Source organism: Chryseobacterium sp. Y16C (assembly GCF_022488405.1).
Classification (GTDB): Bacteria; Bacteroidota; Bacteroidia; order Flavobacteriales; family Weeksellaceae; genus Chryseobacterium; species Chryseobacterium geocarposphaerae.
The window spans coordinates 3170849-3228519 of the sequence record NZ_CP092711.1 but is presented as its reverse complement, the minus strand read 5'-3'; the positions used below and the strand labels follow the sequence as shown (position 1 = coordinate 3228519).

Genomic DNA, 57671 nt, shown 5'->3' with positions numbered 1-57671 from the left:
TGCATCCTTTCCAGCATTACCTAGTAATGTATTGACAGTGACAAGATGCACTCTTTTTAAAATTTTACTGTATGGATATGAGTCAGATTTGTATATACTTCTTTCTAAAAACTGTCTTCCAATGACAGAATAATTAAAAATATCATCAGGATTTATACCTAAATCTAAAAGGTCTTTTTCATATTGATTTATTAGGCTAACTAATGGAACAGCTATAATAAAATATGAATTGGGATTGTTGTCATACTCCCTTTTGAGCTGTCTTAATATAGCAGTAGTTTTTCCTTGCCCAACTGCACAATTTATTACAGTTGTATCTTTTGAGTTAAAATTAAATTTTTCATTCAAAGATTCTCCAATAAAGCCATTATCATCTAGTTCCAAAGTCTCAAGAGTATAATTTTGTAAGGATCTTTCTAAGTGAGTGTTTACATTCTCTGCCTTGAGTCCTATAATGTCTATGAAATCTTCTGGTTGTATTTTGAAATAGTCTATTGGAAAATCATTAAAATGGTCATTAACATTCATAAATATTAAAATTAACAGTGTTATAAATAATTAATAAATATAACACTGTTATTTAGATTTCACTATAAATTAAGCTTATCTTTTAACCTATTCATCTGTTCTCCAACTTTTTCCTTTACAACCTTAGCATAATGTTGTTGAGTAATTCCTATCTCTGAATGCCCTAGCAACTCAGAAACTATTTCCATAGGAACATCATTATAGAGAAGGATAGTGGAAGCAAAGGTTTTTCTTGCTATATGATGTGTTAAAGTCTTGTTGATGCCTACAATCTCAGCAATCTCCTTTAAATAAGAATTGAACTTCTGATTAGTAATAACAGGAAGAATCTGTGTTTCTGTTCTGTACTTGTCTAAAATACTTTCAGCCTTAGATAACAAGGGAATATCATAATCTCTTTTAGTTTTCTGCCTGTGAATATGAATCCACTTATTGCTATCATAGCCTGTTTGAATATCATTTACTTTAAGATTTGACATCTCTGTATAAGCTAATCCTGTGTAGCAACAGAAAATAAACATATCTGTTACTTGTTGTAATCTTTCAGAAGCAAACTGATGTTTCTCTAGTGTTTCCAGTTCTTCTTTGGATAGAAATATAATTTGTTTTTTAGGTTTTCTGTTCTTGTATAGTAGGAAAGGATCTTTAGCTAAGTAATCCAGTCCTACAGCTAATTTGATCATTTGTTTAAATCTCTGTATTGTCTTATGAATTGTGTTCTGCTTAAAGTGTTTCTCAGCTTTTAAATAGTATTCAAATTCAGTTATAAATGCCATAGTCATATCTTTTAGCAAGTAGTCTGATTTGTTGTACTGATACTTTATGAAAGACTTTACATGAGCATGTGTTTGGTAAAATTTAGCTACAGATACTCTAGTGGTAGAAATGCCTACCAGTTTTTCCTGTTTAGAGATATGTAAATGAAACATTTCATTAATGGACTTATCCTGCTTAATATTTTCTCCTTTGTACTGTCTGTAGATATCATCTACATCAAAATCCTTTTCCTGAACTTGTAGGAATAAAAAAGCCTGATTAATATCTTGTTTAATCAGGCTTAGTTGAGTGTTGATTTGATTATTTATTTTGTTAGGAGGAAATGCCTTTTGCTTTGAAGCATTCCAAGAATTTGGATTTATAAAAACACCTGTTGAGAATGGCTTTCTTTGGCTGTCTAAAGTGATTCTACATTCAATTGCACAGACACCTTTTGTGTTAGTTCTGTTTCTTCTGATTAAAAATAGTATTGAAAGTTTCATAGTATTAATGAGGGTTTGAGTTGGTAACCTGAGAATTTTTTGGTAACCTAATTGGTAACCTGAGAATTGATTGTTAAAGTGAAATATTAAGAAAATTAAATAAGAAAATTCACAAAAAATAATGATGAATTTTTAATATGGTAACCTGAAAGAAATTATGGTAACCTAAAATTCTGCCTTAAAATTGAAAAATATTGAGATTTGAAAAACTTAGGATTTAAATAATAATTGCTGTAAACTCCCATGAATAGGAGATAAATGGTGTAAAACAAAAAAAATCTCCCTTGAAAAAGAGAGATTTCTGTGGGTCCTGAGGGGCTTGTACGTGTTTTAACAAACACCCTATTAATCGGACTTATGCTGTTCTCGATTTTAATAGGTCACTGAATAGGTCACTAAGAAAAAAGAATATTAGCGTCTTTTACTACTGCAAATATAAGTCAATTTTTGTTCGGTTGTAAACTTTCAAATTACTTTTCTTGTTATTGCCGATAAAATTAAATTCTTTCAATATACCTAAGACCAATTATGACCAAATATAATTAAAATTTAACTTTATTTATAGTGAATGAATAGGAGAACCTAATTTTAACTTATAGACGGTCGACTATATCTTCAATTTCTTCCTATACAAACTGAAATATATAACGATTGATCATTTCTGCCTGACCCTGATTTTGAAGATGCTTGTAAGTTTCTATTATCTTCTGAAGATATTCTTTATCCTTACATACAACATATTTCTGAGCCTGATGAAACATTGCTAAATCTTTATTTAAATAGAAAGCGATGTTTTTTACATTCTTTTCTTGGGAATCAGTACAAATAAAAGTTTCATTATTACCAAGTGGCAAAATGAAATTTCCGAAATCATCAAGATTATTAATGTCACTTTCTATTAAGGGAACATCTCCTAATATTGAAATTATATTTGTATTAGAATTTACATAACTGTTATTTTGAACACGAAGTAATTTTTCCTCGCTTATAGCAAGATTTTCGTAAAAAGGAAGAAATGGGAAAATCAATCTTTTTGTATTTTTGAAAAATTTCGAATTAATTAGATATTCCATCGCTTCTATATGATCTATTCCATCGTCTTTTTTAATAGTAATTTTAACTGGTAGTTTTTCGTAGGGATATTCCTTGTCTTTGGCATCAAACAGATTATCATTTGCTGGCAAGCGCCATTTCATTGATGATGCCATAAATAGTATAGACGTTAATGCCTCTTCAGTAATTGTTCCTGAACTTGTTATTTCTTGTAAATCTTTTGAAAACATTTCATCAAGTTCAGCATAAAGTTTTTCCAAGCCGTCGTCAGGAACTCCGTCAAGGTATAGGGTGTTTCTGTTCATCTCAAAGAAAACAGACTTTGGACTTCTCCTTGCCTTGGCGAAAGCATTCTTTTCTTTGTCATATATATAAAGCATATTATCCTCGTCTGCAAATCTTTTGATAAGAAATTGAGGAATGTAGTGGTGTCTTTTTGATAATGTCATAGGCTGGCAGTATTACTTAATTGTCTTTATTCTTTTTTGCTTCAAGTTCCTTTAGATACAGACCATACAAACCTATTTCATTAAGTGCTAATCGGAATGCAGTACCATATATGGGTGGTGGAGTAAAAAGCTCGAAAGTATCGCAATTAGGATCACCATCAGGAAAATTATATTTAGCTTTAAGATTGGGTGGTCTTTTAGCAATCTTATTCGTTTTAATACTTTCTAAAATTTCGTATGTAGCTAATATTAAAACTGTAGACTCACCGAATGATGTTAGTTTATCAATATAAAAGAATTGTTTATCTTTTAAGATTACTGGTGGGCTAAAAAGATTTATTATTCTAGAAAGTGAAAGTGAAAATTTCTGTTTCATCCTCAAAGTCTCTTCCGCTTTTACAAAGAACGGTCTTACAAAGAAAAAGTAATCATTTTCTTTTAATTTCTGAGACATATAAAATTTATCATAATAGTAATAAAGTGCTTGAGCTATATGAATTCTTCCTTGCTCAAAACATTGATCAGCAAATGATTTTATATAATTCAAAACATTTTCATATTGAGAATTTTCAAAAAAATTAGTCATTAAAAAATCTTCAGGATTCTTCTTAAATTCATTATAAGCTCCATTCTGAAGTTTTTTCAGAATATTTATAAGAGTGATTGGAGGATTAGGAGAGTTTAGCGAAAAGTACCCTATAATAATCTTTTCAAATGCTGAAGCCGGGTATATTCCATAAAATTTAAATAACTCATCAAAAAAACAATAAGGGTAAAATGGCCTATTGCTTAATATGCTAGGGTTTACATCAGACATGTCCTTTTCAAACAAATATTCATCGATAGCTGAACTTAGAAATTCATCTATCGCTCCAAAGGTCAGATTAAAAGATTTAATACTTGATAGTCCACATACAGAAATGGCTATAAATTTTCGGCCTCCACTTATAACATTTCCATCGACTAAAACATCCATAGGTTTTTCTATTATTTCTATAGAACTTATAGAAAATTTTTTATTAGGTGATCTTGCAGTTTCTTGTATAACATTATAATCAATATCATCGTCATTAAGTAATTCAAGAGCGTCTGCCCAATATTTTACCATTTCCGCGCAATTTTGGTGGTTGTTTGTATTTATTGGAAATGCATCCAAGCCTTTTGCTACCGCTAATATAGTTGTTGCTTTAAATCTGTCACAAAAGTTTAGAGCAAACTGACGAATTCCTGCGAAAGTTGCTATGTTAGTCAAATAATGATAGTATTCATGTATGAATATAGACTGCTGTTCGCCAATACTTAGATCGCTAAGGAAAGTTGTTAAATTTTCGATGTCGAATCCATCAAGACAAATATAAAATCGGTCCGGGTAATATTTTACTTTGGTTAGGTCGATATCTTCCACAGGTAAAAGTTTTATACTAAAAGATACGTTTTTATTTTAAAAGTATCAAAATTTTAAAAATAAAATGTAATGTATAAACAAGAATAATTTTAATTAAAAAATAGAATCTTCACCAAAAAGACATGATACAAAAAGCATTAATACTTAACTTCTAAACTTTTAATATCAAGAAACGACAATTAAATTCTCAAAAAATATTCGTAGTAATTGAAAAAAATGTACCTTTGTTTAAAGCTTTTACAGAAGCTTGCCACTTGTCTTAGCGAAACTGTTTCAGTGCTGTAGTAATAATTTATATACCAATAACGAGTTTTTAATTTGAAAACTTGAGAGGCAGGTGTCATTTTTTCGATTTTAAACTAGTTATTATGGTCTTAAAAATTAAGGGCCATACTGCTGAATATATCAAGCGTATGGCGAAATCAATCAAAAAAGCAGAAAGCATAACGCACGCTGAAGCTTTAGAGAAAGCCTCTATAAACTGTGGTTTTCATTCCTGGAAAAACTTTCAAAACCAATTAAAAAATGTTGCCTCAATTCAAAGACAGGAAACTGTTAAGGCTCTTAACAAAGATCCTTATAGAAATTTAATTGTTGCAGCGATTAATGAACTTTTAAAACAGAAAAAAATCAATTTTGATGTTGATAAGGAACAGCCGGGAAAAGCTGGAGATATGGATGGACATTTTTTGACAAAATTATTTGGACAGAATTGTGCGATTCTTTGGAGAGAGATTAGCTACCAAGAACTGATGATCACTGTGTGGTGGAAATATGATCATTCAAAAAATCCTCAAGCTCATCTAACAGGAAATGAGAGGGAAAATTTTAATGATACTCCGCTAGCTGACAAACGGCATTACAAAAAGTTTGTAGGAGCCGTAGTGTACGGATGGCTGGAAAGATTGACAGGCCACTATCTGATGGGACAAGACGATGAGCATATTGGTAAATATTATGTACGAAAAGGGGAGAAAATAGAACTTGAAGAATTACCTTTTATCAAACCCGAAGGATATCAATCTGATGGGAAATTTTATAGCTAGAATAAGGTCGGAAAGTTATTTTCCGACCTTATTTTTACGCAGGCAAAAAATTATATAATTTATTTATATTGAAGCAACTCATCTTTTAGCATATAAGCTTTGGTGGAGCTTTTCGCAATTAGAAAATCTAGGATAAATAGAAAATCTTTCAAGGCACTTCTGTTTCGTTTTATCTTTGCACCGTATTTGTAAAAAGCTTTTTCAATGAAATTATTTAGCAGATTATAATCTGCTTCTACAGATTTTTCCGTTTTAAGCATCAGTGCAATCCACGATATAGATTCAGGCATATAATTATAAAAAGCTATACCGTTTAAGAATCTTATTGAAGAATTAATTCTGTTAAATCCCCAATTTGTAATCAAGTCTTTATAAAACAAATGTCTGCCTTCGATAAAGCTACATTTCTCTACACTATCCTTCCAGTCAATATCTAATAATAAAAAAGGAAAAAAGGTACCATTCATATTCTTCAAAGACCAATCTTTCAAAACCTCCCAAAGTGCCCAAAACTTTCCTAAGTCAATTCCTCTTGCCAAAATAAACTCCTTGACTAGTTTAAAAATAAATTCTTGAGATTTATCCGTTTTTATTTTTTGCTCAACGCTTACTGTTAAATCTAAAATAGAAGTAAAAAGAGGTTTCGAAAACTCAAGTGGCTGACTTAACAGATATCTTGGATAAAAAAATATAAATACACTTCTACTGTCAAGGTAATCAGAATAACTATCTACTTTTTGATCGTTTAAGTATTCCAGATGCATCTTTAAAATTTCCTGTATAAATTGATGTTGTTCAGGAACATCAGTTTTCCAGGGGATAATACATACAGCTTCGTCTAGAAGCCAGTGTGTTGCCATATCTAATGAAGTATTATTTGTTTCTGGAGCAGTGATTGTTCCTGAAAGCACTGACATCACTAGTTTTTCAAACCAATCGTGATCTGTTTCATTTAACTGTTCTAATGTTATTTCTTCCCGGTTATACTGGGCTTTTTTTCTTTTATATTCTTGATTGAGATGTTTCTTTTTCCTAGCAAATTCAAGTAATCCAAACCAACAATTTTCTACGAATTCTGGCTGATAAACTGGTAAGTCATGAGATATACCTGCTGATAGTGAAAGACGATCCCTTTTGTCCATTTCCTTTAACAGTAAGCGCATAATCAGTTCCTTTACTTTCAATTGAAATGAAACATCAAGATTATACTTAAACATATACGATAAACCTCTTAAACCAGGATCACTATCCACCGTATCTAGATTCATTGGATAAGCGTCTTTATCTAAAAGTTTATTTTCACCAAGATTTATAACGGTTTCGCAACACCATGATAGCTCATCCGGTAAAAGATTATCTGCGAAATCACGCAACGCAACTGCTGCCATAGTTATAGGTGTAACCATGAAATGTGGTTTACCTTCTAATTTTAGTATGTACTCATAACCGATTTTCCAAGTTTCATAATTGTGATTGGACATCGTTACATTGTTATAAGCATTTCTAGCCCACACAGCATTTACAGGAGGATATTCCTCTTGCCCAAAGCTACTAACCATCTGCATAGTTTCTGTATCATAACCAGGGGTTAATTGTATAAGCTTATTTTCTCCTTGCTCTTCCACTATTTTAATGGCATATTTGCGAGCATCCATGTCAAATAAAAACTTCTTAAAACCAATGTTATCTTGATGCAGATTTTCCCACATACTATCTATCTGTTTAAAAAGAAGATCATTAAGCTTTCGCTCATAAAAAATATAGTGTGCTACAAAACCAACCAAACCAACATAATATTTTTTACGATGGAATCTGTTGTTTTCCGTTATACGTTCTCTCTTTTCAAAATCATCATCCGGATAAAATGAACTATCTATCATTTCCGATGTTGATCTGGATGAGTCCCATTCAAAAAAAATAGGAATTCCGAGTAAAGAGACAGAATACTCATCTAGCACAGACGGATATGCTTGAATAACACTTGAAACAATTCCTAGTACGGCAACGTTATTGGATTCCAAGATCAGCCTTTTCAGATAATTTTGTACAGTTTTTAAATCTTTTTCTCCTAAATCTAACAAAGATTTTTCTAATCCCATTAATAAAGAGGTTAAAACTCGATTATCAACATTAAATCCTCTATACATTGACCAGTAGTAAGTGGTACCGTAGTACGTTTTCTCTGTACCGTTCTCAAATTTAATCTTAATTTCTTCTAATCCATCATCATCTGCAGACAATATCTTCCAGTTGTAGTCAAAGGCTGTGTTCAAGAATGGAACGATAAAATCAAGTGCCTGTACTGGATGATATAAAAACATCCAGTAAAAAAAAGTATGATAACCGCTTGGGAATTCATAGTCATAGTCCAAATCTTTATCTAATCCAAAATCGTTATGTTTTGGTTTTTTGTCGTACCAACCGCTGAAATGACCCTTTGAGCGAGGTATAACTTTCTTAGCCCACTTTTCGGTTGCCATTTTCAGAACTTCGTCTGGAAAGAAACGGCATATCTGATCAGAGGTCAAACCATTAATAATATAATTTCTAACCTTAGATAAAATAGCTTGGTTCGTCCATCTCGTATCAGCTTCTTGTGGATTTACGCATGACTGAATTAAATTACCAACTAATACGGTGTCTGCTTCAGTCAACTTAAAAAGAATATCTAGGTAAATTTTGAGATAAGAATAATCAGCCTTTCTAAAATATCCCGTTGATTTTACTGCTTGAGATCTATATATAAAATCTTCCAGCAGAAACGCAGCGCTTTTTGCACCAGATGGAAGCATATCTTGATTAAACTCTTTTAGCTGTGCAGACCACGAAACTATCAATGTAAGATATTTTGTTTCAAATCCAGGAATTTCTATTAATTCAGAAAAATTATCCTTAATATGATTTATAATGTAATCCCATCCATTTCCTGCTGGAAGTAAGTGATCAAAGTCTCTTTTAGTTGGATCCATCTTTTTACATCCTGTCTGAAGTAAAAAAATAATTCTTTCAAGCAAGCTGCCTGAATTATGCAGAAATTGATCTTTTAAACTATCTAAGATAATATTTGCGTGAGGAGATCTAAGAGAAACAATTAGTAAATCATCTTTCCAAGTTTGTGATAAATCACGGTCATTAAGAAGTTCATGTACAAAAGTAATTGACTCTTCAGGCTCGCTTATATAGAGTTCTTCCATCCACAACCGAAATGCTCTTTTCTGTGAGGGTGTAACACCCAATGTAAGAAGGAACTCTTTGGCGCTAGTGGATATAGATTTTTGCTTTCGTATATATCTAATTAAAGCCCAGTCTTCCAGCATATCATGAGATGGGCAAAATGAAGGTTCATCCGCCGTATTATCAAATTGGAGAATATTATCGCGAACAAGTTCATTGGTTATTTCTTCATCTGCGGTATAAGTTGTAAAAAGAGTCATTTCAATCGCTCTTTTTACACAAATATCGGAAAAAACATTCCCACGCTTTGTGGAATTATTTTCCACAATATGCTTCCACATTAAAATTTTAAACTGCTTTTCATCTAAAGCTTCTTCCCCTGAAAGTACTGGTAAGATTCTTAAAGCTTTATCTAAATAATAAGGAGTACGTAATAAATGGTTAATTTTAGGATTATCAAGTAAAGAATTGAGTTCGGGAAACCTTTCGCGAATCATTGCAATTTCCTGATCATTAAATTCATCCACTTGTAAATAGCTTATATTATCAGGCAGCTCAGTATAAAAATTAATTCTAAAATTCTGGATAAGGTAATCCCGCATTGTTAAAACTACCCCAGCATGTTTACTTTTTTTAAGTACCTGGAGTAATTCTTTAAATGCCCCAAATTTTCCGGACTCCAATAATTTTTCAAAACTCTCTATCCAAAATAAAAAATATTTGTTAGACAATGGACTATCAAGAATTTGCTCCATACTTGCATTGCATCCTGAATTCTTTAAAGCTTCGCTTAATGTTTCACAATAAAGATTTTCAGCTGTAAATGTTAAGATAGTGTGATCACCTGATAGCTTTAAATTCGATACCGCTGATTTGGTCAAAGCCGACTTTCCTACTCCTGGTTTTCCATGAACCACAATTAAATTATTATTCTTTAAAGATTGCAAAAGCTTTGTATTGTCACGTGGCACGTTAAAATCACCTACTGTTTCATTCGTTTTTTCGATGGTCTTTTTCTCATTCTTTTCCATTTCTGAATAGCTGCTGACAACTTCCTTATTAGTCTCTGGCACTGTTAAAGGGATGGGTAGAAAGTTATCTACCTTATTCAATAATTTATTATAAGCCAATACTTTTGTTGCTATAAAAATGTCTTTATCTTCATAATTATGGATAATTCCTGTAAGATAAACATTATCATAAAGTATGGAATAAGCTCCACTGCCGGATAGTCCACTAACATTTTCCAATGCTCTTGCATCAAAGGTATCTAAAGGTTCTTCTGACCTAAGAGAGAAGTGCTTTGGGTCTGCTTTCTCATCCTCATTAAATGTTAAGGGAAAATAACGATCCTTATCTTGATTATTAAAACTCGCAAATCCTCTTATTTGATAGTTTTCAATTGATTGATTAGTATCGATAACTTGGCAAAAAAATTGTTTGCCGGTAAGTGAGATAATATCTTCTTTTGGCAAAATCAATAATGCCATATCTTCTTCATCGCTTTCAGACACCAAGACAATATCTGTATCAACTAAAGTATAAGAATGGAATGTTGATGTTTCTTCATTAAAAATCTCATCCAAAACGATTCCCGTTTTAATTATTTCTTTATCAAAATTCTTTCCTGTTAAACAATGTTTGGCCGTAAGAACATAAACATATTCTACATCTGGATCCGGAAAATATATTACTGCTGTACTTACCTCCTTATTGCTGGATATTTTAACAGCTGCAAGTTGTTGTATATTTTTTTTCATACATTATCTTTTAATGGTAAATAGGCAAGTGTTTTACTTTCAGGGCCTAATTCCGCATAACTACACTCAAATTTATGATTATCACATGCATTTACATCCACATCAAAAATATTTCTTAAATCTTTTGTGTCGCAAGCAAAATGAATGTTTAAAATTTCTGAACTTCTTTTGTCCTTTGTCAATAATCTTACAATTGCTTCCTTATCCGGATGTCTGTTATGTATGCCGTTTCCCGTTACAACATAACATTTGGTATTTACTATTTCTAAAAGTTCAGAACTTGTATTTGCTTTGCTTCCATGATGAGACAATTGCATAAATTCAACTTCAATTGGTTTTTTTTTACAATATCCCAAAGCAGAAAGACTGTCAATTACATCAGAAGGATGACTATCTGCGAGCAATAAGGCTTTCAAGTCTCCGAATTCAGCTAGTAAAGAAATGGAGCTGCCATTGATAGGGTCTGTATCCTCAATAAATTTGGCAGTTTTTAGTTCTTCTATCGTTTTTTTGTGATCCGATTTGTCTTCTGGTCTGCCTATTTTACCACTAGTTTCTTCCACCCTCCATAACTCTTTTGCTGCAGCTTCCTTTTCAGGGGTTGGTGAAAGGAAGGTCATTTTAAATCCAGAGCATTCAACAGGAATTGTTTTAGTATTAATTGGAACTGTCGAAAGGAGATTTTTTTCAGAAAGATAATCTCTAAATTTAATACCATCACCTACTGAAATCTTGCCGTTAGAAGCCTGTATTACTTCAGGTGAATGGTTAAACAAAAAATTCTTTACAACTTCATGCTTATCCAAGATTTTAATATCTCTCACAAAGCCCAGTACTGCTCCAATGTGATCACGGTCAACATGGCTGATAATCCAGTTGTCTATCTTCTCATTATTTGATATTAGATCTTTTATTAAAGGTCCGAAAGCATTTTTATATTCCTTCCCATACCCGCCATCGACCAATATGTTATGCCAATAGGAATCAGAGCCTAAAAATCTTATATAAATAGCATCTCTACCTCCTACGTCGAAAAAATGAAAACTGATTTGATGTGTTTGTTGGATCATCAGGTAATTTTTTTAATGTATATAATCTTCTTTCTAAAGGTAAAAAAATACCTTTACAAAAATGCTAGTATAAATTTTAGTTCACAAAATTTAGGATTACCACCTTTTTTGAAATAATTAGCTGCCACCAAGTTTGATTTATCTTTTTCTAGAAACCATAGTATTTAGCCTTAACCCATTTCCTTCTTCATTTCGCAGAGGAGCTGCAGAATTGTTAAGACTTAATTTTTTATCGGTCGTTACAAATATTCTTAAATTTTCTTGAGATCTTTCTTGTATGACACTGACTTTTTGCTTCGAACTCAATGTTATCTCGTTCTTTATATTATATTTTGTAATTAAATGTTGTTTAATCTCAGGAAGATTTTCTAATTTTTTATCTAATTCAGCAATTTTCTCTTCCGTATTTTTAGTTTGAATTTCTATTTCTGCAACATTAACCCCCTTTTCACCTAAGAGCTCGATTGTTTTCTGAACTTCCGCTTTAGCCAGGTCAATCGTTTTCTGGTAAGATGGAAGTTGATTCTTCCAGTAATCGGTATTTTCGTCTGGATTTTGAGTATAGCTTAAAATTCGATTATAAGATTGTTCAGCCTTGGTTACCATCTCCTTCACTTTTAGAAAATCTTCCTGTTTTCTAAGGACGAAGGCAATATCCGCCAGATGCTTATTTTTCTCACTCTCGATCTTCTTTTTCAGCAATTCAATTTCAATATTAGCCCGTGTTTCAGGATTTGTGATAATAGAAGTTTTAAGTTCCTGCGTACTGATATCAGAGATGTCCAGTACATCCGCTCCTTTTTTCATTGCTTCCAGGTATCTGGCTTGCTTTGATTGTAATTTCTGCAGCATAAAAACGTCAATGCTGTCATTGGTAAGCATAAAATTTACCCTGACATTTTCGTGCCTATTTCCCTGCCGCCAGGCACGGCCTTCCACTTGCCTTAAGGTCGTAAAGTTGTAGGGTAGGGAAAGGAGGTACAGATCTGTTGTGTTTTCCTGGAGATTCATTCCCTCCTGAATGGCCTCACTGCCGATAATGATTTTAATTTTTCCCGAATTAAAATCATTCTGAATCGATATCCTTTGAGGCTTGGATGTTGCGCCAGTAATAATACCAATTTCGTCGGGCTTGTAACCGATATTCGTCACCAGGTATTCTTTCATCCGTGGAAATTCCGAAACAGCTAACTCCGAATAAATGATCTGCCCGGCGTCCGGAATGTCTATTTTATTCTGCCGGATGAGGTTCATCGTTTCGTTGAGCTTCGGTGAGTTTTCAATAAATTCTTCTACGGATGGAAATTCTCCTTCATAGTAAGGCGATAAATACGGCGAAATAGCAATCAGCCTTGCATTCAGAATGTGAGTGAGAATTGCTCCTTTTTCTGTTTCGCTGAAATTCTCGGTCAATAGATCATATTGCTCGCGAGTCAGCTCATTTTGCTCAATCTTGTATTCTTTGTTGATCTTGTTAGGACGGATCAATTCTGGATTATCCTCTTCACCCTTGATGTCAATAAATTCAGACAGAAGCTGCTGAAACAAAGAATTGTTCTTGAACCGGCGGACATTGGCTTTAAACTTTACATCACCTTTCGCATCAATCTCCATATCGGTATCCGCCTCCATAAAAGTTTCAAAGAAGGTATTGACATTGAAATAGCCGGATTCTTCAAGCCGTTTATTGGCGATCAGCGATAATATGGAATAGTATTCCAGCGGTTTATTGGTAAAAGGTGTTGCTGAAAGCAGGGTAACATTTCTTCCGTCGTATTTCTCCTGAATATATTGTGCTGCCATCCAGGTATTGATCCCCAGCTTGGATGTCTGTTGATTCTGGCTTCTGAAATCCGAAGAAAATCTTCGATCCTCAATTCTAACCTTACCGACAATGTGGTTGGCATTGTGGACTTCATCAAAAGTCAGATGGTCAAAGCCGAAATCTTCCCAGTCATAGATCTTCCCGCGCTTCATTTTACCCTCGATCTCTTTGCCCTTCTCTAATTCCTTCTGAAAATCCCGTTCACTAATTGAATTTACGCTACGAAGTTCGCTTTCGGAGATATATGAGAACTTTGATGCCAGATCCTGGGTGATGCTTTCCGAGAAACCAATGTTGTTGAAGCCTTCATAGGTAACGATGGTAATTTCTCCGTCCTTGTTGTCAAATTTTGAAAGATCATAATCCTTACCCAGATTGCCAAGCACATTGACCTTCGCATCGGGTATTGTTTCAAAAATGGTTTCCACCCATTGCTTCAGTATGCTGTCGTTGGGAACTACGATCAACGGCCTCCTGGAATTTCCCCGCTCCATCGCTTCGTGCATCGATAGGATACCCGAAAGTGTTTTTCCGAATCCTACCTCGTGTGCCAGCAAGCCAACACCTTTCGTTGTCAGTCTACCAATGCCTGCTTTCTGAACCTCGGTTAATTTTAATTCTGAACCTTTGAAGTTCTTATAGATTTTAGAAAACAAGGGGAATCTGGAATAGTCCGGAACGTAGATATTGTTGTAATTTCTATTAAAATCCTTAACAAACCGTTCCCTAAGCTCATCCGATAATTCTTCCAGGATAAATTTTTGAAAGAGATCGTTGGCTGCAGCCTTTCTTCTGTCCCGGACTAAAGCATTTCGTTCCTTATCACTTCCCGTTACGGTCTCATTATCGACAAACTGACGCACCTCCCAGGCTGAAGAACCCTGAAAGGCATCACTCGCTAAAGTCCCGACAAAATCTTTAAATTTTTCAGCCAGATTATAATCCACTACAACGACTTCATTTGATTTAGTATTGTAGTTGTACCGTTCTTTTTCTACCTGTCCCAATGCAAATTGATGGACGAACTCGTGATTGGGGCTTATAAAAATCTCATCAAAGGTTTTTGGCTTAGGAAGCACATTAAGAAGGAGATTCAGCTGCTTGTTATATTGGTCTTCAGTTCCTCCGACAGCCAATTTATCCTTGAAATCTATCTCCAGCTGCTCAAGCTTAGAATAAATATTTCCTTCTCCATAATAAAAATCGTGAACCCACTTACCATCAAAGTAATTAGCGAATTGATAATGTTTCCCATAATTGTTCAATGTGCCATCATAATTGGTATCCCGGAAGGCATCAATTTGTTCCTGAGTAATATCGGAGCTGTTTTGAATTGAAGTATTAACAACATCGTCAGCCTTGGAGAATAGATATTTTAAGATTCCTTTTTTAAGTTCAGGTTTCGTCTGAACCCTGTATTCCGTGTTTTTATCTTTATGGGAACTAATAAACCGATCTGCTTTTTTCAGAATTTCATTAATTCTGTCCTTTGAAAATTTGCCTGGTTGTTCTTCTATCTCGGACTGCAGCTTTTTGTACTTATCAATTTCTTTCAGAACAGCTGGCGATTTAAATTTTACGGTATTAAGCTTAGAAAGAACAGTTTCAATCTTTTCCCGGACTTCGTTATAGCTGACATCATTTTTTTCCGGATCAGCTATACCTTCAGAAATCGATTCGGTTTTATCTTTGTTTTGCAAAGGAATAGAATGCTGATTTACCGTTTGTTTTGGAGGCTCTGACAACAGATCTTCAAAAAGATTCCCGATCCTTTCGGTTTGCTTGTTTGTTTCAAGCCTTTGTAGCCTGGCTAATGCATCGTCCAAAGTTCCGTGGACATAAAGTTCCATCCGGCCGAAACGATTCGATTTCTCACGAATCTCGCCCAAAATGTTTTCCGGATTTTTTTCAAAGTAATCGGAGATATTATGCTTGATTATTTGCGAGGACTTTTTAAGGATAACGATATCTGTTCCGATCTGTGTTCCCGCAAAAGCTCCGGTTGGTAAGCGGAAGGCTTTAAGCAGTTCAGCATCTTCAAGATCTTTCTTGCGATTGAGCCAGCCGGATGGGAGGACCATTGCCAGGACTCCGTCGTCTTTCAGAACATCAAGGCTGCGCTTGACAAAATAATCTTCATATTTGGAAAGTTTCGGTTCCTCACCCAACCCTTTATAGAGACCACGATGTTCCCCATAAGGCGGATTACCGATAACCAGATCGTATTGCTGAGAGAGCTCTTTTTTGTTTCCCTTCTCGTCAATAAATTCAGATTCAAAAGAACGGAGATTGATAGTAGCTTCAGGATGAAGTATTTTAGCAATCCTCGCAGTGGTCTCATTGATCTCAAAAGCTGAAATAGTTTTATTAGAGGAAAGTTCCTTGACCGCATACAAGAAATTGCCCGTCCCCACGCTCGGTTCCAAAACGCTTATTTCCTTCCTGTTTTTGAGCTGTTCCTTGATGAGGTTCCGGACGGCGTCTACGATTTTCTGATCCGTGTAATACTCGTCAAGAATACCACGACCTTCTTTTGCGACACCGCCGCTTTTGAACTGATTGCAGATGTCTTTCAATTCATCGGTAATGGCAATGCCATCTTTAAAAAGAACCTCTTTGCTTTCGGAAATAAAACAAGCTGCTGAAGCGACTTCTGCAACTTGCTGGTTGGTCAGCTTCTGACCTTTATATTTAGAGATAAGACCGTCTAATTCTGCTGCATTTGCAACATTAGTGGTTATCTTGTGGACTTGTTTGTCGGATCTTCCTGTGTTGGGTGCAATTCGCCCGAATACGATTCTGCCCACGGAAGGTTTTTCTTCAGCATCGTGCGGTTGTGTTTTGTCAGCGGATCCTCTTCCTCGTTCACCGGCTGCGAGATTGCTCCGCTCTGCGCCTGAAGATCCATTTCCAGCATTTGAGCTGCCCACATTTTGTCCTGTTGCGTTATTTCCTGTTTGCTCGGATTGGCTGTCCTGCAGAGGTTTTCCAGAATCTCGTCCAGCAGATCCGGATTCCAGGTGCTGAGTGTCGGATATTCCGTTTGGTTTAGTAGTAGTGGCTGCATTTTCTGATTCTTTTGATGTAACTAAATTACTGTTTTTATGAACATCATCTAATTTGTTCTGAAGATATTGAGACAGGTCCTTATTTCCATTAGCGGATATGTCATACATTTTCCGGATGTCTTTGATATTATTTTCCTTAAATTCCATTAGGATTTTAAGTGTTGCCGCATCGCCTGTCCGGTTTGCCTCAAGACACAAAAAGATCTTACCATCAAAGTTTTGAAACCGATTAAGAAATCTCTTACTGTTAATAGCAGCATTAAGTATGACAAGGGTTCTGCTATTGGACTGCGCGTTAAGCTCTAAGAGTTTTTGGAACGACTTAGCATCCTCATTTTTTGCGAAAAGGATCAGTTCATTTTTACTTCCTTCAATGACAGTAATGTCATCATTTATTTCTAAATCGTCACTCATTTTTAGTGCGTGTTACAAAACGATTAAACTCAAATAATTCCCGGGCAGACTCATCCCAGCTTTTTCTAGGGATCAATTGGAGGGTGACAAAAATGTCATTCTTTTTATTGTAAGAGTCGATACGTTCCAGCCTTCCGTGATAATCCTGTTCAGCGTGTCGGTACAATGAGTAGGGCAGGATGGTGTCGGTGGGGTAGATATAGAAACGGGTATAGTTCCAGGGCGAATTGATCTCGAAGCGTTTGTACTGCTTTCCAAACAAAATGGTATCAGATAATTTTCTTCTGTTGCGGTAATTCGGTATCCATTCTTTTGAAAATACGGCACCTTCTTTCTTCTGCCACACCAGCAATGGCTTTTGTTTTAAGGCAATCTCTGATAATATGGTGGTTTTTCTTTCGGAGCCTATCGGATAACATAGAGAATCATTGATATAATAAATCTGCTTACTCATTTCCGGAAAGCTTCGGTCGGGAACGATCTCTATCAGATCATCCTCAGAATAGCTTATTTTGGAAATATGAAAACTCTGCATCTCGTCCAGTCCTTTGGAAGCGTTGAAATAGACATTGGAAATAATATCAATTCCGCCTTTCTCGGATTTAATTTCTTGGTGGCAGGAACTCAGGATTAACATCAGTGCAATGGATAATCGTGTCAATTTTATTTTCATCGTGTTGATTTAAAAAAAAAGCGGCAGATCACAAAACCTACCGCTTTCGAATTAGGGTCAGGTATTTCTCTTATCGCTTGATGCTCTGCTCTTTCACGTTATTCTTTTCGTGTTTATGATCCTGTTCCAGCCCTTCCAAAGGCTTGTTGGTATTAAGCCGGTTCATATCGTTGTCATAGAGCTTAAGGTTTCGGTTCTGGGGATCGAGAACAGCTTTGCCTTCTATGACCGAATCATCCTGTTTGAATTTTACCTTGACAATATTTCCTTTCTCCAGAGATTTTATCGCGTTGTCTTTCCATTCCGGCTTGTCAAATACCAGCTCCGCTTTGTCCACGATCTTCGCTGTATCAACACCGTACTTTTCGTGGAAGTTCTGAAAATAATAGTTGTCTTTTTCAGTTTTAGGGCGACCGAAATCAAACTGAACAAAGGCGGTTGCTTCTTCCTGGGTCTTAGGGTTGAGAAACTCGGTCTTCACACTTCGTCCCTCTAAAAGATTAATGGCTTCCTTAGCGGTAAAATTATTATCCCTGCTGACCGGAAAATTGTGGGAACGATCTTCGCTGTTCTCCATTGTGAGTTTGGCGTGGTAGGCATTGAGAAAAATACCCCCTCTTTCTGTCTTGTTGAATTTCAGCGTGAAATCTACCTGGTTGCCGGGTGATGCTTTATCGGAACCGGTTTTAATCTCAAACTGCTGTTTTTTAGCAGCAATTCCTTTTTCTAAATCTTTGTGAAGCTGTTCGCCTTCTCCAAAACCGAGGTATTTCAGCTGGTCCTTCAGGTATTGTACCTGGTCGAAATCTTTTTGTGTTTCCATAATGTTTGGATTTTGATTGTTATATTGTATTTCATTCATTGTTATTGGCCTGTATGCTGACATCTCTTCTTCATCCAGGAACATTTTGATAATTTCACCGCCAGGCAAGATGGAGTAGGCTTCTGCATACTGCTGTTTTTGAAGTAATCCATAAGCCAACTCGTATTTATCATTCTTAGATAGATAATGGCCATCAATGAAATCCGGCAGTTGTCTTAATTGATGTTCAGTGAGTGAGTAGTCTCCGTTTGTAGTTCCGAATTCCATCTCTTCCTGATAGCTCTCTCTTTGGTGTTGGGTGATGTTTAGATCTTTCAGCAAAAATTTTTTCTGTTTTGTACTATTATCGTGATGAAGCAGATCAGTAATTTCCTGTTCGGAAAGCTTCGGAGATATATGGTTGCGTACGGCCTTTTCTTTCAGGTCATTTTCTGCGAAAACTTTAAATTCGTTCAGGCTCGCTGAATTTTCAGAAAGGTCTTTCATACCTGTCCACTCATTTTTGCCGAATGGTAAGTGGTATTCCTGGGTTTGCAGATCATAGCTATAGTAACTCCCGCCGGTTGGACTTTGTAGGGAACCGCTTCCATCATCGTAATCGAACCAATTCCAGCCCGCTGGTAGGGAAGATGCCGGCTTCCTGTTTTCTTCATAGTCCGGCTCCTCGGTATGGGGTATTTCTTTTGCATCCGATTTTGCGGCTTCCGCTTCATACTTGCGGTAATGATAAGCCTGCTTTTCATCGTTCTGCGCATAGCTCATACCGGCACTTAATTCCGTCCTGTTGCTCAGTTCTTTCGCCCAGGTATCGGTAATTAATTTTTGCCGATCTGCCTCGTTTAGAATTCGTATGTCTCTGTAAGCGTAAATCTGCATAAATTTTTTCTCCTGCGCGGTAAATTTCCGTTCTCCGTCACGGAAGAAATGCTCGGAAGAAGTATGCTCCATCTCTTTTATAAAATCTTTATAAGCCCTTGACAGCGGCGTAATATATTGATCATACCAGCTAAGATTATTTCCTGCTTTAATAGCCACTGAATTCTGAAGATGATCATCCTCTTCTTGTAATCGGGGACTTTGCAAGTTGATGGGACGTAAATCGAAAGGCTGGCCATCTAACTGGTAGTCGAAGGTATAGCCAACCGCTTCACATTCCTCCTGGAACGCTTTACAATCTTTATAATCAAGTCCTGTGCTGGCTTCTTTTTGCTGCCATTTATCCAGGACTGCCTGCAATTCTTTGGAGAGTTGATGGTAATTTTCAAATAGATCCATTGTTACATTTTTGAAATAGGGTGTTTTATTATTTTTGAAAGCATCAAGACTTTCAAAGAATTTATCTTCTGAATCTTCGTTTCTCATCCAGCTGTTGTTCCTCATTTTCCCGCATCCGGTTGGCATCTTCATACATATCCCTGTCATTGACATTGAGTTGAACATCAGAATTACTATTGTTAATTCTTTTATCTTCGACAGCTATCCTCGTCACGGCATTAAGTTCCCTGGAAACAATATTCATATCATTTGCGATTTCCTTGGCGATTTCCGGGTACTGGTCGATTTTATCGTGGAGGTAATTTTTCAGCTTCTGCAGTTCGGCTTTATAGCGGCTGAGTTCCTGAAGGTCCTTTTGATCGGCAATAATAGCGGTGAGCTCAGTGGCATTTTTAATAAAATCGAATTCCACTGTTTTGCTGTTTTCCTTATCGAAGATGAATGCTTTTTTTTCGATATTCCATTCGTTGGGAGTCTTTGACAGGTCTTTGATGTCCGTGTACTGGACTTTTTCTTTGCTTTGTTCCAGAATTTCCGCAAGTCTTTTGTCCCGTTCCAGAAAGATGACCTTCAGCTGCGTATTGTTATTGGTAAGCTGAAAAGTAGCGCGGTTCCTGTCATTATCAGCGACAATCGTATAGCCTTGGAGAAACTTTTGGATGTCGTCAGCGCTTAACTTTTTTGAAAAAGTCAGGTCTTCATTGATTATTCCGTAGGTTTTGAGGTCTTCGGTGGGTAAATTGTGATGTTCCATAAGATGATGTTTTTTGTTAATTTTGATAGGATGTTGCAAGCCACTAATTCGCTTCAGTAAGGTCATTGAGAAAACGGATAGGATTAATATGTTTCCCGTTTTCCCTGACTGAGAAATGCAGGTGCGCACCGGTGGAGTTTCCGGAATTGCCGCTTTTGGCAATGATGAATCCGGCTTTTACCAGCTCCCCAACTTTGTAATAGATTTCCGAGAGATGCAGGTAAGCTGTTTCAAAACGGTTGAAATGTTTTACTTTGATATAATTTCCGCCGCCTTTGAGATCCCATCCTGCAGCGGTAACCACACCATCCATCACGGCATACACATTCTCATAGCGGGCTTTCAGGTCAATACCGTTATGCATTTTTGATTGTCCAAATATTGGATGTATTCTCATTCCGTAAGGAGATGTCACGGAGACAGATCTACTTAATGGCATTGCGATCTTTGAAAACTTTGGTTCTCCGGTTTCATTTTCATAGTCATTGCTTCTTATAGAAAAAGATCGTTTTTGTTCATTATTAATCAACTGACTTTGCAGCTGTAAAATCAACGAGTCCTGGATTTTTTGTATTCTCCATTTTTTGTCGTTGTTGTCTGAATTATCTTTGATGATTGTTTTCAAAGAGTCCAGTTCTCTTTTCAGGTCTGCTTTGGAGATGGTGGTAAAAATAGCCTTCCAGAATCTGTTGTCGCTTTTCTGCTTCAAATCCTTAGTCTCTTCCATCTTTTCTACAACGGCCAGATTCTCTGTTTTTTTTGGCGATCCAAGCGTCAGTGTGTTGAATTGCCCATACAAAGAGCATTTAAAAGAAAAAAGCAACCCGATCAAAAAGGATGTTATAAATGTTTTCATGAAGCTGATTTTATAAATTCATTTACGATGAGTTCCACTTCCTTATTGATCTTCCGGAAATTGCTCATCAGTACTTCCTCTTTGCGGTTAATTCCCCTCTTATCCAAAAATGAATAGTAGACCGGCATCGGAGCGTAGTTTTGCTCTTCTTCGTTGATGGCATTCATATCCAGATTGATCTTTCCATGAATTGCTGATGTCTTGTATTCGTCGGTATCGTTTTCTTCGCCTTGAGCAATCATCCCAACCATTTCACCGGTTTTTAATGCGGCTATTTTTCCGGCGGGTATCATGTGGTCCATTTTCTCATTAATACTGGTCGTTGTTCCCTGTTGTGATATCGATTGGGAATAGGATTTTTGCTTAATCTTACCAAATAGTTTTTCCAGCCAGTCCAGTGTATTCTTGTCCCTGGCCGAACCGGAAAGGATATTTCCGACAATGGCAGATATGGTGTCTGCTACTTCTTTTTTGTAAAACTGCCGGAGCTGAGGAATTTCCTGCAGCCCTAGCAACACGGCAACGCTGTTGCTTCTTGCTGTTGCGACCACGTTGTCTATTTTGTGGATATAAATGGTCGGGAACTCATCAGCAATAATGCCTCCCGGCAGATTGTGCTTGGAATTGACCAAACGCAGCGTTCTGTTCAGTACCGAAGAGTACAGCGCAGAGTTAATATCCTGTGTTCCTGGGTCTGAAGCTAAAATCAATATAGAAGGATTTTCCCTGTCGGTAATTTTCAGCTCCACTTCATCACCGGAAAAAACCCAGAAACTTTCTTTCGTAGCTAGTCTGGAAAGAAAGATCTTCAAAGTCCCGATCTGTCCTTCCAACTGGTCAAAAGCTTTATTGTCATATGCCGTTTTGAAGGGAGAAAGGAGTGAACCAATTTCTTCGTTGGTAAACAGCGTGTCAAAAATTTCCTGGTAGCTACGGTTCATGAAGGAAAGAATATGCGGCAGGTCCGAGTATTTCCCATTTTCCAGGGTGGCAAAAAAATAAATGCAGGATGACAGGAAGTTGATCGCAGATTGGGTAAAGAATGCATCCGATCCTCCGCCGGAGCTGCTTCCGCCTTTTTGTAGTGAGGATACCATCGATTCCGCCATTTCCTGTGCTTCTGCCAGTGTTTGGATATACTTTTTATGAAAAGGATTGACCCTTTTTGATCTCTCGACCTCGTTCAGGCTGATGACGTGAAACTGATGGTTATATCCCGATTCTTTACTTTTTTTGATCAAATAGTGATAGTAGGCGATCTGGGCCAGATCCGGAAACTTGAAGTCGTAAATGCACAAGCAGAAACCTTTGGCGATCATCTGCCTGATGGCAGGATTGATCACGCCGAATGACTTTCCACTGCCTGGCGTTCCGATGATCATAGTTCCGCGAAAAGGATTAAGATTGATCCAGCCTTTATTGATTTTTGCATTGTAACGGAACAAATAAGGAATATTAATGCTGGTATCGGTATCGACCAGTTCTTTGTTCTGGTCAAAAGATTCCTCTTCCACATTCCACCGGTCTTTCCCCATTTTCTGCTGCATCAACTTAGAGATGCTGTCTGCGCCCATTTGAAGAATTACAGCACCCAGAAAAGAGAGAACTGCATAAATGACCTGGTACAGGTTCATCCCGGGGAAGACTTTTGGAAGCTTGGTGTCTCCTGCTTCCTTCTGCCATAATAGGGAACAGAACATCATTACCAGTCCCAGAACCATTGGAACAATGATCTCCTTAGCTACGTTGAGATCTTTTTTTTTCTTTGCTCTGGTCCCGATGGCAACCAATCCTATCAAAACCAGAGTCGCCAGCTTGGCATTCAATGGTGGATAAATGAAGCTCATCTTCGAGAAGTTCTTCAGAAGATTAGACACGACCGGAACATCCGCATTCAGGTAAAACAGCGAAGCACAATCCAATGCAACGACCGCATAAACTGCCTTTTGCAGGAATCCGTAGATCTTTATCTGATGTTGTTGCTCTTGCATTATTTGTTATTTAGAGTTTAAAAAAATGGAAGCGGAACTTCCGCTAGAAGGTGTCTGCTTTAAGGATATCCGAATAGTTCACTTTCATTTCGATGGTCCTTCCTGAAAGCTGTTCCTCAATCAACCGTATCATCATTACTTTCGAGTTCGGATAAGTGAATTTTTTAAATACATAAATATTCCTTAGGTTTTTTCTGAAGTGCTTTTGAGGATTTAGCTGAAATACCGGTGTCATTTCAATGCTCTGATTGTTGGTCGCCTTATGGATCTTCTTATCTTCAATGGAAAACTTAAGCGCTTCCAGGTCGTAGCTTAGATTGGAAGTATTTTTAAAGGTCATATCCAGAAAGATGTAATCACCCATCACATATACATTGTTAAGCTGCATACTGAGATTCAGGTTGTTTTCTGTTCTGACTGGTTTTTTATCGGTCTTATTCTGAATGATGTCCAAGGCAAATTTCCTTAGCTCACGGTTTGAGAAGCTCATTTTGTCAAACTCGATGGGCTGCATCGCTTCGGGCTGAATGTGGATGTTAGTAATGGTATTAAGGTTGTCGGGGCTTCTGTAGACCGCTTTATACTGTGCGATGAAAGACTGACCGACAACGGTGATGATACCCACTGTGTCTCCGCTGAAAAAAGAGATGGATTGTTTCTTCTTGTCCTTATCTGAAATACCAGTATCGGTAATTTTAATTCTTGCGATATTGCTGGCTGGAAGATCGCCGGTCAGCCTATCGGTGGAAAGGTCAACATATTGAATCGGTTCAGGCGAGATCATATGCAGGTTGATTCCTTCCGTGATCTCAAGTTCCGGCAGATCAGAAATGATCTGCTCAGGGGTGGCAGTTTGTGCAGTGAACAATGTTGCGGTGAACAGCAGTAGGCTGTATAATAATGTTTTCATCATTTTATTTATTTTGCTGGTTTTGTGATTCTTTAAGCTGTTTTTCATCGATCAGGAATACATAGGAGTTGTATTTCAGTTTGGCTTTATTGGTTTTGATCAGGTTAGCGATGGATTTCGAGGTGGAAGTAAACAACTTGGAACCGATGCTGGTAAAGAATCCCTGTCCGCCCACATCCATCTGCGTTCCCTGAACCGAATTGCTGCCCATTTCCCGGATCATATCGCGGAAAACGCTTTGCGGTACATACAGGCCTTTCATTCCATCCACATCATAGATGGAGAGGTTGACCGGAAAAATCTCTCCCCGGGTGAACACCGATATGATCTTAAGATCAACCCTTTGCATGGAGAATCCGGAAATCTGCCCATAGAGAATAGAACCTTTGCTGATTTTACGGTTGCCCACAAAAATATCTTCCAATAGTCTGAATCTTATCCGGCTGCCAAGAAAGCCTTTGTTGTTTTCGTCAATGACTGCCTTGATAAAGCTGTTTTCCTGTTCTTTATAGAATGCATTGAACACATTGTTGATTCCTGATTTGCTGACATTAAAGGTAGAGTTAAGAAATTCTTCCATCTTTTCCTTATTGGCTTTGAGCCGTTGTTCTGCCGCCAGTTTGCTTTGGTATTCCGGGTCTCTGGCCTTTTCCAACGAATCCATTACAAGCATCTGCTCTCTTAGGTATTTGACGGGATCTGGCTGGACCGATTGTGTTTTTTCTTTTGGTGTATCAGCGTATTTAATTTCCTGATTTCCATACGATCTGTCATTGAGCATCCGGATTATTTCCGCCGACTTTTTATAGTCCTTATCCTCATTGCCTTTCTTTGAATCATAGTAGGATGAAGGATTTCCTTTGCCCTGGTATTGATTCTGTCTTGAGGATACTGCTTTCAGCGAATCGATTTTTCTTTTTTGAGCCAGTGATAATTGGTCATCATAACTTAGCAGGCTGTCCTGTTCCCTATCCAGTCCTTCCAGCATTGTCCGGTTGTCATCTCTTTTGAAAAATGCATCATAGGCATCATTCTTATTCATAATCGAATCCTTGCTTTCGCCTAATGAAAGGGAAAGCTCCTTAGGCTTGTCCTTGGGTTTTTCCTCTTTGGTAAACTCCGCACCGACATAGCCGAAAAGAAGCAGGAAGGGCAGCGCTAAGAGCGGCAGCACATATTTTTTCTGTTTGAAATCTATTTTCTTCATTGCGTTTTAATTTTTATAACATTATCCGGTACTACCGGCTATTTTTCAACTGCTGGAATCGATTAAACAAAAACTCTATTCTCAGGCTGTCTTCTTTTTGCAGTGCATTCCGGTCTTTTTTTTCTTTCAGCAACTTCAGCTCATCAACGATCTTTTCCATTTCCTTATTCTGGACAGAAACTGAATTCTGACTTATCCCAGTATTGGAATAGAGAACAGGCGGTTTAATGGTAAAGGTCTTTTGGGAAGGAAAGAAGATTCCCTGTATCAGCGATCCTATAAATGAGACCGAAAGAAAGATCATCGAATAGGTAAAGAACCTTTTCGGATTTTTAGCCACGAGGTCCAGCCACTTTTTGCCGGTTTGTTTTATAAAAGCATTCATCTTAATACGAATTTTTGGTTTGATTGGAAAGTTCCTCGTTATCGATGATGCGCCAGTTCTTAAGCAACACCCCGTGTGGATTGTTAGGGCTTCGGATGATGTCCTCAAAAAATCCTTCGGTGATGAGCTTTCGTGTTATGACCGAAGATTTTCTGGTGATCATCTGCTTACCGAAGAATTGAAATTTGTTTTGCTCCACATTGAGGCTGATCGAATCAGCGTGAATGCTGACCATTGAGCTGGAAGCCACGATCTGGTTGTAAAATCCTTTTTCCCGGAGATTGGTGTATTCCTTCTTTCCGCTGTCGTCAATGAGATACAATGACTTCTGAATATTCTCCTTGATATAAGCATCGTCCGGAGCCAGTGTGAAAAACAGGCGGTGGAACAATTCGATCTGGGCTTTGTATTCTACGGGCCGGTTCAAAAGCACATCCGTCTGTTTAGCCAATACGGGAACCCCATTATCGAGAACATAAATGGATCTGCGGGAATCCTGGATCATCCGGTAGGAAAAGAAAAACCCAGCAATAACGATAAAGACCGCAAAGACAATGGCTGATAAGGATACGATCTTATTGATCTTGATTCGCTGTTCTATATTTTTTATAAGCATTTTAATTCTTTTTGTTATTCATTGCGCTACTCACTCGACCTGAAGCAGTACCTGCTGCGGCTGATTTAGCGGCCGATGCCGCTGCCGCAGCACCTCCTGTTTTCACCGTAAGCACTGCTGTTTTAGCACTACTTGCCACTTTTCCGGCAGCTTGTTTCATTTTCGTCATAGCACCTTCTCCGCCTGCGGTCACAATCGTATCCGCAATGGTCGGGGTCATCAATACCCCGATACCGGTCACGATATAAGCGACACAGGTAAAAAGCTGGTTGTAGATCATTCCGGAATTACTGACATAGACCATCAAGGCATCGAGATTGGTCACTGTGCCGTTGGTCAGTAAAGTGTCATAGCGTTCGATTTCCATGGTGTACCCTGAAGCAATAAGCTGCTGTCCGATATTGATGATCGTGTAGGCGACAAACGTGTAAAGGTTTATATTGATAAATTTGGAAACCCAGCTGTACAGTGAATTTTCAAATCCCGGCACCAACGCCATTCCGACTGCAATAGGACCTAAAATGATAAGAATGTACGCCCAGATCTTCTGGATAAAGAATATAAGGTAAACACAAATCCTGAGAACAGAAAGACATACAAACTCGATAACCTCGGCGACCAGTTTCTGCATTTGGAACTGCATCCTGATCTGCCATTCCTTGATGGGTTGCAGCAGCTTATCAATCCCGTCGCTGATATCAAACCACGAATCATCAGCATCTTTGGAGGTATTATTAATCACTTCCTGCTTCGCATCTTCTTCGGCATTGAGCTTAATGACCGCGTCCAGCAATTGCTGCTGCTTTTTAAACCGCTGCACCCTCAGGTCATTGACCTCAGATTCGATATCACTGAAAATCGCAATGCCGGGTTCTGCGATAGCCTCGAACGGTGCCTGGATCAGATTAACAAATCCGGTCCAATAGACTAAAGTGAATCCAATGAGGATCGGTTTAAGCATCGGGGTAATTTCCCATTCCCGGTCTCCGGCGGCCATCTGCCAGCCCATATAGCCGAGATACATCAGTGCGCCCAGTCCTCCGATCGCTCTTCCGACCAATGCGGAACCTTGAGCGCTGTCCTGAATACTGGTGTCCAGCTTGGTAAACACCTCCATAAACCACTTTTCGAAAGCGCCGTCACCCTTCAGAAACTGAAGCAGGTTGCTGTAGTCGCCATCGGTTTGCGCAAAGCCCATTATGGGAAGTACTATTGCCAAAAGGCAAAGCGTTAGTTTTTTATTCATCTCTAATATTTGTGTTTATAGTGCTGCATCACGTTTTGAACAATTCCTTTGTCTGAGGCCGGTGTCCATTGTGTTGGCAATGCGGTGGGTAAATGGCTGTTCAGGATGTTTTTGTAATCCAGAAGCAACGTTGTTCGGTTATTGTACCTTCTCAGTTCCTGCACAAATTTTCGCCAACGGATCAGCGTTTCGTGATACATGATAAAGCGTTTTCCCCTCGGCATATCCATTGACCGGGATAACGTGTATTTCTCTTTTATAAGATCAAGTTCTTCCTGAAGCCGTTTTAAGGTTCCCGTACTATTAAGCGTTTCGTAGGTCTGCTGGTCTTTTAGCCGCCAGTCGATAAAGTTCTGCGGGGTGTCCGGAAATTCCGTGATCGGCTTGAGCATCCGCTTGTAATACAATAACCAAAGCGGATCCGCATCGACTGTAGCAGAAGTCCAATGTGCAAAGTCCTGCACGCTTCTTTTATAGATCGTGTCGGATGCAGCCTTGATCTTCTTAGCTTCCTCTTCCTGGAATTTGAGCTGTGCGAACCGCAGATTTTGTTCTCCGGTAGGTTTCAACGGACGGATATCGTCCCCGTCCTTATAATCCCTATTGATCTTGGGAGCCCACATTCCCCATACCGTAGCGTAGGCAAAATTAGTCTGGATACCCAGGAAATATTTGGGGTATGGCCGCCAGTCGCCCCAGCTTTCAAAGGTCATTCTCTTATGCTGGGCAACGATCGAAGGATCATTCAGTCTTTTGACACTTAGCTGCGCTGATGCCGCAATGGCGACACATACAAAAACCAAGAATATCCCTTTTTTAAATAGTATTTCCATAATTCTTAATTGAAGATGTATTTGTATTTGATGATGATATGTCCGACAATGGCCTTGTCGATATTGAGGTAGTTCCTGAGAACAGGAACCTGGTACAGGTACGGTATTTTCCTCGCGTTTTCAAGTCTCATAATAATGTAGAGGATGTTCCCGTGAATATTCCTTACCCGTGTAAAGACCTTCTCAATGAGCATTTCCCGGTCGCTGGCATCCATCAAAAAGTCTTTGTCTTCGTTAAGTATATCCTGTGAGACCTCCTGCTGGAGCTTTATGACCTGTTTTCCGATTTCTACATAATATTTTGAGACCAATGCGGCATACTCGGGATGCTGCGTAGACAGGTTTAGCATCTTATTGGAATTGCTGACGATCTTTCCCAGATACTGATAAAGGTAGATCAGCTTTTTGCTTTGGGTCAGTGCTGAATTGACATTTTTCAGTTGCTGATAGATATACTCCTGAATGGCGATCACCTGCATTGTTTTATTGTTGATCTCGTCGTAGAGTTCTTTCTGCTTTTTGTAAGAATCCAGGAATGCCTGCTCACTGGCCAGTCGTACGCCGTGATTAACGGTAATTTGCGACAGCAGTTTATCGTTGATCACGATCTGTTGGCTTGTAACACGAGTTACGCCAAAGAGAAACGTTGCAAAGATTATTATTTTCTTCATCGCTAAAAGGATTTGATGTGGTTCATAATGTTTTCTACAACCTGTCGGTCCCTGTTGACATAGTACTGGAAGGCTCGTTTGTTCCGCAGCACCTTGGCTTTGATATCCCTTATTTTCAGAAGCATGTGGGTTGAATTCCTACTGAGTACTTTGACCTCGCCTAAGGCATAATCCAGTAATACCTTTCGTTCCGATTGTTCCATCTGGTTGATGGCGCCGTAAGACAAAATAATTCCTGTGAGTAAGCGTAAGGTCATTTGAAGATCATCCACAAATTGCAACTGTGAAGGCAGTACTGCGATAATAGAGTAAGGAGCTGTACTGATCTCGTTGATAATGGCCGTTTGATTATCCGTAATTTTGGTAATTTCCCTGCTCAGGTTCACACCTGCCGGAATAGCCTGTATAGCAAAAGATACAATACGCAGCCTGTCCTGGATCTTGGTCACTTTGTCTTTGAAGTTCTTCCACTGGGATTGGTTGGCTGTTTCTACCGAGGCACTCAGTGTTTGCTTTTGCCGCATTTCTTTCTGCCGATCGTGTTCTTTCATGGTGGCATTGATCTCAAGGTTCATCATTGGGAAAGAAACATTCTCCTTTTGCCAGGCTGGTGTTGAGCCACCGCCGGAAGAGGTGATAACGGTATATCCGATTAGCATGAAAAGGGTATAAAAAATCTTTTTCATCACAGAAATATTAAAAATTCCGTCTGTAGCGGTTCATAATATCATCCACAATGGCCTTATCGGTATTGATATATCCTGCAAAAGGATTGATGGAATTCCAGAATCCAAGCCTGTTGGCTTTCTCCAGTCTCAGCTTGATAGCCAGAAGCCACAGCTTTAAGCTTTTCACATTTCCTGAAATGTTATGAAGGATCTTATAACGGTCGCCTGCAGTAGCCAGATTTAATTCTCCCGATGCCAAAATATCCGATACATCCGTTACGATCTTCAGGCTTTGTTCATAGGTTTTCTGCGAAGCCCTGGTACCGAAAATCGCATACTGGGGATGCTGCGAAGCCAGCTGCACCACCTCTGACGAATAGGTATAGCATTTGTTCAGTTCGGAGTAGATCTCCTGTACCTGGATTCCGTTCTGTAAGGTTCCTGATACTTCCTTCAATCCTTTCAGTATTTTATTCTGAATATCATTGGCAGCGACCATCTGGGTTCCCACCCAGGTCTGAGCATCCTTTAATTTCGACGTTTCATCAATAACCTCATTCTGTTTGGCTTTCAGATTTTCCGAATAGAGGATCATCGCAGCAGTTACCGTAGGGTCGATGTAGGTGTTCTGAGCAGATACCCATCCGTAGAATCCTAAAAATAACAGGCTAAACTTTTTCATATTGATATTCTTTTTTATTGATTAATTCAAGGAAAGTGATGTTTCGCTCTTCCAGTTCCTGGCCGATGATCTTGAAGATATTTTTCCCGGGATGGTTATTTTTCATATGATGGTAGTAGGAAACTACTTTCTTATCCAGAGGATGCCGGTAGAGATTGACCAAAGACACCAGGTTTTCAAGACTGTCACCGAAAACTTTTAAATCCGATACAATCTTTATCAAAGCCTCGTCATAATTGCCATACTTTTGTACATAATACTCCACGGCTGATTTCTCAGGCTTTTCAGTAGTATAGGTCAGGTATTGTTCAAGGGAGACTTCATTGCCGTAGACCTCACCCTTGGAACCTCTCTTCAGATAAAACTCCTTAAACCGGCTTCGTCCGGATTTATTGTTGAGATTATTGATCGTAAAGATCTTGTTTTGCTCCACTTTATTCAGCGATAACAGCGATGCTATCCGCTCAAAGTTGTCCTTGAACTTGGTCTGGTCTAACAGGATGAATGTATCGGAATTGTTGATGATCGAATCTTTTACCACAGCATTTCCAATGATGTCATCCAGTTCCTGTGTGACAACCACCGCTTCTCCCCAGAATTTTCGGACGGTTTTATAGAGGTACAAAATGTAACCTCCCATCAGCTTACTGGCAATCGCTTTCCAAGCTTCTTCAATGATGAGAGCCTTTCTTCGGTCCTTTCTCAGACGCATTTTCTGAATGAATGTGTCCATAATGATGAGGGTTACAATCGGAAACAGTTTCGGATTATCTTTCACATTATCGATCTCGAAGACAATGAAGGATTCATCAAAGAGCGTATTATCAGCAGATTCATTTAAGGTCGTTCCGTATCTTCCCCCTTTGTAAAAATCCCTCAGCACAAACAGAAACGTCCGAAGGTTGAACTCCCTTTCCGTAATGCTGTGCTTTTTGTTGTTGAGATAAAGCGGCAAGAACTTGTCGCAGTAATCATAAAATCCATTGAACGAAAGCTCTTTGGCTTCCAGCTTTTCATCGAGCTCCTTGATCTTTTTGATAATGGCGTTTCGGAAACTTTGATCCTGGTCTGCTAAAGACTCCGGACGTTCTATGATATCTTTTGACTTGATAAGGATAAGCTGCGTTTCATTGTAGATCTTTCTCCGCTGCTCATCGCTGAGAGTTTCATAGGCTTCATAAACCTTGTAAAACCTTTCGCTGTCGTAATCAGGGTTATTCAGGTTTTTATCAGGATGGTAAGATTTCAACAGTTTTCGTCCTGTCTCTTTAATTTGATCGGCAGATGCATCAAAAGGTATCCCCAGAATATCATAATAGCTGGTTTCAGAACCACCTCCGGTCGCTGACCCCTCGGTTACGATATCTTCTTCGTGAATATTATATTTTGCAAGGTAAAGAATCAGTTCTTCCGATGTTTTATTGTCAAACCAATCGGTTCCCGAATTGAAATACTGATGGTAATAGGACATCAGCACATTATCAAGAATTGATTTCTGCGCAGACGACACCGTTGCATCCGGCCCTTGCCAGATCAGGAAGATCAGGTTGGTCAGAAACTCTATTTTCTCAATATTGAATTCTTTTTTATCCATCAGAAAAGGATTCATCGTAATCGGTTTTTCTTCGGTGTACTGGATATACCGTCCGCCTTTATATTGGCAGGTTCCCGAATAAGAATCACCTGTATCAACGATCACCACATCATAATTGTAGGTCAGATACTGTTCGATAATATTGTTCATCAGGAATGATTTTCCCGAACCGGATGGTCCCAGAACAAATTTGTTCCGGTTGTTGATCCGTCCGGTTTTCATCGGCAGGTCAGCGGGGTCAACTTTTAATGGTACGCCCTGCCGGTCTGTGAATCTCAGGTAGAAGTTGGATTCTTCATTCACGGGATAGCTTTCTTTAAAAAAAAAACACAAGGCCGCTTCGCTTGTCGTCATAAAAAGATCATAGTCCCTGAGTTCTGTTGAATTGCCCGGAATGGCTGCCCGGAATAGTTCCAACTGATTGTAGGCATTCTTGGAAACGATGATCCCTTTGGTAAATAGCTTATTCTCAATTTGGGACTGTATCCCTTCCATTGCTTCCAGCGTGTTGGTTGAAAACAGCAGCGAAAAATGAGCATTCACTACCAGCTGGCCATCAATAGCGATATTATGAAGCAGGGTTTGGATCTCTTCTGCGATAATGGCATTGGATGGTGAATTATTGGCCGCGCCTTCGTGCTTTTTCTTCTTTTTATCGAGTTCCCGCTGTTGTTGTGCTTGCAGTGGAATGGTAATGACCTGGTTGTAAACAATGGTTTCGTAATCCTCCAGCTCATTGATAAAGGTAAAATTATCAACCGCTGTTTCGGAAGCGGCTCCGTTTCCGCCGAGGATGGAGTAGGGTTCTATTTCAGAGGGCAGGTCAATATTTTCGACATCGACAAAGGCAATATTCTTGACATACCGATTGCCTATTTTCAGATATTCACTGGTACTTTTGATATTGTCAAATACCGGGACGTCTGAAAGCTGCATTGACAAAACCCCTGAGATGTAGTATTCAAAATCTTTTTCCAACAGAAATTCAGGTTCGCAGCCACTCTGCTTCAGCAGCATAAACACCTTCTGGCATTTGTCCCTGAGCTCTTTATAACTCTTTTCTGTTATACTGCCACCGGTCGCTGACCGACCGTTTTTTTTAATTTTATCATGAATGAGATCCGTAAACAGTATGACTGTTTCAATAGTTTTAAAAAGCCTTCCGTCAAAATGCTCTGAATATTTCTGCTGCAGGAATTGAGGGGATGGCTCAGCGGCGTATTTCTTTTTGGTGAATATATCCAGCTTCTGAACGATCCTTCCTTCTCCTATGATCGACACGACCTGATTAAGAACCGTATGGAAGTTCAGGTAATTATCCGGGTCAGCAGAATACTGCTCAACGATGTTTTTGATCCTGATCCCGATGATGGGATTGCCGTATTGTCCGAACAGCACGTCAAAATCCCAATTGAAATACTTTCCGTAATCGTAGCCGATAAACGGAATATCAAAGGTTTGTTTTTTTGCTGCTGCCATTTTTAAAAATTTTATTGTTGTTCATTCTTTTTGGAAAAATGAAGATCTGATCAAAGTTTTTGGTCTTGTCGTATAGTCCGTATTTATCCTGCCTTCTGAAGATCAGGTAAACACCTCCGGCCGTAGCGGCCAGTCCCAGCAGTGAACCCAGCAATCCGAATTTGGACAGGACCAGAGCCGCTAAGACGCCTGCGCCGATAACGCCTACTGCATAGATGATATACTTTCCTTTTAGTCCGAAGAATACAAGAGGCTTTTTCAGCCCCTTGTAGAGGTAAAATCCCATTTTATGCGAAAAAAGAGGTTACAAATTCAGGAACAACGATGAGGAAGATCATCGCCCCGCCATAACCCAGGATTTCCTTATTGACATCCTGATCACCGTTGGTCCATTTGTTATAGACCCGAAGACCGCCGATAAAACCGACCAATCCGCCAACGGCTTTTAAGATCAGCTTGATTGGGTCCCAATAGTCTTTAATGTCATTGGCTGCATTGGAGATGGCCGTAGCACCTCCCTGTGCCAGCATGGGCGTGACCGCCATTAGAAGCAGTGCCGCAGTTAATAATTTTTTCGTTGTTAGGTAACGTTTGCATTTGTGTTTCATAATAGGTAAGATTTATATTTGAACTGTGTTTTTTTTGTTCAGAAAAAGGCATAGGAGGTGTGCTGTCCGGCTCAATGGAGCGGATCGGATAAAGAGTATTGAAGGTTGTTTAAGTTGCTAGATCATTGAATGGTAGACCTTGAAGCCATCACGGTCTGAAAGGACCTGGACCTGGGTCTCAGCAAGGCTGAGGAAGTGGTTGAATTGCTGTTTGAGTTTTAAAGCAGGATCTTCTTTCTTGTGTTCGGATTTCGTATTTTCATCATTGGATTTCGCAGTTGAAAACTCTTGTATGTCAGCATTCTGAGTATTCATTTCTTTGGCTGCATCTTCCTGATTTTCTTCTTTGATTTTTGTATTTTCTTTAAAATCATCAATGTCCTGCTCAGATTCAAATTTCTTACGCCAGTGTTCGAGATCATGCGGTTCATCCGGTTCTTCGTCATTTGAAGAAAAGATCTCCTTAGTATTAAATGAATTGGGTGTATTGAGTTGCTCTACATCATCGATGCTGACTGACTTGATTTCATTAGCATCAATCTCTGAGAATGTTGTAAGGGCATATTCTTCAGCCTCTTCTTCTTTTAATTCAGGATCTTTTTTGAGAAAAAGGTCGTAAACAATATTTCCTGCGTAATACAGTAGATAAAGGACGAGGATGGTAAGAAATATTTTGATCATTGTAAGTGTTTTTAGAATCGTTATATGTTAATTTCAAGTATATGGTTGATGTGATCGATCAGTTCATTGAAAGGATGTTTGACCGCATATTTCTGTTCATAGGTCAGTTTTCTCGTATCAATGGTCTGAAGACAATTCCTTTTGAATACCGAATTTTTCAGCAGGATGCCGTATTTACTGATCTCGGCATCCATTCCCTCCTGGTTTTGGTATTTGTAGCCTTTATCATATTTGGACCGGATAAAAACTCGCTCCGCCTGACTTTCCAGCAATCCTAAAAAATTGATAAAAACCAGCGTCGATTTTGCGGAGACATTGGAATACTCAAATGGGATCACGATAAAATCACTGTAGATCAGCAGGTCACTATACCGTGCATCCAGCGTTCCGGCAAGGTCAAAAACGTTAACCTCCTCACTTTCTTTCATTTCGATCAGATGCTCAAAATCGGAGAAAGGCTGTTCATTGTCCTCATCAATAATCCTGACCTCATACAGTTTAGGCAGTTCTGATTCTTCATCTTCGATCCATTTGTGGTAGAAAGATTTCTGAAAATCAAAATCGAACACGTTGACCTTTCTTTCGGATACTCCCGAAATATAATTGGCAAAAGCAATCGCAAGTGTGGTTTTGCCAGTTCCACCTTTTTGTGTCCCGAATGTGATAATCATTTTTATTGTTTTTAGTTGATGGCTTGTAGCCAGGTTATGACTAGCTAAAAAACGCTCGGTCTTATCTCTTTTTCTTTCGCTTTTTCAATTCGTTCTCGGCCGGGTCTTTTGATGTACCGGAAGACCTCATCCATTTAAACAGCATTTCGTTTACGGCTTGCTTCAACTCTTGTCCAGTACTGTTTTCCGGATTCTTTTCATTTTTCGGCTCCGGATTTAGAAACTGCTGATATTGCTTCTCGCCGATCAATGATTGCAGCTCACCAACGAAGTGAAGCCTGGAATGGATTGCATAATATTTTCCTTCGTCGGATCTTAAAAGACTGACTTGATATCCACCCTGACTTTTAAGATATTCTTTCACATCACTTCTGATGGCATTGAATGTTTCCCTGTTCTTCAGCTTTTTATTCTTAAACAGCATAAAATCACTTAGCTCATTTTCCGGATACCTTTCTTTTAAATATTTTAATAGTACCGTCTTAGTTTCCGCATTGGGAATGCCATAATCTTTCAGCTGTTCAAAAAGCCTTTTATCCATTCTGGTCGATGTGAATTCAAACAATTCCCCCATCTTCATGATCTCACTGCCTTTATAAATTGTTGCGGTCCTGTGATCGATCAAAGTGTATCCGAAAGGCATTTGATTATCCTTATGATGAAATACGATGTCGACGCCGAAAGAGTCTCTCAGTTTTTTCTGAAGCTCGCTTTCAAACTCAATTTCCGGTTTCCAATAATCTTTGTGCTTTCCCTCAGGGAGCATCGCCTCCTGTTTTCTGTAATCATCTATTCTAAACACTTTGTTGGAATAGAGCTGCCTGTATTTTGAAAAAATGGCCCTGATCTGCCTGATCCGTTTCTCGCTTTCCTTATTGCTGAAAACAATCTGATCTGCTGAGATTCTTCGCTGTACAATGCCGTTCTTTGAAATGGTAATGGATTTTCCATCATTTGTGTTTTCGATCAATTGGTAACCATTTCTGTTGAGCAAAGTTTTCAGCTGCTGAAAAGAGCCAATTTTGTAGTTTAAAAGTTGATTTATTTTTCCCTCCTCATTTATGCCGTAGCGTTTTTCCATCACCTGGGCCAAAGCTTTTTGCGCCTTTAGCTTTTCGTAGCTGTCATCAATCTTTTTCCCGGTTTGTTTATCCACCCTTGTGGAAACAATATGGATGTGATTATTTTCGGTATCCTTGTGGAAAACTGCAATGTAGGGCTGTTGTCCGTATCCCATTTGTGCCATAAAATCTGCGCTGATCCCTGTAAGGTCTTCCTTGCTGTGCTCCTGGAATTTGGTAGAGATCACGGCATGGAATTGTGGCTTTTGTACCTTATTGCTTTTGGATATCGCTTTCAGATAATCCCTTACTTGCTGCTTATTGCTGTTTTCATTAATAAATGACGGAAAATTCTTCATCAGCATCAGTTCTCCCTTTCCCTTGTCAATCTTTTTGTCGTTGTAGTCTACTCCCGGGAAATTGGTTCCCGCTGGTTTCATAATCTTGACGATCATTTTGAAAGCAATGTGTAGATGTTTTCAAAAATTGTATTCTGCCTGGCTTTCAGTGCTGCTATTTCTGAAAGTTGTGTAGAAAACAATTCCAATTGACTTTCCGAGATGAACTTCTGTCCGTTGACTACTTTTGCCAACTGATTGACATTGGTTTCGATCTTTGTAAAGATGTTGTCCTGTTTTTCAATGAATTCAATAACGTTTCTTCTCTCATCATCCATAATCCTGTTCTCTACAGAATCGATAATCAGCCTGGTCAAAGAGATATTTCTTTCCCTGCACGTTTTCTTCCAGTTCTTTTTTCTTTCCTGTTGGATCCGGAAAAAGATTACTTCAGAATTCGTGTTCCCTTCTTTTTTCACGGTGAACTCCAACTTGGAATACCATTCACACTTTTCAGGACGAAGGTTCCAGAGGCTGGTGGTGTGGGAATGACCTCGGTGGCAAAACCAAATGAACCATCGGCTTTTGCGACTACTTTTTTCGTATAAGAAGAATCGCCGTCTGCATTAGGCATTTGGGAAGGCGTTACGCTTAGCTTACCATTGATATTGAGCCATCTTTCAGAAAAGTCACCTGAAATTAAAGCAAATTTATAGTCGGTGTAATTGTTCGTAATACTGTCCCAAAAAGCATTCGGATTGGTATTGACGGGTGTCGAATGAATGGCCAGCTTATTACTGACACTTCGGTCTCCGACTACCGGGCTTCCGGCTCCAACGCCAATGAAAACGTTATTGGAACCTGTCCGGTTCCCGGTTCCTGAAAGGTAACCGATCGATATATTATCATTGCCGGAAGTGATGTATGACATGGCACCTGGACCAATACCAATATTCCTGTTACCGGCTATGGTCCCGTTAGCCATTCCATTCAATGCCGATACACCTGCCGCGTAATTCAGTTTTCCGGTCACTTTTCCCTGTGACATGGCATAGGCAAATGCCGAATTTCCTTTTCCGGAAGTGATGTTGGAATCTGTCGCCACGATCGTATTGTATTCACCTGTGATCGGACTTCTGGATCTTCCCAGGATGTAATTTTCTTTCTGATCAAAATCAAGTGTAAGATAATTCTTCAGTATCAATTCGACCGGAGAAGTATTGCCTCTTAGCGCAACCATTTCCAAAGGGTCATCCTTAGTCAGTGCAACCCATTGCTGTCCATCAAAATAATATAATCCCGATTTGGTTAGATGAGCAGCTTGTCCCGATGGAGAGGTTGCAGGCGTAGTTACAAATACAAAAGCACCTTTTTGTGCGGTGGAGTAAGTTTTTGCAGCCAACTCATCGCCGGTAATACGTGGCGGAATAATCCCGTCAAAATGATTCACATCATTTGGTTTTCCGACCACTTCAAACGTAGCTTTGGGCGACTGGGTATTGATACCGACCTGAGAGAACAGGTTCACTGCTGCCAAGGCAAAAAGTAAGGTTAGAAAATTGTTTTTCATTGTTGTTTTTTTGTTAAGGTTTATTGCGTTTTTAGAATCATTCATCATTTTCGAAATGCTGTTGAATAGCATCTTGTATTGGCTTATTTTAAATGAGGTTTCGTCCAGGTTGAATATCCTTTGGCTTCGCCCACTGTATTGGCAGTGATGGCATTTAAAGTTGATGCCGGGATATGAATTGAATTGTTTTGCAGAAAAACGGACATCAGCGCTGTTGAGTTTTCCGGATGAAGCCAGGCGACGTCAGTCGGGAAGTATCCAAGTTCATTGCAGATGTCAGAAATATCCATTACAGCATCATCCGAAACTGGGTTGGAACCGTTTGTTCGTGATACCAGAAATTTAATATTGATGATGCCGTCAATTTTTCTAAATGATACCGCTCCCTCTAAGCCGCCGAATTTTTTTGTTCCCATGCTGTAGAATTTCGTAGAGGTATCGTAAGTATCTTTATCATCCCAAATATTAACAGGTGCACTCCATTGCGTAGAAGCAGTTAGCGGGCTGTTGGTATTACGGTCGAAAACCAGAATGGTTTGATACTCGATCTTCCGCTCCTGTTGGGCAGGCTGCCATCGATTGCCGTCAAAATAATAGAGCCCGGGCTCGGAAATATTAATGACCTGCCCGGACAGTATGTACGGCGGAACAGTCACAAAAAGGAGAGCACCCTTTTTCGATGAGGAATAGATCTTTTTTGAAAGCTGATCACCGGTGATGCTTGGCGGAATGATCCCATCATAATGATTCGGATCATCAGGTTTGCCTACGACCTGAAAAGTAGCTTCCGGGTTTGGCGTATTGATACCGACCTGTCCCGAGACTGATACCGTCAATAAGCTAAAGAAAAAGTAAAGAATTGTTTTCATCTGATTAAGATTTCTGCTGCAAAGTTGTAGCATTAAAACCTTGAAAACAATAGGGTTAGAGGTGCGTGGGCTAAATAATAACAATCTGGATTACTTTTGAATCCGTGGAGATTAAAAAAGAATAAAATGGAATCTAACTGAAGGTTTATAAAGAAAAAAGACGAGTTCCGAAGTCTTTTCCCTTTTGCAAAAAGGCAAGAGCGTCTTGGGATATGGAACTTGAAAAGTTGTATATACAAAGACACATCTTGCTTACTTAGACCGCTATTTTTTCAGAGCTCTGAAATGAGAATGTATGTAATTGATTATTAGTAAGTTGATTTAATTGCTTTTGAAAAGAAAAAAAGCAGAAAAGTAAATAACATCGAGGCTGCTCAATTTTTGAACCGCATAGGCAGCATCCGGCTCAAATTCTGAACCGGTTTTGAGATTAGTGGTTTATTTTTTGAGCCAGTGCAGCGTTTGGTGGTAACAATTTTGAGCCGGTTTCCCAAAAAGTGGTTCATTTTTTAAGCAAGGTCATCAGCTCCTGTAGTCTATTGAATACACTTTAGAAGTAGGGTGGTTTAATACTTGAACCGCATTGGCATTATCTGGTGCATATTCTGAGCCGGGGCTGAGATTAGTGGCTTATTTTTTGAGCCAGTGCAGCGTTTGGTGGTAATAATTTTGAGCCGGTTTCCCCAAAAGTGGTGCAATTTTTAGGCAAGGTCATCAGCTACTGAAGTCTACTGAATGCACTTCAGAAATAGGGTGGTTTAACTCCTGAGCCGCATCAATAATATCCGGGTGAAATTCTGGACTGGGTAGGAGATGGTCGGCTTATTATTTGCTCAAGGTAAGAATATTGCTATTAAAATTTATTTAAGAACATGTTATGGTAATTTATTAAAAAACATGCATTTAATTTAGACTAAATTAGTGTATTAAAATAAAAATAGTTTTTATATTATTAAATAGTTCCCTGCCCTTTATGTGTCATTATTTTTAAAAATAAGTCTACTCTTTATGATAAAAAATTGAATAGAAGTGTGATTGCTTATATTTTTTCTTTTTCGGTGTTTCATTTGAGAACTAAAAATATGTCAATAATTTATATACGGTTTTAAATGATTATATCTTTAAAATGATTAACTTTATAAACATAACCTAATGACCAATCAATTTATTAATGTTTTCTCAAGACGAAATTTTAGGATCTCATCCTATAGCACCAAGCTTTTTTGAAAAATGGTTTCATAGCGACAACATAAAGCGTACTAAAAATCGTTGTCATAGAGCACTTTCAAGTAAACTCGCATCGAATGATTCCGAACTTATCTCCTGGCTTGCTAATAAAATAATTGAACATCACTACAGTCCATCTAAATTGAGACGACTAAGGAGAATGTATAAAAACATTGGTTTTCCAGCTTATGCTAATCAGCATAGACAGATTCCGAGTGCAGACCGAACCATGAAAGGAAACGCTACCGAAATAATTTTGATTGAATACATTTTAGGTTGTAATTCAGATCGAACTCTTATAAAATGTTTTAAATTTCATTATAATCCAAACGTCAACCAATCAATGAAAGGTGATGATGCACTGATAATTGATGTAATTAATAGTGAACTTGGAAAAGAGGAAATAAAGGTTTTCCTTGGAGAAGCCAAATTTAGGAGTAAACCGGATAAGGCGGTGGTTTCCGAACTGAGTAATGCAATAAGCAAAGACAAGTTACCACTATCTTACACTTTTTTATTGGACCGCCTTTATGATAATGATCATACAGTTAATTTAGCAGAGTTTTTGGAGAAATTCATTTTAGACGAAATAAAGTCAAAAGGTAATATGAAATATGCCGGGCTACTACTTAGCAATGACAAAACATCTGATTTTATAGAAAAAAATTATACAAATGATAATCCTGATGCAGTTATAATTTCAGTAGGTATTGATGATCCAAAGTCATTAATTTATAATGCTTTTTATGAAGCCAATGCAATAATCAATAATCCAACTGCTATATGAATAATGAACTAATCGCTAGTAAATTAAAAAGATTGGATGCTGATGCTACTATACAAAATTATTTTGCACAGGCCAATGCAAGGTATATTTTGCTTAATACAGAGGAAAATAAGGAAAATTACCCACCATATACAATTAATGATGACCAACTCAATTTATTAGCCCTACAATATTTGCATTTAGGGTGTAACTATGCTGAAAATGAAGCTTTGTCTAACGCTAGTGTTCCTCTAGAAAAGGGTGCTTCATTACTGGAAGTTATTCATGGTGCAAAGACAAATAGAAAAACTGTTAGTGATTACTATGGTCTGGTAGCATCATTAGCATATTATGTAGCATTTGAATATTCCAAAGCATTTATACTGATTAAGAAATTTGAAGCGAATACAATTATAGCTTCAATGTTAGGGCTTTTTTTACAACGTAACTTTATACAACTTAATGATCTGTTGTATTCTATGCTAATGGATAGCAAATACCGTGATGATAAGGTTGCCGAGAATAGTGAAGAGGAAGGTAATCAAAAAATTTATGAGATTACTATCGCAAAATCTTTAAATGGCTTTATTCAATTCTATACTTCTGGAAATCAACAAGCTTTAGAAAATTCCAGATTTTTACTTAGGAATCTAAAGAAAATTGCAGAACTAGAGGAAGACGCTGGCATATGGTGGATAATAAGATTATTACTCTTAATTTCAAACGGCTTTAATGAAGCTGCAATATGGAATGTGCTTGCTAAATACTTTAATATCGAAAATATTCAAGTTAAAAATTATTTGCGATCGCTTGTTTATTTGCAACCGAGAGGACATTATGAACTATTTATTACCCAGCGTGCGGCGTTAGATCAAGTTATAAATAGTGAGTGTGGGTGTGTTGTTAGTATACCAACTAGCAGTGGAAAAACTAGGATTGCAGAAATAGCAATTTTACATTCTATACAATCTAATCCGGATGGAAAAATTTTATACGTTGCTCCATTTAGATCTTTAGCATTTGAAATAGAGAATAGTTTAGAAAAAGTTTTTCAAAGCTCTGGCATAGTGGTATCACACCTTTATGGAGGAAGCTTATTTAGCAAACTTGATGAGTTAAGTATCATGGAAGCTCAGGTAATCATTGCTACTCCTGAAAAAGCGAAAGCTTTGTTCAGGGCAAATAACGATATCATAAATAATGTCACATTGACTATTTTAGATGAAGGCCATCTTCTGGGAGAAGATAAAAGATTAGTAATGAATGAGATTTTCTATGAAGAACTTCGATTTCACATGAAGCAAAATAAAGGTAGATTTCTTTTACTATCTGCCGTTTTACCAAACGCTGAAGATCTTGCACAATGGCTGACTGATAACAATGAAGCCATATTTAAAAATGGTTGGAGGCCTTCAGATGAGCGCTTAGGAATACTAGAATGGCGAAACAATAATGTAAGTTTAAACTGGGAAAGTCAGGATCATGAGAGAAGTTCGTTTAATCCGTATTTTATTACTTCAGAAGAAGTTTCAAGATATAAATATCGTGGTGAAGAACGAATAAGATATTTTCCGAGTGATAAAAATGAAGCAGTGGCAACAACTGCGTACAAATTAAGAACATTTGGTCCGCTACTTATTTTCGTTGGTTTGAAAGATTCTGTTTTTGTGATGGCTGAGGCCTACTTAAAGGCTATGGATGATGGTGGGAATGATTATCAATGGAAAAATAAATCGCTATGGAGAATATTTCAGTTAGCATGTGCTGAAACATATGGTCCTGATAATAAGTGGCTGCAGTATGCAAAAATGGGTATCTTATGTCATAATGCAGCATTACATAGTGATGTTCGCCTTCCATTAGAGCGGATTATGAGAGAGGAGAAACCATTGGTAATTATTTCAACTTCGACCTTAGGTCAAGGTGTAAATTTAGGAGTCTCTACAGTCATTTTTTCAACTCTTTATCAAGCTGGATCTCCAGTCAGGGCTAGAGATTTTTGGAATATTGCGGGAAGAGCTGGACGCGCTTTTGTGGATCATGAAGGTAAGATTTTAGTAGCAATTGATACGAACAACAAAAGTCAAAAATCAAGATTAAATTTATTTAATAGTGTTCGAAAAAACTATTTTAATAAAGAAAAAATTGACTACGCTGAAAGCGGAATACTCTCTTTAATAAGTACTTTGAAAACTTATGCAGACAATATTGGTGTAGATTTTAGTCTTCTTATAGAACTCATAACAGAAAATAATATTTCAGCTATTGGCGAAGAGGCAGACGCAATTGATGAAATTCTAGATTGGGTAGATGACACTCTACTTTCATTACTGTTAATTCACAATCCTGAAGGTGATATTAGTATTTCCTGGGTTGAAGATTTCTTCTCAAAATCGTTGGCATATATTCAAATATCCTCCAAGAAAAATATCTCACATAAAGAATTTCTGGATTTTATTGAGGCAAGAACAATTGGTATTGTAGCAAAAGTGAGTAACAATAGAAACAAATGGAGGTCGATTGTTGGATCTGGTATTCCTCTTAACAGTGATCTAATCATTGAGGATAATATGGATCAGTTAATTTCGAACGTTGACGAATATTTATTAACTGAAGGCACATTTGAAAATTTATTAGAATTGCTGGAATCTATTGAAACAACTATTGAAGATTTACCTGTTTTAAATGAAAGAGGACAGTATTTAAAATATCCTAACGTTGCTCAAATAAGAAGATTATGGTTAGGCGGGGATGATGCTTATAAAATTTTCCATATAGAGAAAGGAGCTGAAATTGTAACTGATGTTTACTCATTCTCATTGCCATGGATTCTAAATGGAATAGCAAGAAAGTTTAAAAGCAGAGATTTGGATATACAGGCTACAGTATTAGAGGAATTATCTTTATTTGTGGAAGTTGGCTTACCCTCGATCATAAAAGTCAAAATTTACCAAGCGGGTATAAGGTCTAGATCAGCTGCAAATGAATTGGGGGATTTTTGTGTGGGTTTTTCTGGTGATGAACCGGTTTCAACAATAAAAAGAACCTTAATTGCCAATATTGATAGTTACTCATTATTTGTCAGCGAGACTACTGAAGAGTGGCTAGAAATGCTTAGAAAGACATCAATGCAAGATCGATTAAAAATAGATAGAGTTTCATCTTTTGAGTTTGGAGATACTCATGAAAAAACCCAAACTTTAATTGCTCAAATTATCGACGGTAAAAAATATCTTATTAGCCCTGACTTTGAATTTGTACATGAAGGATGGGGTAATGTTGATTTCATGCCTGCATTGAATAAATCTGGAGTGGTTTTTAAATATGATGAAAACGATAATTTGTGGTATATGGAAAGTTTAAACCCATACATTGAAATAATTGATAATGATTAAGCGAAGAAAACTAATATTTTTTCTTTAACTCCTCCCGCATTTTCTTCATATCATTTTTCAAAGACAAAAACATATCTTTGATTACACTATCCGTCAGATCAATTAGTTCGTATTCATCTGTAAGGGCTTTTACGAACTTCCAGACTTCAACAATCTCACTGAAAGGAATCTCATAATTTTCATAAAAAATGTTCTTCGAACTAACAATAATCGAATTATGATTAATCTTTTCGATAGTTTTATAAACCAGCCCACTTTGTGTAATAATCAGATAGGTTTTATCTACCTTGAGTTCAGATAATTTCTCAACAAATTCACCAATGATATAGGTGCCATCTTTAAATGGCGGCATCGAATCACCTTCTGCTGGAAAAGCCCTGTATTTCCCGTTTCTCAGAAAAGGCAATGACATATACTGCAGGCTTTCAATATATCCCGGGTCATTATATCCCTCAAGATAACCCATTGACGCTTTGTGGGGGACAATTTCAATTTTATTTTCACCGGCTTCATCGACCAGTATTGGAAGAACAATCCTGTTATCCGGCAGTTTGATAATATCTTCCAAAGGATATTTTCTCAGATCCAAAGTCAGCATCAGGTCGATGCTGATGCTAAAATATTTTGAGATGTTAAGAAGAACATCGAACGGAGGTTCGGATCGGCCGTCTTCATATTTGGCATAACGGACCCTGCTTATCCCCAAATTGCCTGCAATACTTTGCTGGGACAAACTTTTTTTATGCCTTAGAAACCTGATATTATCTGAAAAAACTGACATTGATACAAATTGTATCAGCAAATATAATAAAAATGATACAAAATGAATCTAATTTTGTCAAATGAAACGGGCAATAGCACATATGGATTTGGATACCTTTTTCGTCTCCTGTGAGAGACTGAAAAACTCCGACCTTGTTGGAAAGCCGCTTATCATTGGTGGCGGGGACAGAGGCGTGGTAGCATCCTGCTCTTATGAGACACGGTATTTTGGGGTACGAAGTGCAATGCCGATAAAGATGGCTTTACGGCTTTGCCCGGAGGCAAAGGTAATCCGGGGAGATATGGAAATGTACTCCAATATGTCTCATACGGTCACTGAAGTCATACAGGAAAAAGTTCCAATTCTTGAAAAGGCAAGTATTGATGAATTCTACCTTGATCTTTCCGGAATGGATAAATTTTTCGGTTGCTATCAATGGACCACGGAAATTGCAGAGGCTGTCAGAAAAAATACCGGTCTGCCCATCAGCTTTGCTTTATCCACCAATAAAACCGTTTCAAAAATCGGGACCGGGGAATCTAAGCCCATCGGAAAACTTGAAATTCCCGAACAGAATATAAGACCTTTTCTGAACCCGCTCTCAGTTAAGAAAATTCCGATGGTTGGCAATGTGACCTTTCAATTGTTGTCCAGGCTGGGCGTAAGAAATATCCAAACGCTGTCAGAGATGCCTGTTGATGTCCTGCATCAGCTGATCGGAAAGAACGGACAGGAACTCTGGAAAAAAGCCAATGGTATTGATGAAACGCCTGTTGTCCCTTATTCTGACAGGAAATCTATCTCCAAGGAAAATACATTTTCACAGGATACCATCGATATCAATGGCATAAAGAGCATACTGTCAGGAATGGTGGAACAGTTATGCTTCCAGCTCCGTCAGGAGAAGTGGCTGACTTCTACCGTTGTGGTAAAAATTCGGTACTCCAACTTCGATACGGAGACCAAGCAATACAGGATTCCTTACACTTCATCCGACCATACGCTGCTCAAATACGCATTAGAATTATTTGAGAAGGTTTATAACCGCAGAATGCGAATCCGACTTATCGGTGTAAAGTTCACCGGTCTGGTACACGGATGCCACCAGATGAATCTGTTTGAAGATACGGAAGAGCTTATCAGTCTTTATCAAACGATGGATAAAATTAAAATGAGGTTCGGAGCGACAAGTGTCGGACGGGCTTCCGGACTTTTAAACCAATAATTACGATGTTATGTTCATCAATTGTCATTCTTTCCATAGCTTACGTTACGGTACCATTTCCGTTAAAGAATTGGTTCAACAGTGCGTTGATCTGGGAATCGGTGTGGCCGCTTTGACCGACATCAATTGTATCTCCGGCATTTATGACTTTCACAGATTATGTGAAAAAAGCAACATCAGGCCGGTCGTGGGTGTGGATATAAGAACTGACAATAAACAGCATTACATCTGCCTGGCAAAAAATCAATCAGGCATAGGACAAATCAACAGGCTTTTGACGCTACATAATTGTGAAGGAAAAGATCTGCCATTACATCGCCCCAATCTGCCGGATGTATTTGTCGTATATCCTCTGAGCAATTACCCTGAGAAACTTCAGCGAAATGAATACATCGGCATCCGTCCTGAAGAAATCAATCTTTTGATTAATTCCAGCCTCAGAAAGTATCTGCCAAGAATGGTCATTTTACAGCCAGTGACTTTTACAACCAAGAAAGAATACACACTACATAAGATTCTGCGTGCCATCGACCGGAATACGTTGGTCACTAAACTTGATGAAAATGATATATGTAGGCAAAACGAGAAGCTGATTTCGAAGGATGAGCTTCTAGAAAAATACCAGCATTATCCGCAAATTATTGAAAATACCCAACGATTACTTGAACAATGCCATTTTCATTTTGATTATAAGACCCCTAAAAACAAAAAAAACTTTACAGAAAGTAAAGACAGCGATATAAAGCTCTTGAAGGAACTTGCCTATAAAGGGTTTACCAACAGATATCCTAATGATGACGGAAAGGCTAAAGCACGGATGGATAAGGAATTGGGTGTCATTGACCAGCTGAATTTCTGTGCTTATTTCCTTATCACTTGGGACATCATCCAGTACAGCAATCGGATGGGATTTATGCACGTCGGTCGCGGAAGTGGTGCCAATAGTATCGTTGCCTACTGTCTTGGCATTACGGACATCTGCCCGCTGGAGCTTGATCTGTACTTTGAACGCTTTCTGAATCTGAACCGAAAAACACCGCCGGATTTCGATATCGACTGGAGCTGGCAGAACAGGGATACCATTTTACAATACATCTTTGACAAATACGGAAAAGACCACGTGGCATTTTGCGGCACGAACGTCGAATTTAAGTATAAATCGATTTTCCGTGAGGTAGGAAAAGCATTTGGTCTGCCAAAAGAGGAACTGGATGAACTGGCCTCCAAATCCATTGAACAGCACGATATTAATTCGGTGTCAGCAATGGTTCACAAATATGGAAAACTTTTAGAGAAATTTCCAAACCAGCGAAGTATGCATTCTTGTGGAATTTTAATCTCTGAAGAACCCATCACCAATTACTCGGCATTGGAAATGCCGCCGAAGGGATTTCCGATTGTCCAGTTCGATATGCACGTGGCCGAGGAAATCGGTCTGGAAAAATTCGACATCCTTTCCCAACGGGGCTTGGGAACCATCAACGATACAGTGAAGCTCATCGAAGAAAAACGGGGTATCAAAGTCAATATTAGAGATGTGAGCTTGTCAAAGGATGAACAGAAATGCAATGAATTTCTGAGCAGGGGAAAAACAATTGGATGCTTCTATATTGAAAGTCCGGCCATGCGCGGACTTCTCCGAAGATTAAAATGCAACAATTACAAAGTATTGGTGGCGGCATCGTCTATTATCCGTCCGGGCGTAGCACAAAGCGGAATGATGAAGGAATATATCTTCCGTCACAACAATCCTGATCAATTTGAATATTTTCATCCGGTTTTTGAAAAAGAATTGGGGGAGACTTATGGCATTATGGTGTACCAGGAGGATGTTATCAAAATCGCCCTTCATTTCGGAGGCCTGTCACCTGCTGACGGCGATGTGTTACGCCGGGCAATGAGCGGAAAAGGACGTTCGCTCTCTGCACTGCAGAAAGTCAAAGACCATTTCTTTGAATCCTGTAAATCCCTGGGCCATCCGGAGCAGCTCTCCAAAGAGGTTTACCGCCAGATAGAATCCTTTGCAGGCTATTCATTTTGCAAGGCCCACTCGGCATCTTACGCGGTAGAAAGCTACCAAAGCCTTTATCTAAAGGTTTATTATCCTATCGAGTTTATGGTTTCGGCGATAAACAATGGCGGCGGTTTCTACAGAACAGAGGTATATGTCCACGAAGCGAGAATGTCAGGTGCAACCATTTTAAATCCCTGTGTCAATCTAAGCGAATACCAGACTACTGTTTACGAAAAAGATGTTTATTTAGGGCTGATGCATATTGAAAAGCTGGAAAGTAAAATCGCAGTTTCAATTCCTGAAGAACGAAAGAACAACGGTGATTATACCTCCCTGGAAAACTTTGTCAAAAGAATCCCTATTGGTATTGAGACTTTACAGACCTTGATATTAATAGGAGCATTCCGGTTTACCGGGAAGCAAAAGCACGAACTGTTAATTGAAGCCCGTTTTCTTTTAGCAGGAAACAGGCCGTCTTTTAAGCATTTAACATTACTGGAAGAACCGCAAAAAGAATATACCCTTCCAAAGGTGCAAAGACATCCTTTGGAGGATGCATTTGATGAAATTGAGATCTTGGGATTTCCGGTTTTAGTGAGGCCATTCGACTTATTACAGACCAAATATAGGGGAAGTGTAATGGTAAAAGACCTGACGAAATACCATAAGAAGCAAGTCAAAATGCTTGCCTACTTGATTTCCAGAAAGCACGTTCCCACCAAAAGAGGGACGATGTATTTCGGAACGTGGATAGACGCGGAGGGTGAATATTTTGATACAGCGCATTTCCCTGACAATCTAACTCAATATCCTTTTCAGGGTGGTGGATGCTATTTATTATTAGGAACTGTGGAAGTAGACTTTCACTTTCCCACCATAACCATTTTAAAAATGGCAAAAATGCCTTTCATCCCCGACCCAAGATACACTTTGGATAAAGACAAAGCGTATGAAGCTTATAATAATATCCGGGAAGATGTGAGTATGACTTTCAGAAAGCCTTACCCGCAGGAACACGAGATTGGATTGCCTAGGAGGAAAATGAGTTGAGTTCATTCAAAATCTTTATTATAGAATCAAAAACGACATTATTATATTGAATGAGTGAGACGAATAAACAAAATGTATTACAGCCATAAAGATTTTGTATAAATTTGAGCTAAACAATACATAATGAATTTAGGGAATGAACCTTTATGGGCTATAGAATTTTATAAACTTTACGAAAGCAGGAATATTGAAGACATTAAAAAAAGACTTTTTGAAATTTCCGATGTACTGATCTACTTACACGAGATCCTTGCAGAGCGGAAAGTTGACCTACCAGAAAAAGATATCTATTCTGAACAATTGGTTATTAAACTGCATCTTCAAAACCTGAGTTTGTTAGATTTATCAAAGGGACATTCGATTTCATCCAGATTTTACGACAATAAAAGCTCCGATATTAAATTTCTAGATCTGTCTTCTATTATAACGATTGTGAGATCACAGTACGAGACTTTATTAATGTATCAACATTTGTATGTCAATCCAGAAGACGAAAATGAACAGAAACTCCGGTACGAATCCTGGATTATGTCTTCGATGATGCTGCGCTCTAAAGTATTCTCTCAGTCAAAATTTATAAATAATGAGAGAGTAAAAAGTGAACAAGATGCCATTGAACGGTTGAAAAACAATATCTCAAATAATGAATTTTTTCAGAAGCTCACAGAAAAGCAACAAAGAAGCTTGCTTGAAAATGGATCCGGAAAACTGTTTAAAAATTGGGATACCATATTTTCAGAATCAAAATTTAGCGATGCAGGCGTATTTTCCAAACTCTATTATAATGCTTCAGTATATGCCCATTCCGAAGGTTTGGTTGTCCTTCAACTGAAGGAGACAAAGCATCTGATGGAACACGAACATATGAAAGAAACCTTATATTTAATGTTATTCTATTCTTATTTAATGACTAGTATTATGATAAAGAATATTGTCAATAAGTATCCTTTAGTGAAGGAGAGATATGACAGCCTGGATGAAAAGACTAAATTTGAAATTGATTTTAATTATCAGCTTTCCTTCAAATCATAATTATAAAGCTGAAAAACTGTTGCTGCATTATCGTTCGCTTTCACGACCGCTGCTATACCAGAAATCTTCAATTTTCCAGGTGTGATTTTTAATCTGCCTGACAAGTTTTTGAAGTTCTTCGGAGTATTCTGTCTTTCCGTATCCCATTTCTATTTCGGTTTGTATGGCCCACAATGAACGGGCTAAGAAATTGATTTGTTTTCTAAGTTCACCTACTCTTTCAGTGGTGAGTTCTGAATTTTCACCTGTATTGAGAATTTCTTTAGTAGAATGGTCTTTCAAAAGGATATAGTCTTTCTCTTCACTCTTTATAAAGCCTAAGTCCAATGCAACTTTTTGGGAAGCTTTAAAATTCAGGGGTCCGATCTGCATTTCGTCAATGGTAATTCTTTGCTGATCTCTACTCAAAAACAAATGCGGAATAATGGTAGTCTTCATTGATTGTGTCAAATGACCCTTACCACGGTACTGAGGTAATACAAACCAGTGTAAATCCCGGCGCATATCATATACAGTTGCGACAAAGACACCCTCATTATTTTTAATCAGGTAAAAATGATCGGGACCGTCAGAAGAGGTTACATTATCATTTACCGTGGGTTTTTCAATCCAGATTTTAGCAAAATCGACATATTGATTGAGAGGTCTGCGGAAGATAAGGTAAGATTCGGTATTACCTGAATTTAAATTATCAATAAGTGATTGCAGGGATTTATCAGTCATTTTTCAATAGCAATTAATAGCTGTTATTACCATTCTATTTCGTATATCGTGTCATCATCATTCAGTTCCAAATCCTCAACTTTACAGTTGTGCTTTTTAGCTTCCGACTGCAGAAAGTTTCTTAAATCATTGTATTCATCCGTTGAAAAGACGGCAGTCCGCATCAGGTGCGCTAATTTTCTAAACGATTTCTTTCCGCCCTTCAATCCAAAAAATGTTGAATTGATATGCCGCATATAAAGATACAGATTTTCATTACCAGCGTGAATAGCGTCATCCAGATAGGGTAAGAGATTAACGGCTCCGACTGAATCATAATCTTTCATTGCCTTTTCTATCCAGTATTCCAAATGTAAAAACATAGCGATATCCGCCTTATCGCTTTTCATTAATTTAAAATATTTCAGTGCGGCAATAGAGAATATAATATGAACCCAGGAAACCTGAAAACCACAATATGGAATTTCCTCGAAAGAATAATGGCTATGGGTTCTGGTCAGCCTGCTTCCATAAGATGCTTTCCGTAATTCGTGAGAAAAACCGCTGATGAGATGATTTTTATCTTCATACCCTTTTATTGGTGATAGCGACGGATCATTCCAAAATTTTGAGACAATATCATATAGGTATTCCAGATCATCGCGCGTTCCCCAAATCTCAATTCCTAAACCTTTCTTTGTTGGTATGGTGTAAATCATTTTCCTTTCTTCTTGCAAACAAATGTAACGAACAAATTCCGTGGTTAAAAATTTTTGAATTTTTTCTATAAATAGGGAAGCTTTTAAACATCACTTCTCAAATGTAAATCCCAACATTTTTTCTGACAAGGAGTGTATAATCACTGTTGCAAATGAAGATGAATTGTGGTTCCAAACATAACCAGAGCTGTGGTATGACTTAGAGCCCAAACTTTTTGCATTAAGTTATTCTGCAAATAGGTATATTTTATTTAAATTAAGCCACTTTTTCTATCATAAGTAATGTGAAAACTGTTGCAATTTGCAGCTTATTAAAAACTAATAATTAAAGATATCCAATGAATGACCAATTAGACTTTCTAAAATGTTATTACAGACCCGCATTTTTCAAAATAAAAATTGATTTACCCTTTGAATTCAAGAACTTACAAGAATTAACAGATGGTGCCCTGTCATTGTATCTACACGAATATATTCATTTTATACAGGATATTTCAACCATATATGGACTAGTGAATATCTCGACGATCAACTATTACATTCAGGATTGTGCATCAAGAATTTTTAAAGAAAATAAAAAGGAATTTCAGGTTCCGTTAAAACTTTCACCCAGAGAAGGTGATTATGGATATTCAAATTTTTGTCTGCAGCCTATCTATCTTGGAAGTAAGATTAATCCCAAAAGAACGAAAATAGAGCTGGTTTCATATAAATATGGAAGCCAAGTATTTAATGATAAAAATGAAAAAGTTAACATTATAAAAGTAACTTTGAATGATGCAAAATCAAATGCAAATTTTGAGGTGAGTCTTGGAGGTATTCTGATAACTGAAGGTATGGCTTACCTTTCTGAACGTTATGTTTATTCAGAAATTTTACAATCACAGGGTGCTAATGTTCAAGCTGATGAATATCCCTACCTGGTAGTTGAAAAAATCGCACAAAAAATTTACCCTGAATTAGCACAGTACACTATTCTACTTATAGCCGTTTGTGACTGTTCACTAATGACATACCATCCCGGATTAAGTTTTATCCGTGCTATGGAATTTCTAAGTAAATCAAAATTCATTGAAACTAATCTGGATAATGATCAGATAATATCAAAACTTTATGAAGTACTGAGTGCTTTCTTAAAAGGAAATCATTTCGATTTAGACGTTATTGTGGAGCAGGTAAGAGATTCGATAAAAAAGAGCTTCAAGGCTAGTATTTTTGATGGCAATAATCAATGGATCGACGTATTATTTGATCGCATTACAATTCTCAGAAGAGAATATCCCCAGTTTATAATTGACTTTCTTCAAGGTGGAAATTTAAAGAATAATAAAGATTTCGCTATGTTTTACCTGGCTTTCGGTTCTCCTCTTGTAGTAAACAGCGAGGATAAAGGTACCGTTGCTTTACCTAGTCAATTCAACCCGGAAAATTTTCAACCCCATCTATTTTGGGCTATTAATCAAATCCTAAAAATATTTACTAATCAATCGCCTACACCTTGTGAATTGAAAGGGTTTTGCAAAAAAAGTTCGGAATTGGAAGGAATAGATGATATAACAGATGAGCGATGTGATAATGCACCTTGGGAAAAGCATATCGATCTCTGTCCCGTTGGGGCAATTTGGCGTCATTGGGCGCTTGCTGGGTTTTCACCAAAAACTGCACCTTAATTTAATGATCGCATAAGAAGTTGAGCAAAAGCTTCTTTGTGAATAATTTGACGATTAAATTGATTCGCAACCTTTTTTCAACATCTCGGAACTGCACGGAACTCTAGTAGAAATAGGGTTGCAACGCTTTGCGCAAAAATGCATTTCCGACCGAAGGGAGGAATTGTATTTTTGCCTTTTAAAGAATTTTAAACCTAAACAAAACCGCAATCTGAGCCTGCTCAGATTGCGGTTCAATAAAGATCATCACTTCAGTCGCAGGAAGTCCTGCAGATGTTTTGATTTTTTAAAATTGATATAGTTCTTATACTCAGGATTTTTTATAAACGCCTTAAGCGCTCTGATATATTGCATATCCTTTTCGTCAACACAGGAAATTTTAAAGCAGGCAGTGCCGATTTCTCCGAAACAGTTTTCTGCGCCAAAAAGAAGAGAATGGTAGGTTTCCCTTGAAATCGGGCGTGCGTAGTGCGGAAGGTTCTTTTTTCCTTCCTCGTCTTCATTCATAAGGCGTAAATCTTCTATAAACATTTCCTCTGTGAAAAACACACCATATTCCACGCCGTTAAACGTTTCGTATTCCAATTGATAGCTGTTCTTTAACAGATCGTTGACTTCGACGGCTTTTTCAGCCTTTTTTAAATAGATGATAGCATAAGTTCCCATTGTTATAATTTTTTAAAGTTATTAAACACGATTGCCTGTACATCGTGAGGTTCTTAAGATTAATGTTCACTTGGCAGCAGCAGCACATTGCCTTCTTTCCAGATGGTGAACTCGTTAAAGAAGAAATCCGAAAACGGAATGTCCTGCGTGGCAAGTACCTTGTTATTTCCGTCAGTTGCGGTAAGCCTGAACTGCGTTTCTTTCACTCTTTCGAGTTTCCAGACCTGGAATTCTTCCTGACGGAACTTTTCAGAAAGCTGATACGATACAATGCAGTCGATCAGCCAGAAGCACTGTTCTTCTTCTGCAATAATTTTAACGCCATCCGTAAAGACGAATCCGAAGAAATAAGCGTAATACTGCTCAGTACCGCTAAAATGGTTGTAAAATTCATTGGCTGAAATACCTGGATTTTTCATAGTTAAAAAATGTAAAGGGTTGATATTGATTTTGGATTGTTCATTAAAAATGTAAAGAGCGCTTTGCTTTGTGTCCGATGGGCCAGTCGTTTTTCATTGCTTTCTGACGATAGAAATTCCGTTTCAGCCAAAACCGGAATGGATCTGAAGGAATGAAGGCTGCGAAATCTTTTTGTTCACAGAATTCAGGAGTGTCTGGGAAAATTAGCCAAGAGAAGCGGAGCGAATTTTTTTAGAAGCCCAAAAAGATTTTTTTGAGCAGAAACGGGATTTATACTTTTGCAACCTGAAAACAAACGCCCGTCGGTGGCAAGCATACCGACCGCATTTTTCACGGCAATCCATTGAATAGAAGCCATTTTATCCTTATATTTGGACTACGATAACCAAAAGAAATGACAACAATGGATATGAGACGATTTTTATTTTTAGGTGCTGTAGTAATGACGGCATACGGATACGGTCAGACGAATTGCGATGCCCTGAAGAAAGACAATGAAACGCTGCAATCGGCCAATAAAATGCTGACTTCCGAAAATGAATACCTGAAGAAAGCTCTTGATCTTAATAAACCCGTTCTGGAAAGTGAGCAGGAAAATTCCATCTATACAATAACGGCAGTAAAAGGCAATAAGGCCGGGAAGAATATTGAAATTACCTTCCTGATCGAATCGAAAGATGAAAATAAAAAAATGACAATTGAGGACATATCCGTTGTGGATGTGGAAGGAAACGAGTACAAAATTGATCTGTATAAATCAAGTAAGACCTATCCTCAGCTGTCAAAGAATGTCCCTGTAAAGCTTACTTTCTCCTTTAAGGAGGTGCAGGGAGAACCGATGTTTATCAAAATGTTCCGATTCAAAACCATTTCCCAATTAGAAAGAAATACGTTTGAAAAATCAAGGGCGAATTTAGAATTCAGAGACCTTAAAGTGAACTGGAACTAAAACCTAGGTGTACATCATCATACATCGATTTACTTTTTGAATTCCAATCAAAGTACAACAAGAAAGCCGCAACCTTTTTTCAAAATATTTCTGAATAGGTAAGCCGGGGTAATGTTTTAGAAATAGGGTTGCTCCGATTGATGCAAAAATGTGTTTCCGACCGCAGGGAGGAATTGCATTTTTGCCGCCCGACTTTTACATCAGGCGGTTTGTTAAACCCTAATGGGCTGTGAATGGAAATTTTTAAGATTGATGAAAAACCCTCGGTATTCCGTCAATCCGTTTCGGAACAGATTCCATAACAGGGAGCATCCCATCTGTGCCAATGTCGAATTAATATACAAATCCTGCTTTTCCAATGCTTCGGCTAAGCTACAGCTTGGCGTATCATCCTCCTGCTCGGACTGTCTTAACAGGTCTCCAAATTCTTCGGTCACAAATGGAAGATTTGCCACGGTTTCGTATTTTTCCGAATCAGGCTGTTTAATATTCCCGATGGTTGAGAGCAGAAGCTGCCCCGTATTTTTTCCGTTGCCTGCATCCAGCCAGTACTTGATATTGTTTCGGTATGATCTGCTGTAATGCTTCAATTCGTTAAGAATCTCCGCAATTTCAAAGCGTGATTTGACGTTATCAACACAGGAGATATACAATGTGGATTGCATTGGTTCGTGAATCCTGCCTACAGCATCCCTTTCAAACCTGCTGACTTCCGCATTCCAGTTGGTTCCTGACCAGCGGTTTGCCCGATTAATCAGGGCAACCGCCTTTGGAAGACCGACCTCACATTCTGCAAAACGTTGCCTGCCGATATTGGCTTCCGCCACCGTATCATCATCCCAAAGCCGTACCTGCAATCCTGCGTGTCCGAGTTCAATCAATGAATGGTTCATTTCCATCAGGGCGGTGAGTACCTTAGAGCCTGTTCCGCCTGCCCCGATAAGATTGACCGTAACAGGATTGGTTGGATAGATTAGGCTTTCGTCCGTAAAATGGACTTTTGGTTTTTCATTGTTTATCATCAGAGTAGGTTTTTTAATGTTAGATTGGAATTAACCAGAACCTCTTTCGGAAAAGAGCCTTGATTTTGAATTAAGCCTTTCCAGAGGTTCACACAATTGCCTTTGATCGGGTTATGGCTATTGACCAGATGGCTGAAATAAGAATTAAAAAAGTAATGCTCCCATTGCGCCATAAACTCTTCCAATGATGCGGATTTTTTAATGTTGATGTCAACAGTTCCCATACACACGCTTCCGCTTTCATACACATTAAAAAACGGGGCGTGGAAAAGGGGCGTATTCTCCTTCGGGCGTTCGTCCGAATCCAACGCAAATATTTTCATTCCCTGCCTGTTGGCACACCATAGCAAAGGCGGTACTTCCGCCGATCCATTGGGAATAGACAGCTTTTCGGTAAACAACATTGGTCGTATCTGTCCTTTTGTCAACCAGATTACTTTTCCGTTTTCTGTCGAATCAATATAAAGGACATTTTCAGACATCACCCCATTGGGTTTCAGAAAATCTTTTTCTTTCCTGCTGTGAATCATCAGCGACTT

45 protein-coding genes (2 of these 45 running past the window's edge) are annotated in these 57671 nt (G+C 38.2%); 8 read left to right on the top strand and 37 right to left on the bottom strand.

Annotated elements, in window-relative coordinates; genetic code table 11:
* The 4 genes from MKS83_RS14465 to MKS83_RS14450 form a co-directional block, all read right to left on the bottom strand.
* Positions 1 to 528: the beginning of a DEAD/DEAH box helicase family protein gene (locus MKS83_RS14465; RefSeq protein ID WP_240580234.1), read on the bottom strand. The gene continues 1785 nt to the left of window position 1, outside the view; only the first 528 of its 2313 coding nucleotides appear in the window; the start codon lies at positions 526 to 528; the stop codon falls past the left edge of the window.
* Positions 529 to 590: 62 nt separating this feature from the next.
* Complete coding sequence (locus MKS83_RS14460) at positions 591 to 1787, bottom strand: site-specific integrase (RefSeq protein WP_317224457.1); 1197 nt, start codon at positions 1785 to 1787, stop codon at positions 591 to 593.
* A gap of 626 nt (positions 1788 to 2413) precedes the next feature.
* Positions 2414 to 3289 (bottom strand): DUF4238 domain-containing protein, encoded by an 876-nt coding sequence (locus MKS83_RS14455; RefSeq protein ID WP_090001584.1) that lies wholly within the window; start codon positions 3287 to 3289, stop codon positions 2414 to 2416.
* A 16-nt stretch (positions 3290 to 3305) separates the two neighbouring features.
* Positions 3306 to 4694, bottom strand: coding sequence for a hypothetical protein (locus tag MKS83_RS14450; RefSeq protein WP_240580233.1), 1389 nt, complete (start codon positions 4692 to 4694; stop codon positions 3306 to 3308).
* Between the two features lie 413 nt (positions 4695 to 5107).
* Here MKS83_RS14450 and MKS83_RS14445 point away from each other — a divergent pair, with 413 nt between their 5' ends.
* On the top strand, positions 5108 to 5740 hold the full coding sequence (locus MKS83_RS14445) for a hypothetical protein (RefSeq protein WP_240580232.1): 633 nt from the start codon (positions 5108 to 5110) through the stop codon (positions 5738 to 5740).
* Between the two features lie 59 nt (positions 5741 to 5799).
* Here MKS83_RS14445 and MKS83_RS14440 read toward each other — a convergent pair whose 3' ends face one another.
* From MKS83_RS14440 to MKS83_RS14315, 26 genes are all read right to left on the bottom strand, one after another.
* Positions 5800 to 10674 (bottom strand): hypothetical protein, encoded by a 4875-nt coding sequence (locus MKS83_RS14440; RefSeq protein ID WP_240580231.1) that lies wholly within the window; start codon positions 10672 to 10674, stop codon positions 5800 to 5802.
* Entirely contained in the window at positions 10671 to 11744 is a 1074-nt protein-coding gene (locus MKS83_RS14435) for a ComEC/Rec2 family competence protein (RefSeq protein ID WP_240580230.1), read from the bottom strand. The genes MKS83_RS14440 and MKS83_RS14435 overlap by 4 nt, the downstream gene beginning before the upstream one ends.
* A gap of 138 nt (positions 11745 to 11882) precedes the next feature.
* Complete coding sequence (locus MKS83_RS14430; RefSeq protein ID WP_240580229.1) at positions 11883 to 17051, bottom strand: Eco57I restriction-modification methylase domain-containing protein; 5169 nt, start codon at positions 17049 to 17051, stop codon at positions 11883 to 11885.
* The gene (locus tag MKS83_RS14425) at positions 17044 to 17724 is read right to left on the bottom strand and encodes a hypothetical protein (protein ID WP_090001572.1); all 681 of its coding nucleotides are present in this window, start codon (positions 17722 to 17724) and stop codon (positions 17044 to 17046) included. Before MKS83_RS14425 ends, MKS83_RS14430 begins: the two co-directional genes overlap by 8 nt.
* Positions 17725 to 17794: 70 nt before the next feature.
* Positions 17795 to 19954 (bottom strand): hypothetical protein, encoded by a 2160-nt coding sequence (locus MKS83_RS14420; RefSeq protein WP_240580228.1) that lies wholly within the window; start codon positions 19952 to 19954, stop codon positions 17795 to 17797.
* Positions 19884 to 20576, bottom strand: a complete 693-nt coding sequence (locus MKS83_RS14415) for a hypothetical protein (protein ID WP_240580227.1) — start codon at positions 20574 to 20576, stop codon at positions 19884 to 19886. The genes MKS83_RS14420 and MKS83_RS14415 overlap by 71 nt, the downstream gene beginning before the upstream one ends.
* 43 nt (positions 20577 to 20619) lie before the next feature.
* Positions 20620 to 21432 (bottom strand): M23 family metallopeptidase, encoded by an 813-nt coding sequence (locus MKS83_RS14410; protein WP_090001570.1) that lies wholly within the window; start codon positions 21430 to 21432, stop codon positions 20620 to 20622.
* Positions 21429 to 23423, bottom strand: coding sequence for a type IV secretion system DNA-binding domain-containing protein (locus tag MKS83_RS14405; RefSeq protein ID WP_240580226.1), 1995 nt, complete (start codon positions 23421 to 23423; stop codon positions 21429 to 21431). Before MKS83_RS14405 ends, MKS83_RS14410 begins: the two co-directional genes overlap by 4 nt.
* Positions 23424 to 23466: 43 nt before the next feature.
* The gene (traN, locus tag MKS83_RS14400) at positions 23467 to 24333 is read right to left on the bottom strand and encodes a conjugative transposon protein TraN (RefSeq protein WP_078797588.1); all 867 of its coding nucleotides are present in this window, start codon (positions 24331 to 24333) and stop codon (positions 23467 to 23469) included.
* 4 nt (positions 24334 to 24337) lie between these two features.
* Positions 24338 to 25540, bottom strand: a complete 1203-nt coding sequence (gene traM, locus MKS83_RS14395; RefSeq protein ID WP_240580224.1) for a conjugative transposon protein TraM — start codon at positions 25538 to 25540, stop codon at positions 24338 to 24340.
* 31 nt (positions 25541 to 25571) lie between these two features.
* Positions 25572 to 25925 carry a hypothetical protein gene (locus tag MKS83_RS14390; RefSeq protein WP_078797578.1) on the bottom strand — a complete coding sequence of 118 codons (354 nt, stop codon included), beginning with the start codon at positions 25923 to 25925 and terminating at the stop codon, positions 25572 to 25574.
* A gap of 1 nt (position 25926) precedes the next feature.
* Positions 25927 to 26541 (bottom strand): conjugative transposon protein TraK, encoded by a 615-nt coding sequence (traK, locus tag MKS83_RS14385; protein WP_078797577.1) that lies wholly within the window; start codon positions 26539 to 26541, stop codon positions 25927 to 25929.
* Between the two features lies 1 nt (position 26542).
* Positions 26543 to 27787 carry a hypothetical protein gene (locus MKS83_RS14380; protein ID WP_090001563.1) on the bottom strand — a complete coding sequence of 415 codons (1245 nt, stop codon included), beginning with the start codon at positions 27785 to 27787 and terminating at the stop codon, positions 26543 to 26545.
* Between the two features lie 2 nt (positions 27788 to 27789).
* Entirely contained in the window at positions 27790 to 28620 is an 831-nt protein-coding gene (locus tag MKS83_RS14375) for a hypothetical protein (RefSeq protein ID WP_090001561.1), read from the bottom strand.
* A 5-nt stretch (positions 28621 to 28625) separates the two neighbouring features.
* Entirely contained in the window at positions 28626 to 29291 is a 666-nt protein-coding gene (locus tag MKS83_RS14370; RefSeq protein WP_240580223.1) for a hypothetical protein, read from the bottom strand.
* Between the two features lie 2 nt (positions 29292 to 29293).
* A complete protein-coding gene (locus MKS83_RS14365) occupies positions 29294 to 29977 on the bottom strand; it encodes a hypothetical protein (protein WP_078797573.1) in 684 nt (227 codons plus the stop codon).
* Between the two features lie 10 nt (positions 29978 to 29987).
* Positions 29988 to 30641, bottom strand: a complete 654-nt coding sequence (locus MKS83_RS14360; RefSeq protein WP_078797572.1) for a hypothetical protein — start codon at positions 30639 to 30641, stop codon at positions 29988 to 29990.
* The gene (locus tag MKS83_RS14355) at positions 30628 to 33714 is read right to left on the bottom strand and encodes a TraG family conjugative transposon ATPase (protein ID WP_078797571.1); all 3087 of its coding nucleotides are present in this window, start codon (positions 33712 to 33714) and stop codon (positions 30628 to 30630) included. The genes MKS83_RS14360 and MKS83_RS14355 overlap by 14 nt, the downstream gene beginning before the upstream one ends.
* Positions 33686 to 34000 carry a DUF4133 domain-containing protein gene (locus tag MKS83_RS14350; RefSeq protein WP_078797570.1) on the bottom strand — a complete coding sequence of 105 codons (315 nt, stop codon included), beginning with the start codon at positions 33998 to 34000 and terminating at the stop codon, positions 33686 to 33688. Before MKS83_RS14350 ends, MKS83_RS14355 begins: the two co-directional genes overlap by 29 nt.
* A 1-nt stretch (position 34001) precedes the next feature.
* Positions 34002 to 34322 carry a DUF4134 domain-containing protein gene (locus MKS83_RS14345; protein WP_078797569.1) on the bottom strand — a complete coding sequence of 107 codons (321 nt, stop codon included), beginning with the start codon at positions 34320 to 34322 and terminating at the stop codon, positions 34002 to 34004.
* Between the two features lie 117 nt (positions 34323 to 34439).
* Entirely contained in the window at positions 34440 to 35003 is a 564-nt protein-coding gene (locus MKS83_RS14340) for a hypothetical protein (protein WP_078797568.1), read from the bottom strand.
* Positions 35004 to 35023: 20 nt separating this feature from the next.
* Entirely contained in the window at positions 35024 to 35674 is a 651-nt protein-coding gene (locus MKS83_RS14335) for a ParA family protein (RefSeq protein ID WP_078797567.1), read from the bottom strand.
* A 61-nt stretch (positions 35675 to 35735) separates the two neighbouring features.
* Entirely contained in the window at positions 35736 to 37175 is a 1440-nt protein-coding gene (locus MKS83_RS14330) for a relaxase/mobilization nuclease domain-containing protein (RefSeq protein ID WP_317224453.1), read from the bottom strand.
* 11 nt (positions 37176 to 37186) lie between these two features.
* A complete protein-coding gene (locus MKS83_RS14325) occupies positions 37187 to 37552 on the bottom strand; it encodes a hypothetical protein (protein ID WP_090001698.1) in 366 nt (121 codons plus the stop codon).
* A complete protein-coding gene (locus MKS83_RS14320; protein WP_090001696.1) occupies positions 37549 to 38643 on the bottom strand; it encodes a hypothetical protein in 1095 nt (364 codons plus the stop codon). The genes MKS83_RS14325 and MKS83_RS14320 overlap by 4 nt, the downstream gene beginning before the upstream one ends.
* An 83-nt stretch (positions 38644 to 38726) precedes the next feature.
* Entirely contained in the window at positions 38727 to 39512 is a 786-nt protein-coding gene (locus tag MKS83_RS14315) for a hypothetical protein (protein ID WP_090001555.1), read from the bottom strand.
* A gap of 1171 nt (positions 39513 to 40683) precedes the next feature.
* On the opposite strand from MKS83_RS14315, the gene MKS83_RS14310 reads away from it, so the two are divergent.
* Positions 40684 to 41526, top strand: a complete 843-nt coding sequence (locus tag MKS83_RS14310) for a Hachiman antiphage defense system protein HamA (protein WP_090001552.1) — start codon at positions 40684 to 40686, stop codon at positions 41524 to 41526.
* Positions 41523 to 44900 (top strand): DEAD/DEAH box helicase, encoded by a 3378-nt coding sequence (locus MKS83_RS14305; RefSeq protein ID WP_240580221.1) that lies wholly within the window; start codon positions 41523 to 41525, stop codon positions 44898 to 44900. The genes MKS83_RS14310 and MKS83_RS14305 overlap by 4 nt, the downstream gene beginning before the upstream one ends.
* Before the next feature lie 10 nt (positions 44901 to 44910).
* Here the strand turns inward: MKS83_RS14305 and MKS83_RS14300 are convergent, their stop codons facing one another.
* Positions 44911 to 45681 (bottom strand): XRE family transcriptional regulator, encoded by a 771-nt coding sequence (locus MKS83_RS14300; RefSeq protein WP_090001548.1) that lies wholly within the window; start codon positions 45679 to 45681, stop codon positions 44911 to 44913.
* A gap of 61 nt (positions 45682 to 45742) precedes the next feature.
* Between MKS83_RS14300 and dinB the strand changes: the two genes are divergently transcribed.
* The 3 genes from dinB to MKS83_RS14285 all read left to right on the top strand — a co-directional run bounded on the left by dinB (position 45743) and on the right by MKS83_RS14285 (position 50984).
* The gene (gene dinB / locus MKS83_RS14295) at positions 45743 to 46888 is read left to right on the top strand and encodes a DNA polymerase IV (protein ID WP_123854735.1); all 1146 of its coding nucleotides are present in this window, start codon (positions 45743 to 45745) and stop codon (positions 46886 to 46888) included.
* Between the two features lie 10 nt (positions 46889 to 46898).
* The gene (locus tag MKS83_RS14290; RefSeq protein WP_090001544.1) at positions 46899 to 49952 is read left to right on the top strand and encodes a DNA polymerase III subunit alpha; all 3054 of its coding nucleotides are present in this window, start codon (positions 46899 to 46901) and stop codon (positions 49950 to 49952) included.
* A 123-nt stretch (positions 49953 to 50075) separates the two neighbouring features.
* Positions 50076 to 50984: a hypothetical protein gene (locus MKS83_RS14285; RefSeq protein WP_090001542.1), complete on the top strand. Its 909-nt coding sequence runs from the start codon at positions 50076 to 50078 to the stop codon at positions 50982 to 50984.
* A 27-nt stretch (positions 50985 to 51011) separates the two neighbouring features.
* On the opposite strand, the gene MKS83_RS14280 is transcribed toward MKS83_RS14285, so the two are convergent.
* Both MKS83_RS14280 and MKS83_RS14275 read right to left on the bottom strand, forming a co-directional pair.
* A complete protein-coding gene (locus tag MKS83_RS14280; RefSeq protein ID WP_090001540.1) occupies positions 51012 to 51707 on the bottom strand; it encodes a GNAT family N-acetyltransferase in 696 nt (231 codons plus the stop codon).
* 26 nt (positions 51708 to 51733) lie between these two features.
* Positions 51734 to 52405 (bottom strand): DUF6904 family protein, encoded by a 672-nt coding sequence (locus tag MKS83_RS14275; RefSeq protein ID WP_090001538.1) that lies wholly within the window; start codon positions 52403 to 52405, stop codon positions 51734 to 51736.
* Positions 52406 to 52743: 338 nt separating this feature from the next.
* Here MKS83_RS14275 and MKS83_RS14270 point away from each other — a divergent pair, with 338 nt between their 5' ends.
* Positions 52744 to 54075: a hypothetical protein gene (locus tag MKS83_RS14270; protein ID WP_090001535.1), complete on the top strand. Its 1332-nt coding sequence runs from the start codon at positions 52744 to 52746 to the stop codon at positions 54073 to 54075.
* A gap of 246 nt (positions 54076 to 54321) precedes the next feature.
* On the opposite strand, the gene MKS83_RS14265 is transcribed toward MKS83_RS14270, so the two are convergent.
* Together MKS83_RS14265 and MKS83_RS14260 are read right to left on the bottom strand one after the other, a co-directional pair.
* Positions 54322 to 54741: a hypothetical protein gene (locus MKS83_RS14265; protein ID WP_090001533.1), complete on the bottom strand. Its 420-nt coding sequence runs from the start codon at positions 54739 to 54741 to the stop codon at positions 54322 to 54324.
* Positions 54742 to 54800: 59 nt separating this feature from the next.
* Positions 54801 to 55160, bottom strand: coding sequence for a DUF6876 family protein (locus MKS83_RS14260; RefSeq protein WP_240580220.1), 360 nt, complete (start codon positions 55158 to 55160; stop codon positions 54801 to 54803).
* A gap of 395 nt (positions 55161 to 55555) precedes the next feature.
* Here MKS83_RS14260 and MKS83_RS14255 point away from each other — a divergent pair, with 395 nt between their 5' ends.
* A complete protein-coding gene (locus MKS83_RS14255; RefSeq protein WP_240580219.1) occupies positions 55556 to 56110 on the top strand; it encodes a transposase in 555 nt (184 codons plus the stop codon).
* Between the two features lie 212 nt (positions 56111 to 56322).
* Here the strand turns inward: MKS83_RS14255 and MKS83_RS14250 are convergent, their stop codons facing one another.
* The gene (locus tag MKS83_RS14250) at positions 56323 to 57129 is read right to left on the bottom strand and encodes a PRTRC system ThiF family protein (RefSeq protein ID WP_240583196.1); all 807 of its coding nucleotides are present in this window, start codon (positions 57127 to 57129) and stop codon (positions 56323 to 56325) included.
* 2 nt (positions 57130 to 57131) lie between these two features.
* Positions 57132 to 57671 carry the 3' portion of a PRTRC system protein B gene (locus tag MKS83_RS14245; RefSeq protein WP_090001529.1) on the bottom strand. 207 nt of this gene lie beyond the right edge of the window, so the window shows 540 of its 747 coding nt (coding positions 208-747); the start codon falls outside the window, past its right edge — the gene reads right to left on this strand; its stop codon occupies positions 57132 to 57134.

Coding starts and splice junctions, on each gene's coding strand:
- MKS83_RS14460 (WP_317224457.1), bottom strand. CDS start 1,787: ATGAAACTTTCAATACTATTTTTAATCAGAAGAAACAGAACTAACACA.
- MKS83_RS14455 (WP_090001584.1), bottom strand. CDS start 3,289: ATGACATTATCAAAAAGACACCACTACATTCCTCAATTTCTTATCAAA.
- MKS83_RS14445 (WP_240580232.1), top strand. CDS start 5,108: ATGGCGAAATCAATCAAAAAAGCAGAAAGCATAACGCACGCTGAAGCT.
- MKS83_RS14440 (WP_240580231.1), bottom strand. CDS start 10,674: ATGAAAAAAAATATACAACAACTTGCAGCTGTTAAAATATCCAGCAAT.
- MKS83_RS14435 (WP_240580230.1), bottom strand. CDS start 11,744: ATGATCCAACAAACACATCAAATCAGTTTTCATTTTTTCGACGTAGGA.
- MKS83_RS14430 (WP_240580229.1), bottom strand. CDS start 17,051: ATGAGTGACGATTTAGAAATAAATGATGACATTACTGTCATTGAAGGA.
- MKS83_RS14425 (WP_090001572.1), bottom strand. CDS start 17,724: ATGAAAATAAAATTGACACGATTATCCATTGCACTGATGTTAATCCTG.
- MKS83_RS14420 (WP_240580228.1), bottom strand. CDS start 19,954: ATGAAGATGCCAACCGGATGCGGGAAAATGAGGAACAACAGCTGGATG.
- MKS83_RS14415 (WP_240580227.1), bottom strand. CDS start 20,576: ATGGAACATCACAATTTACCCACCGAAGACCTCAAAACCTACGGAATA.
- MKS83_RS14410 (WP_090001570.1), bottom strand. CDS start 21,432: ATGAAAACATTTATAACATCCTTTTTGATCGGGTTGCTTTTTTCTTTT.
- MKS83_RS14405 (WP_240580226.1), bottom strand. CDS start 23,423: ATGCAAGAGCAACAACATCAGATAAAGATCTACGGATTCCTGCAAAAG.
- traN (WP_078797588.1), bottom strand. CDS start 24,333: ATGAAAACATTATTATACAGCCTACTGCTGTTCACCGCAACATTGTTC.
- traM (WP_240580224.1), bottom strand. CDS start 25,540: ATGAAGAAAATAGATTTCAAACAGAAAAAATATGTGCTGCCGCTCTTA.
- MKS83_RS14390 (WP_078797578.1), bottom strand. CDS start 25,925: ATGAATGCTTTTATAAAACAAACCGGCAAAAAGTGGCTGGACCTCGTG.
- traK (WP_078797577.1), bottom strand. CDS start 26,541: ATGCTTATAAAAAATATAGAACAGCGAATCAAGATCAATAAGATCGTA.
- MKS83_RS14380 (WP_090001563.1), bottom strand. CDS start 27,787: ATGAATAAAAAACTAACGCTTTGCCTTTTGGCAATAGTACTTCCCATA.
- MKS83_RS14375 (WP_090001561.1), bottom strand. CDS start 28,620: ATGGAAATACTATTTAAAAAAGGGATATTCTTGGTTTTTGTATGTGTC.
- MKS83_RS14370 (WP_240580223.1), bottom strand. CDS start 29,291: ATGAAGAAAATAATAATCTTTGCAACGTTTCTCTTTGGCGTAACTCGT.
- MKS83_RS14365 (WP_078797573.1), bottom strand. CDS start 29,977: ATGAAAAAGATTTTTTATACCCTTTTCATGCTAATCGGATATACCGTT.
- MKS83_RS14360 (WP_078797572.1), bottom strand. CDS start 30,641: ATGAAAAAGTTTAGCCTGTTATTTTTAGGATTCTACGGATGGGTATCT.
- MKS83_RS14355 (WP_078797571.1), bottom strand. CDS start 33,714: ATGGCAGCAGCAAAAAAACAAACCTTTGATATTCCGTTTATCGGCTAC.
- MKS83_RS14350 (WP_078797570.1), bottom strand. CDS start 34,000: ATGGGATTTTACCTCTACAAGGGGCTGAAAAAGCCTCTTGTATTCTTC.
- MKS83_RS14345 (WP_078797569.1), bottom strand. CDS start 34,322: ATGAAACACAAATGCAAACGTTACCTAACAACGAAAAAATTATTAACT.
- MKS83_RS14340 (WP_078797568.1), bottom strand. CDS start 35,003: ATGATCAAAATATTTCTTACCATCCTCGTCCTTTATCTACTGTATTAC.
- MKS83_RS14335 (WP_078797567.1), bottom strand. CDS start 35,674: ATGATTATCACATTCGGGACACAAAAAGGTGGAACTGGCAAAACCACA.
- MKS83_RS14330 (WP_317224453.1), bottom strand. CDS start 37,175: ATGAAACCAGCGGGAACCAATTTCCCGGGAGTAGACTACAACGACAAA.
- MKS83_RS14320 (WP_090001696.1), bottom strand. CDS start 38,643: ATGAAAAACAATTTTCTAACCTTACTTTTTGCCTTGGCAGCAGTGAAC.
- MKS83_RS14315 (WP_090001555.1), bottom strand. CDS start 39,512: ATGAAAACAATTCTTTACTTTTTCTTTAGCTTATTGACGGTATCAGTC.
- MKS83_RS14310 (WP_090001552.1), top strand. CDS start 40,684: ATGTTTTCTCAAGACGAAATTTTAGGATCTCATCCTATAGCACCAAGC.
- MKS83_RS14305 (WP_240580221.1), top strand. CDS start 41,523: ATGAATAATGAACTAATCGCTAGTAAATTAAAAAGATTGGATGCTGAT.
- MKS83_RS14300 (WP_090001548.1), bottom strand. CDS start 45,681: ATGTCAGTTTTTTCAGATAATATCAGGTTTCTAAGGCATAAAAAAAGT.
- dinB (WP_123854735.1), top strand. CDS start 45,743: ATGAAACGGGCAATAGCACATATGGATTTGGATACCTTTTTCGTCTCC.
- MKS83_RS14290 (WP_090001544.1), top strand. CDS start 46,899: ATGTTCATCAATTGTCATTCTTTCCATAGCTTACGTTACGGTACCATT.
- MKS83_RS14285 (WP_090001542.1), top strand. CDS start 50,076: ATGAATTTAGGGAATGAACCTTTATGGGCTATAGAATTTTATAAACTT.
- MKS83_RS14280 (WP_090001540.1), bottom strand. CDS start 51,707: ATGACTGATAAATCCCTGCAATCACTTATTGATAATTTAAATTCAGGT.
- MKS83_RS14275 (WP_090001538.1), bottom strand. CDS start 52,405: ATGATTTACACCATACCAACAAAGAAAGGTTTAGGAATTGAGATTTGG.
- MKS83_RS14270 (WP_090001535.1), top strand. CDS start 52,744: ATGAATGACCAATTAGACTTTCTAAAATGTTATTACAGACCCGCATTT.
- MKS83_RS14265 (WP_090001533.1), bottom strand. CDS start 54,741: ATGGGAACTTATGCTATCATCTATTTAAAAAAGGCTGAAAAAGCCGTC.
- MKS83_RS14260 (WP_240580220.1), bottom strand. CDS start 55,160: ATGAAAAATCCAGGTATTTCAGCCAATGAATTTTACAACCATTTTAGC.
- MKS83_RS14255 (WP_240580219.1), top strand. CDS start 55,556: ATGACAACAATGGATATGAGACGATTTTTATTTTTAGGTGCTGTAGTA.